Origin of the sequence: Stenotrophomonas sp. RIT-551, from assembly GCF_026241915.1 — a bacterium.
GTDB lineage: Bacteria > Pseudomonadota > Gammaproteobacteria > Xanthomonadales > Xanthomonadaceae > Stenotrophomonas > Stenotrophomonas bentonitica_A.
Genome location: NZ_JAPJIU010000007.1, coordinates 1 through 56,980 on the forward strand (window position 1 = coordinate 1; position 56,980 = coordinate 56,980).

Annotated in this window: 49 protein-coding genes (1 of these 49 cut by a window edge); 22 read left to right on the top strand and 27 right to left on the bottom strand. The window is 67.6% G+C overall.

Going from position 1 to position 56,980, the window contains the following annotated elements:
• Nucleotides 1–231 precede the first annotated feature (231 nt).
• The 3 genes from dnaE (at nt 232) to ORK51_RS10140 (ending at nt 5,793) form a co-directional block, all read left to right on the top strand.
• Entirely contained in the window at nt 232–3,813 is a 3,582-nt protein-coding gene (gene dnaE, locus ORK51_RS10130; protein WP_070473290.1) for a DNA polymerase III subunit alpha, read from the top strand.
• 34 nt (nt 3,814–3,847) lie between these two features.
• A complete protein-coding gene (locus ORK51_RS10135) occupies nt 3,848–4,720 on the top strand; it encodes a hypothetical protein (protein WP_429000651.1) in 873 nt (290 codons plus the stop codon).
• 113 nt (nt 4,721–4,833) lie between these two features.
• The gene (locus ORK51_RS10140) at nt 4,834–5,793 is read left to right on the top strand and encodes an acetyl-CoA carboxylase carboxyltransferase subunit alpha (protein WP_019184412.1); all 960 of its coding nucleotides are present in this window, start codon (nt 4,834–4,836) and stop codon (nt 5,791–5,793) included.
• A 222-nt stretch (nt 5,794–6,015) separates the two neighbouring features.
• Here the strand turns inward: ORK51_RS10140 and ORK51_RS10145 are convergent, their stop codons facing one another.
• Nucleotides 6,016–6,471, bottom strand: a complete 456-nt coding sequence (locus ORK51_RS10145) for a CopD family protein (RefSeq protein WP_019184413.1) — start codon at nt 6,469–6,471, stop codon at nt 6,016–6,018.
• Nucleotides 6,472–6,631: 160 nt separating this feature from the next.
• On the opposite strand from ORK51_RS10145, the gene ORK51_RS10150 reads away from it, so the two are divergent.
• Both ORK51_RS10150 and ORK51_RS10155 read left to right on the top strand, forming a co-directional pair.
• Nucleotides 6,632–7,228 (top strand): class I SAM-dependent DNA methyltransferase, encoded by a 597-nt coding sequence (locus ORK51_RS10150; RefSeq protein ID WP_266084833.1) that lies wholly within the window; start codon nt 6,632–6,634, stop codon nt 7,226–7,228.
• Between the two features lie 57 nt (nt 7,229–7,285).
• On the top strand, nt 7,286–8,641 hold the full coding sequence (locus tag ORK51_RS10155) for a polyhydroxyalkanoate depolymerase (protein WP_172838054.1): 1,356 nt from the start codon (nt 7,286–7,288) through the stop codon (nt 8,639–8,641).
• A 116-nt stretch (nt 8,642–8,757) separates the two neighbouring features.
• Here ORK51_RS10155 and ORK51_RS10160 read toward each other — a convergent pair whose 3' ends face one another.
• The 3 genes from ORK51_RS10160 to ORK51_RS10170 all read right to left on the bottom strand — a co-directional run bounded on the left by ORK51_RS10160 (nt 8,758) and on the right by ORK51_RS10170 (nt 11,826).
• Nucleotides 8,758–9,738, bottom strand: coding sequence for a sensor domain-containing protein (locus ORK51_RS10160; RefSeq protein WP_070426931.1), 981 nt, complete (start codon nt 9,736–9,738; stop codon nt 8,758–8,760).
• Entirely contained in the window at nt 9,735–10,100 is a 366-nt protein-coding gene (locus ORK51_RS10165; protein ID WP_070426930.1) for a PadR family transcriptional regulator, read from the bottom strand. Before ORK51_RS10165 ends, ORK51_RS10160 begins: the two co-directional genes overlap by 4 nt.
• Before the next feature lie 229 nt (nt 10,101–10,329).
• Nucleotides 10,330–11,826, bottom strand: coding sequence for a hypothetical protein (locus ORK51_RS10170; RefSeq protein WP_266084834.1), 1,497 nt, complete (start codon nt 11,824–11,826; stop codon nt 10,330–10,332).
• 111 nt (nt 11,827–11,937) lie between these two features.
• On the opposite strand from ORK51_RS10170, the gene ORK51_RS10175 reads away from it, so the two are divergent.
• Nucleotides 11,938–12,840 (top strand): peptidylprolyl isomerase, encoded by a 903-nt coding sequence (locus ORK51_RS10175; RefSeq protein WP_070426928.1) that lies wholly within the window; start codon nt 11,938–11,940, stop codon nt 12,838–12,840.
• A 79-nt stretch (nt 12,841–12,919) separates the two neighbouring features.
• Here ORK51_RS10175 and ORK51_RS10180 read toward each other — a convergent pair whose 3' ends face one another.
• Nucleotides 12,920–13,798 carry a DMT family transporter gene (locus ORK51_RS10180; RefSeq protein ID WP_070426927.1) on the bottom strand — a complete coding sequence of 293 codons (879 nt, stop codon included), beginning with the start codon at nt 13,796–13,798 and terminating at the stop codon, nt 12,920–12,922.
• A gap of 159 nt (nt 13,799–13,957) precedes the next feature.
• Between ORK51_RS10180 and ORK51_RS10185 the strand changes: the two genes are divergently transcribed.
• Nucleotides 13,958–14,908 (top strand): LysR substrate-binding domain-containing protein, encoded by a 951-nt coding sequence (locus ORK51_RS10185; RefSeq protein WP_266084835.1) that lies wholly within the window; start codon nt 13,958–13,960, stop codon nt 14,906–14,908.
• Nucleotides 14,909–14,995: 87 nt separating this feature from the next.
• Nucleotides 14,996–15,289: a hypothetical protein gene (locus tag ORK51_RS10190; RefSeq protein WP_019184421.1), complete on the top strand. Its 294-nt coding sequence runs from the start codon at nt 14,996–14,998 to the stop codon at nt 15,287–15,289.
• Nucleotides 15,290–15,334: 45 nt separating this feature from the next.
• On the opposite strand, the gene ORK51_RS10195 is transcribed toward ORK51_RS10190, so the two are convergent.
• Complete coding sequence (locus ORK51_RS10195; RefSeq protein ID WP_083279873.1) at nt 15,335–16,105, bottom strand: DUF4349 domain-containing protein; 771 nt, start codon at nt 16,103–16,105, stop codon at nt 15,335–15,337.
• A gap of 156 nt (nt 16,106–16,261) precedes the next feature.
• Between ORK51_RS10195 and ORK51_RS10200 the strand changes: the two genes are divergently transcribed.
• Nucleotides 16,262–18,070 carry a DUF885 domain-containing protein gene (locus tag ORK51_RS10200; protein WP_019184423.1) on the top strand — a complete coding sequence of 603 codons (1,809 nt, stop codon included), beginning with the start codon at nt 16,262–16,264 and terminating at the stop codon, nt 18,068–18,070.
• Nucleotides 18,071–18,198: 128 nt separating this feature from the next.
• On the opposite strand, the gene smrA is transcribed toward ORK51_RS10200, so the two are convergent.
• The gene (gene smrA / locus ORK51_RS10205; RefSeq protein WP_266084836.1) at nt 18,199–20,031 is read right to left on the bottom strand and encodes a multidrug efflux ABC transporter SmrA; all 1,833 of its coding nucleotides are present in this window, start codon (nt 20,029–20,031) and stop codon (nt 18,199–18,201) included.
• Between the two features lie 89 nt (nt 20,032–20,120).
• Nucleotides 20,121–21,698 carry a serine hydrolase gene (locus ORK51_RS10210; RefSeq protein ID WP_266084837.1) on the bottom strand — a complete coding sequence of 526 codons (1,578 nt, stop codon included), beginning with the start codon at nt 21,696–21,698 and terminating at the stop codon, nt 20,121–20,123.
• Between the two features lie 111 nt (nt 21,699–21,809).
• Here ORK51_RS10210 and ORK51_RS10215 point away from each other — a divergent pair, with 111 nt between their 5' ends.
• Together ORK51_RS10215 and ORK51_RS10220 are read left to right on the top strand one after the other, a co-directional pair.
• Nucleotides 21,810–22,250: a VOC family protein gene (locus tag ORK51_RS10215; protein ID WP_266084838.1), complete on the top strand. Its 441-nt coding sequence runs from the start codon at nt 21,810–21,812 to the stop codon at nt 22,248–22,250.
• On the top strand, nt 22,247–23,065 hold the full coding sequence (locus ORK51_RS10220; protein ID WP_266084839.1) for a DUF72 domain-containing protein: 819 nt from the start codon (nt 22,247–22,249) through the stop codon (nt 23,063–23,065). Before ORK51_RS10215 ends, ORK51_RS10220 begins: the two co-directional genes overlap by 4 nt.
• A gap of 4 nt (nt 23,066–23,069) precedes the next feature.
• Here the strand turns inward: ORK51_RS10220 and ORK51_RS10225 are convergent, their stop codons facing one another.
• The gene (locus ORK51_RS10225; RefSeq protein ID WP_266084840.1) at nt 23,070–23,690 is read right to left on the bottom strand and encodes a Pr6Pr family membrane protein; all 621 of its coding nucleotides are present in this window, start codon (nt 23,688–23,690) and stop codon (nt 23,070–23,072) included.
• A 113-nt stretch (nt 23,691–23,803) separates the two neighbouring features.
• Here ORK51_RS10225 and ORK51_RS10230 point away from each other — a divergent pair, with 113 nt between their 5' ends.
• The gene (locus ORK51_RS10230; protein ID WP_019184429.1) at nt 23,804–24,751 is read left to right on the top strand and encodes a DMT family transporter; all 948 of its coding nucleotides are present in this window, start codon (nt 23,804–23,806) and stop codon (nt 24,749–24,751) included.
• A gap of 48 nt (nt 24,752–24,799) precedes the next feature.
• Here ORK51_RS10230 and ORK51_RS10235 read toward each other — a convergent pair whose 3' ends face one another.
• The 5 genes from ORK51_RS10235 to ORK51_RS10255 form a co-directional block, all read right to left on the bottom strand.
• On the bottom strand, nt 24,800–25,870 hold the full coding sequence (locus ORK51_RS10235) for a GGDEF domain-containing protein (RefSeq protein WP_070426920.1): 1,071 nt from the start codon (nt 25,868–25,870) through the stop codon (nt 24,800–24,802).
• 68 nt (nt 25,871–25,938) lie between these two features.
• On the bottom strand, nt 25,939–26,661 hold the full coding sequence (locus ORK51_RS10240) for a pseudouridine synthase (protein ID WP_019184431.1): 723 nt from the start codon (nt 26,659–26,661) through the stop codon (nt 25,939–25,941).
• 56 nt (nt 26,662–26,717) lie between these two features.
• Complete coding sequence (locus ORK51_RS10245; RefSeq protein WP_070426919.1) at nt 26,718–28,352, bottom strand: sensor domain-containing diguanylate cyclase; 1,635 nt, start codon at nt 28,350–28,352, stop codon at nt 26,718–26,720.
• 102 nt (nt 28,353–28,454) lie between these two features.
• Complete coding sequence (locus tag ORK51_RS10250; RefSeq protein ID WP_237393517.1) at nt 28,455–30,836, bottom strand: putative bifunctional diguanylate cyclase/phosphodiesterase; 2,382 nt, start codon at nt 30,834–30,836, stop codon at nt 28,455–28,457.
• 222 nt (nt 30,837–31,058) lie between these two features.
• The gene (locus ORK51_RS10255) at nt 31,059–33,002 is read right to left on the bottom strand and encodes a DEAD/DEAH box helicase (RefSeq protein ID WP_070426917.1); all 1,944 of its coding nucleotides are present in this window, start codon (nt 33,000–33,002) and stop codon (nt 31,059–31,061) included.
• Between the two features lie 268 nt (nt 33,003–33,270).
• On the opposite strand from ORK51_RS10255, the gene ORK51_RS10260 reads away from it, so the two are divergent.
• A complete protein-coding gene (locus ORK51_RS10260; protein WP_019184435.1) occupies nt 33,271–33,501 on the top strand; it encodes an RNA-binding S4 domain-containing protein in 231 nt (76 codons plus the stop codon).
• A gap of 23 nt (nt 33,502–33,524) precedes the next feature.
• On the opposite strand, the gene ubiM is transcribed toward ORK51_RS10260, so the two are convergent.
• The 4 genes from ubiM to ORK51_RS10280 form a co-directional block, all read right to left on the bottom strand.
• Nucleotides 33,525–34,697, bottom strand: a complete 1,173-nt coding sequence (ubiM, locus tag ORK51_RS10265) for a 5-demethoxyubiquinol-8 5-hydroxylase UbiM (RefSeq protein WP_266084841.1) — start codon at nt 34,695–34,697, stop codon at nt 33,525–33,527.
• 89 nt (nt 34,698–34,786) lie between these two features.
• Nucleotides 34,787–35,176, bottom strand: coding sequence for an MAPEG family protein (locus ORK51_RS10270; RefSeq protein WP_019184437.1), 390 nt, complete (start codon nt 35,174–35,176; stop codon nt 34,787–34,789).
• 18 nt (nt 35,177–35,194) lie between these two features.
• Entirely contained in the window at nt 35,195–35,722 is a 528-nt protein-coding gene (locus tag ORK51_RS10275) for a DUF4019 domain-containing protein (RefSeq protein ID WP_070426914.1), read from the bottom strand.
• A 59-nt stretch (nt 35,723–35,781) separates the two neighbouring features.
• Complete coding sequence (locus ORK51_RS10280) at nt 35,782–36,924, bottom strand: COG3904 family protein (RefSeq protein ID WP_429000655.1); 1,143 nt, start codon at nt 36,922–36,924, stop codon at nt 35,782–35,784.
• A 177-nt stretch (nt 36,925–37,101) separates the two neighbouring features.
• On the opposite strand from ORK51_RS10280, the gene ORK51_RS10285 reads away from it, so the two are divergent.
• From ORK51_RS10285 to ORK51_RS10295, 3 genes are all read left to right on the top strand, one after another.
• Nucleotides 37,102–38,568, top strand: coding sequence for a DNA-3-methyladenine glycosylase 2 (locus tag ORK51_RS10285; RefSeq protein ID WP_266084842.1), 1,467 nt, complete (start codon nt 37,102–37,104; stop codon nt 38,566–38,568).
• Entirely contained in the window at nt 38,565–39,056 is a 492-nt protein-coding gene (locus ORK51_RS10290; RefSeq protein ID WP_070426911.1) for a methylated-DNA--[protein]-cysteine S-methyltransferase, read from the top strand. The genes ORK51_RS10285 and ORK51_RS10290 overlap by 4 nt, the downstream gene beginning before the upstream one ends.
• Nucleotides 39,057–39,132: 76 nt before the next feature.
• Nucleotides 39,133–40,395, top strand: a complete 1,263-nt coding sequence (locus ORK51_RS10295) for an alkaline phosphatase family protein (RefSeq protein ID WP_266084843.1) — start codon at nt 39,133–39,135, stop codon at nt 40,393–40,395.
• Nucleotides 40,396–40,467: 72 nt separating this feature from the next.
• Here the strand turns inward: ORK51_RS10295 and ORK51_RS10300 are convergent, their stop codons facing one another.
• The gene (locus ORK51_RS10300; protein ID WP_019184443.1) at nt 40,468–40,650 is read right to left on the bottom strand and encodes a 30S ribosomal protein THX; all 183 of its coding nucleotides are present in this window, start codon (nt 40,648–40,650) and stop codon (nt 40,468–40,470) included.
• Nucleotides 40,651–40,768: 118 nt separating this feature from the next.
• A complete protein-coding gene (locus ORK51_RS10305; RefSeq protein WP_019184444.1) occupies nt 40,769–41,182 on the bottom strand; it encodes a MerC domain-containing protein in 414 nt (137 codons plus the stop codon).
• A gap of 157 nt (nt 41,183–41,339) precedes the next feature.
• Between ORK51_RS10305 and ORK51_RS10310 the strand changes: the two genes are divergently transcribed.
• From ORK51_RS10310 to ORK51_RS10335, 6 genes are all read left to right on the top strand, one after another.
• Nucleotides 41,340–43,541 (top strand): TonB-dependent receptor, encoded by a 2,202-nt coding sequence (locus ORK51_RS10310; RefSeq protein ID WP_070426909.1) that lies wholly within the window; start codon nt 41,340–41,342, stop codon nt 43,539–43,541.
• Between the two features lie 168 nt (nt 43,542–43,709).
• The gene (locus ORK51_RS10315) at nt 43,710–44,147 is read left to right on the top strand and encodes a hypothetical protein (protein WP_266084844.1); all 438 of its coding nucleotides are present in this window, start codon (nt 43,710–43,712) and stop codon (nt 44,145–44,147) included.
• A gap of 357 nt (nt 44,148–44,504) precedes the next feature.
• On the top strand, nt 44,505–45,743 hold the full coding sequence (locus ORK51_RS10320; protein WP_266084845.1) for an MFS transporter: 1,239 nt from the start codon (nt 44,505–44,507) through the stop codon (nt 45,741–45,743).
• Nucleotides 45,744–45,843: 100 nt separating this feature from the next.
• A complete protein-coding gene (locus ORK51_RS10325; protein ID WP_019184447.1) occupies nt 45,844–46,410 on the top strand; it encodes a TetR/AcrR family transcriptional regulator in 567 nt (188 codons plus the stop codon).
• Nucleotides 46,407–48,092 carry an MFS transporter gene (locus ORK51_RS10330; protein ID WP_019184448.1) on the top strand — a complete coding sequence of 562 codons (1,686 nt, stop codon included), beginning with the start codon at nt 46,407–46,409 and terminating at the stop codon, nt 48,090–48,092. The genes ORK51_RS10325 and ORK51_RS10330 overlap by 4 nt, the downstream gene beginning before the upstream one ends.
• 8 nt (nt 48,093–48,100) lie before the next feature.
• Nucleotides 48,101–49,285, top strand: a complete 1,185-nt coding sequence (locus ORK51_RS10335) for an HlyD family secretion protein (protein WP_266084846.1) — start codon at nt 48,101–48,103, stop codon at nt 49,283–49,285.
• Between the two features lie 157 nt (nt 49,286–49,442).
• Here ORK51_RS10335 and ORK51_RS10340 read toward each other — a convergent pair whose 3' ends face one another.
• The 7 genes from ORK51_RS10340 to creB form a co-directional block, all read right to left on the bottom strand.
• Nucleotides 49,443–49,928, bottom strand: a complete 486-nt coding sequence (locus ORK51_RS10340; protein WP_019184450.1) for a Fur family transcriptional regulator — start codon at nt 49,926–49,928, stop codon at nt 49,443–49,445.
• A gap of 16 nt (nt 49,929–49,944) precedes the next feature.
• Nucleotides 49,945–51,348: a glutamate--tRNA ligase gene (gltX, locus tag ORK51_RS10345; RefSeq protein WP_266084847.1), complete on the bottom strand. Its 1,404-nt coding sequence runs from the start codon at nt 51,346–51,348 to the stop codon at nt 49,945–49,947.
• Nucleotides 51,349–51,468: 120 nt separating this feature from the next.
• On the bottom strand, nt 51,469–53,055 hold the full coding sequence (locus tag ORK51_RS10350) for a M28 family metallopeptidase (protein ID WP_266084944.1): 1,587 nt from the start codon (nt 53,053–53,055) through the stop codon (nt 51,469–51,471).
• A 100-nt stretch (nt 53,056–53,155) separates the two neighbouring features.
• A complete protein-coding gene (locus ORK51_RS10355; protein WP_026069984.1) occupies nt 53,156–53,587 on the bottom strand; it encodes a hypothetical protein in 432 nt (143 codons plus the stop codon).
• A 9-nt stretch (nt 53,588–53,596) separates the two neighbouring features.
• Nucleotides 53,597–54,916 (bottom strand): cell envelope integrity protein CreD, encoded by a 1,320-nt coding sequence (gene creD / locus ORK51_RS10360; RefSeq protein WP_266084848.1) that lies wholly within the window; start codon nt 54,914–54,916, stop codon nt 53,597–53,599.
• 89 nt (nt 54,917–55,005) lie between these two features.
• Entirely contained in the window at nt 55,006–56,463 is a 1,458-nt protein-coding gene (creC, locus tag ORK51_RS10365; protein WP_266084849.1) for a two-component system sensor histidine kinase CreC, read from the bottom strand.
• A 2-nt stretch (nt 56,464–56,465) separates the two neighbouring features.
• Nucleotides 56,466–56,980, bottom strand: partial view of a two-component system response regulator CreB gene (gene creB / locus ORK51_RS10370; RefSeq protein WP_070426902.1) — the 3' portion only. Its footprint extends 175 nt past the window's final position; 515 of the gene's 690 nt are visible here — the last part of the coding sequence; the start codon falls outside the window, past its right edge; the stop codon is at nt 56,466–56,468.

The following is a 56,980-nucleotide window of genomic DNA, read 5'->3' on the forward strand; positions in this document are numbered from 1 at the left end:
ACCTGCGCTCAGCAGCCTCCCCGCCTGAGCGCTGCCATGGCCGGACGGCACCCGGCACCACAGCGCTGGACATACGGAGGTTGCCCGCCACTGTGCATCGGCCAGCGGTGGCGTCGGATGCCCCGGCAAACCTGAACCCCAGCGCCCGCCCGCGCCCCCGCAACACCCCTGTCAAGCCTTGTTAGCGTCCACCACCACCGCTACCCTGACCGGGCATCACATTGGTTCGGCATGTCCACTTCCCGTTTCGTACATCTCCACGTCCACACCGAATTTTCGCTGGCGGATTCGACCATCCGTGTCCCGGCGAAGCCGGATCAGGCTGACCCGAAAAAAGCCAAGCAGGCCAACCTGCTCAGCCGCGCGGTCGAACTGAAGCTGCCTGCACTGGCAGTGACGGATCTCAACAACCTGTTCGCGCTGGTCAAGTTCTACAAAGCCGCCGAAACCGTGGGCATCAAGCCCATCGCCGGCGCGGACATCATGATCGCCGAAGAAGGCATGACGCCCTGGCGCATGACCCTGCTCTGCCGCGACCGCGAAGGCTACCTCAGCCTCTCCAGGCTGCTCACCCGCGCCTGGATGGAAGGCCACCGCCCCGAAGGCGGCGTCGCTGTGCACCCGGAGTGGCTCAAAGCCGGCTGCCACAACCTGTTTGCACTGGCCGGCCGCGACAGCCTTGCCGGCCGCCTGGCCGGCGATGGCCGCCATGACCTGGCCGAGCAGCAACTGGCCGACTGGCAGCGCGTGTTCGGCGATGGCCTGCACCTGGAGCTGACCCGTACCGGCCGCGACGGCGAAGAAGCCTTCAACCAGTTCGCCCTGCAGGCCGCCGGCCAGCGCGGCCTGCCGGTGATCGCCAGCAACGATGTGCGCTTCCTGCAGCCGGAAGACTTCAACGCCCACGAAGCCCGCGTGTGCATCTCCTCCGGCCGCGTGCTGGACGACCCCAAGCGCCCGCGCGACTACAGCGACCAGCAGTACCTCAAGTCCGCCGAGGACATGTGCGCGCTGTTTGCCGACATCCCCGACGCGATCGACAACACGCTCGCGCTGGCCGAGCGCTGCAACATCGAAATGCGCCTGGGCACCTACTTCCTGCCCAACTATCCGGTGCCCGAGGACGAAACCCTCGACAGCTGGATCTGCAGCGAATCGCGCAAGGGCCTGGAAGCGCGCCTCGAAAAGAATCCGCTGGCGCCGGGCAAGACCCGCGCCGATTATTTCGAGCGCCTCGAGTTCGAACTGGCCACCATCATCAAGATGGGCTTCCCCGGCTACTTCCTGATCGTGGCCGACTTCATCCAGTGGGGAAAGAACCAGGGCATTCCGATCGGCCCCGGCCGCGGTTCCGGTGCCGGCTCGCTGGTCGCCTGGGCGCTGCAGATCACCGATCTGGATCCGATCCCGTACAACCTGCTGTTCGAGCGCTTCCTCAATCCCGAACGCGTGTCGATGCCCGACTTCGACATCGACTTCTGCATGGACCGCCGCGACGAGGTCATCGACTACGTCGCGCGTAAATACGGGCGTGACCGGGTCAGCCAGATCATCACCTACGGCACCATGGCGGCCAAGGCCGTGGTGCGCGACTCCGGCCGCGTGCTCGGCTTCCCGTACGGCCTGGTCGACGGCGTTTCCAAGCTGATCCCGAACATCCTGGGCATCTCGCTCAAGGATGCGATGGGCGAAGGCAAGGATTCGGAAATGGCCTCGCCGGAGCTGATCCAGCGCTACCAGAACGAAGATGATGTCCGCGACCTGATCGACCTGGCACGCCAGCTCGAAGACCTCACCCGCAACGCCGGCAAGCACGCCGGCGGCGTGGTGATCGCGCCCGAGCCGCTGGCCGAATTCTGCCCGCTGTTCGCCGAACATGACGAAGGCGGCCGCGGCCGCAACCCGGTCACCCAGTTCGACAAGAACGACGTCGAAGAAATCGGCCTGGTGAAGTTCGACTTCCTCGGCCTGCGCACGCTGACCATCATCGACTGGGCGGTCAAGGCGATCAACAAGCGCCACGAACGCGCCGGCATTCCGCCGGTGGACATCACCGCGCTGCCGCTGGATGACGTCCCGACCTACAAGGACATCTTCGCCAACGGCAACACCGGCGCGGTATTCCAGTTCGAATCCTCGGGCATGCGCCGCCTGCTGAAGGACGCGCGCCCCGACCGCTTCGAAGACCTCATCGCGCTGGTGTCGCTGTACCGCCCCGGCCCGATGGACCTGATTCCCTCCTTCAACGCGCGTAAGCACGGGCAGGAAGAGATCATCTACCCCGATCCGCGCACCGAAGCGATCCTGAAAGACACCTACGGCATCATGGTGTACCAGGAGCAGGTGATGCAGATGGCGCAGATCGTGGGCGGTTACTCGCTCGGCGGCGCCGACCTGCTGCGCCGCGCGATGGGCAAGAAGGTGCCGGCCGAAATGGCCAAGCACCGCGAGATCTTCCGCGAAGGCGCGGCCAAGGATGGCGTCGTCGAAGCCAAGGCCGACGCGATCTTCGACCTGATGGAGAAGTTCGCCGGCTACGGCTTCAACAAGTCGCACGCCGCCGCCTACGCGCTGGTCAGCTACCAGACCGCCTGGCTCAAGCGCCATTACCCGGCCGAGTTCATGGCCGCGACGCTGTCCTCGGACATGGACAACACCGACAAGGTGGTCGGTTTCCTCGCCGAAGTGCGCAACCTCGGCCTGACCGTGCTGCCGCCGCGCGTGAACGAATCGGCCTACATGTTCGAAGCCTCCAGCGCCGACACCATCGTGTATGGCCTGGGCGCGATCAAGGGCGTCGGCCAGGGTGCCTGCGAAGCGATCGTGGAGGAACGCCAGCGTGGCGGCCGCTATGCATCGCTGCTGGATTTCTGCATGCGCGCCGAGTCCGGCAAGCTCAACCGCCGCACGCTCGAAGCGATGATCAACTGCGGCGCGATGGACGGGCTCGGCAAGAACCGCGCTTCGCTGATGCTGCAACTGCCCGAAGTGCTCAAGGCCACCGACCAGATGGCACGCGAGAAGGCCTCCGGCCAGAACTCGTTGTTCGGTGCGCCCGATCCGGTCACCACCGCGATGCAGCTGGAACTGCCCGAGGCCAAAGAGTGGGCGCTGGGCCAGCTGCTGGAAGGCGAACGCGAAACGCTGGGTTTCTACCTCAGCGGCCACCCGTTCGATCCCTACGCCGATGACGTCAAGGATCTGGTCGGCACCGACCTGGGCATGCTCGAGAAGCTGATCCCGCCGGCACGCCCGAGCAAGGATGGCGAGAAGCGTGCCTGGCGCCAGGAAACCCCGGTGATCCTCGCCGGCCTGGTGGTCGGGGTGCGCCGCAAGGGCGAGAGCCAGATCTTCATGCAGCTCGAAGACGGCAAGGGCCGCGTGGAGTGCAGCGCCTTCACCGATGGCCTGGCCGAGTTCGGCCACCTGATGACCAAGGACCGCATCCTGGTGGTCAAGGGTGGCCTGCGCGAAGACGAGTTCAACGGTGGCTACGCGCTGCGCATCCGCCAGGTCTGGGATTACGAAGACATCTGCGCCAACTACGCCACGCGCCTGTCGCTGCGGCTGGACCTGCGCCAGGACGGCGCCGTGTGGAACCGCATCAACGCCCTGCTCGACCGCCATCGCCCGGGCCGCACGCCGCTGCGCCTGGACCTGCTGCTCGGCTCGGCGCAGGGCCCGGTGGCCGGCATGCTCGATGTGGCCGGTGAGATCGCCGTGCGCGTGGACAGCCAGCTGGTCGATGCGCTGCGCGCCGACCCTGCGGTACGCACGGTGAAAGTGCGCTACAGCCCGCCCTGGGCGAACTGATTCTTTTTTTCTGCTGCAACACAGGTGTTTTGTTTTGATCAAGCGTTTTACCGGGCTGCTGATCGCAGCCGCTGCCCTCACCGGCTGTTCCAGCCCCGCCCAGACGTTCGAGATCGACAACCCGGGCGATACCCCGCTGACCCTGCGCATCGATGGCAACGAACTGCCGATCGCCGCGCACGCCTCGCGCCCGGTCAAGCTCAAGCCCGGTGAACATCATCTGCAGACCGAACGCCTCGGCGACGTGCGCTTCATCGTCTACGCCAAGGGCAAGGGTGGCCTGATCAACCCGACCCTGGCCGAGTACGTGATCGCCAACGAGATCTACGTCACCGGCGAAGACAAGCTGAAGAACTTCGGCGACCTGAACAACCAGATCGAGCTGGGCGGCGTCCACTTCGAGGGGCCGTACCAGAGTACCCACGCGCTGTTCATCGACAAGACGTGGACCTTCGGCGTCCACGAGCCGTTCCCCGAAGAGCAGACCGTGATGCACGTGGACGCCAGCGGCGGCCGGATCAACGCCAAGATCTTCACGGCCCCGGCCTTCATCGACTATGTCCAAGACAACCTGGGCGACCCCGGCGTCTATGTGCGCCACCAGCCCAAGGGCTATGTCGCGCCTACCTACACGCTGGAAGCCGCTCCGACCGCCCTGCCTGCGCTGGACCCGGCCTTCGAGGCCCATGCCGGCCCGCTGCGCGAGCTGTACACCCGCTACCTGCATGCCACCACCGCCGATGCGCAGCTGCAGCTCCAGCAGGAGGCCTTCCAGGCGCAGATGGCCTTCACCGCCGCGACCGCCACGCTGGGCTCGGGCCTGCCCAAGGAGGCCAACGAGGGCTACAACACCTTCGTGCAGACCCGCAGCAGGCTGATGGGCAGCGCGGCGCTGGTCGTGCCCTGACCTGACTGGCGCCCCTGGCCCCGCTGCGCTACCGTCGGTTTCCAGACGACGGCGTACGGGGCTTTTCGGCGCATTCGGCTACACTTTCCCTCTTTTCTTCACGACGGTTTCCGATGAATCCGAACTACCTCGACTTCGAGCAACCCATCGCTGATCTGGAGGCGAAGATCCAGGAACTGCGCAGCGCCAGCGCCGGACCTGCGGTCAATGTCGAGGCCGAGGTCAATGCCCTGCAGGACAAGCTGCGGGTGCGCACCGCGCAGATCTTCCGCAACCTGACCTCCTGGCAGGTCCTGCAGCTGGCCCGGCATCCGTCCCGCCCGTACACCGAGGACTACATCCGCATCATCTGCGATGAGTTCCAGGAACTGGCCGGCGACCGCGCCTTCGCCGACGACAAGGCGATCATCGGCGGCCTGGCCCGTATCGGTGGCCGCTCGGTGATGCTGATCGGCCATCAGAAGGGCCGCGACACCAAGGAAAAGATCAAGCGCAACTTCGGCATGCCCAAGCCGGAGGGCTACCGCAAGGCGCTGCGCCTGATGAAGATGGCCGAACGCTTCGGCCTGCCGGTGCTGACCCTGATCGACACCGCCGGTGCCTGGCCGGGCATCGACGCCGAATCGCGCGGCCAGTCCGAAGCGATCGCACGCAACCTGATGGAAATGGCCGAACTGAAGGTGCCGGTGGTCTGCACCGTGATCGGTGAAGGTGGCTCCGGTGGCGCACTGGCGCTGGGCGTGGGCGACCGCACCGTGATGCTGGAATACAGCGTCTATTCGACCATCAGCCCGGAAGGCTGCGCCTCGATCCTGTGGAAGGACCCGGCCAAGGCCAAGGATGCCGCCGAACAGCTCGGCCTGACCGCCCCGCGCCTGAAGAGCCTGGGCCTGGTGGACAAGGTCGTGCGTGAGCCCACCGGCGGCGCCCACCGCAACCCGAACCAGATGGCCAAACGCCTGAAGGCCGTGCTGCTCAACGAGCTGGACGTGCTGGAGAAGCTGCCGGTCGATGAGCTGCTGCAGAAGCGTTACGAGCGCCTGCGCAGCTACGGAACCTACGAAGTAGCCTGACCGGGCTGCGGCGGAAACGAAAAAGCCGGACGCGCGAGCGCCCGGCTTTTTTTGTGCTGCACGCCGACGGGCTGGCTCGGCGGTCGTGCCGGCCGCTGGCCGGCGCCTCCGTTATCCGGCATCCCCGGCATCCCCGTGAGCCGGCCAGCGGCCGGCACTACCCGGTTTCGCACGCGGGTCCGAGGCAGTTGGCCTGCGGCCGGCACCACCGCTGCGGATCGCTTAGAACGGCTTGGCGATCACCAGCCACACCACGCCGATGAACAGCACCAGCGGCAGCTCGTTGAACCAGCGCAGCGCGCGCGAGGACGGCAGCACCCTGCCCTTCACCGCGCCTTTCAACAGCCGGCCGGTCCACGAGTAGTACACCAGCAGCAGCACCACCAGGCCGAGCTTGGCATGCAGCCAGCCTGCCGCACCGGGGGCGACCATGGTCGGGAAGTCCGGAATCACGCGATAGCCCAGCCACAGCACCACGCCCAGGATCAGCGCAAGGCCGAACATCATGTGGCCGAACCTGTACAGGCGCAGGCCCATCAGCTGCAGCCGCTCGGTCACCGGCAACTGGCCGGCGGTCTCGCTGAGGTTGACCAGGATCCGGGGCAGATAGAACACCGCCGCCATCCATGCCACCACGAACAGCAGGTGGAAGGTCTTGACCCAGTAATAGGACTGCATGCGCTTGCTCCCGCGGCTGGCGTAGGTTGGCCGCCATTCTCGCATGCCCGGTTGCGCCGCCCCACGGGTGGCCGACGCGACCCTTCGCCGCACCCCGGCTGCGCATCCGCGCGCGCCACACCGTACGATAGGCGCCGCTTTCGCCCAAGTGCAGATCCCCATGGACAAAACCTACGACGCCGCCTACTTCCAGCGCTGGTACCAGCCTGACCAGACCGGTGGCGCCGCGCGCCTGGCGCGCAAGGTGGCACTCGCCGTGGCCAGTGCCGAGTACTACCTGGAACGCCCGATCCGCAGCGTGCTCGATATCGGCTGCGGCGAAGGCGCCTGGCGTGCGCCGCTGCTCAAGCTGCGCCCGCGCGTGCAGTACCTGGGGTTCGACAGCAGCGATTACGCGGTGCGCCGCTACGGCCGCAGCCGCAACCTGCACCCGGCCAGGGTCGGCGATTTCGCCTGGCTGCGCCCGTGCGCACCGGTCGATCTGCTGATCTGTTCGGATGTGATGCACTACGTGCCCAGCCGCGAACTGCGCCCGGCCTTGGAAGGCTTCGCCGAACTCACCGCCGGCGTCGCGTTCCTGGAGGCGTTCACCGCCGAGGATGACTTCGATGGCGACCATGAAGGCTTCCAGGCCCGTCCGGCGCGCTGGTACCGCAGCCAGCTCAAGCGGGTCGGATTCACCGCGTTGGGCTCGCATTGCTGGTTGTCACCGGCATTGTCCGGGCAGGCGGCGGCACTGGAACGCGGCGCGCCGTGAGTCTCGATAACAATTGAGACAGCACCCGCATTAACGCGCCCGCGCGACGGGTGCGCTATGCTGCGCGGCAACATAAGACCATACATATCGGACGTCATGCTATATCAGCTGCATGAGTTGACCCGCAACCTGCTCGCCCCGTGGGTGCACCAGGCCCAGGCCAACGCGAAGTTCTTCGCCAATCAAGGTCATTGGTGGTCGCAGATGCCCGGCGCGGATCGCCTGGCCGCTGTGAACGAGCTGTTCCACCGCATCGGCAAGGATTACGAGAAGCCCGAATGGGGCATCAACGAGATCGACGTCGAGGGCGAGCGCGTGCCGATCGTCGTCCACGAAGAGGTCAGCAAGCCGTTCTGCAAGCTGCTGCGCTTCAAGCGCCACAGCAATGAAGCCGACCAGCTGCACACCATGCTCAACCAGCCGTTCGTGCTGGTGGTGGCGCCGTTGTCCGGCCACCACGCCACGCTGTTGCGCGATACCGTGCGCACCCTGCTGCGCGACCACCGCGTGTACGTGACCGACTGGGTCGATGCGCGCATGGTGCCCGGCAGCGAAGGCGAGTTCGGGCTGGAGGATTACATCGCCTATGTGCAGGAATTCATCCGCCACCTCGGCGCGGAGAAGCTGCACGTGGTCAGCGTCTGCCAGCCGACCGTGCCGGTGCTCGCCGCCGTCTCGCTGATGGCCAGCCGTGGTGAAGCCACGCCGCGTTCGCTGGTGATGATGGGCGGCCCGATCGATGCGCGCTGCAGCCCGACCGCGGTCAACAACCTGGCCACGCAGAACCCGATGTCGTGGTTCGAAAACAACGTCATCCACACCGTGCCGGCCACCTTCCCGGGTGCAGGCCGCCGCGTGTATCCCGGCTTCCTGCAGCATGCCGGTTTCCTGTCGATGAACCCGAGCCGCCATTTCAGTTCGCATTGGGATTTCTATGCCGACCTGGTCAAGGGCGACATGGAAGATGCCGACGCGCACCGGCGTTTCTACGACGAGTACAACGCTGTGCTCGACATGCCGGCCAAGTATTACCTCGACACCATCCGCGTGGTCTTCCAGGAGTTCCTGCTGCCGCGCGGCGAGTGGTACGTGCAGGGGGAACGCGTGGATCCCAGCGCGATCACCGGCACCGCGCTGCTGAGCATCGAAGGCGAGCTGGACGATATCGCCGGCCTTGGCCAGACCGAAGCGGCGCAGGAACTGTGCACCGGCATTCCGGCTGCGCACCGCGAGCATTTCATCGTGGAAGGCGCCGGCCATTACGGCATTTTCAGCGGCCGCCGCTGGCGCGAAACCGTCTACCCGAAGGTGCGTGATTTCTTCGCCGCCCATGCGCAGACCGTGGCCAGCAAGCCGAAGAAGGCCGCGAAGATCGCGAGCAACGTCACGCCGCTGCGGCGTAAAGCCGGCTGACGCCAACGCAATATGCGGTAGTGCCGGCCGCTGGCCGGCACTACCGGATCCTCGGGTTCTGCAGCGCCGGTAGGTGGCGACCGTTGGTCGTCACCCTCGCCATCCTCGTGTCCCGTTTACAACCGCACCAGCAGATGCTTGGCCATCATCCCGTGCAGGCGGCCGATGCCGCGGGCCAGGTGCAGCGTGGCGAACAGCAGCAGCACGCCGACTACGGCCAGCAGGGGCGTGACCCAGACCGGCAGCATCTGGATGCCGTCGATGTGGATGCCCACGTAGTCGCTGGAGAACAGCGCCGCCACCGGCGCCCAGATGAAGCCGATCGAGGTCGACAGCAGCGTGGTGGCGATCGTGAAGTAGACGATGCCCAGCGGCAGCATCAGCACGAAGTACAGCAGGGTCAGCCAGGTCCGCCCGTCGGTGAACATGTCGCCGATGCGCTGCAGCCAAGTGCGGCTGCGGTCGGAGTACGTCGGCCGGCGCGGCATGCGCTCGCCCAGCAGCGCTTCCACCAGCCGCCCTTCCAGCAGTGACAGCCCGCGCACCGAACCGAAGAACAACACCGCCACCGGGATGCCGATGATCAGCACCATCAGGCCCAGCGACAGCGACAGCCCGGTCACCACCCAGGTGAAGAAGAACGTGCCGGTGGCCAGCGACAGCAGCATGTAGAACAGCGCGCCGTAGGTGCGGGCCTCCAGTGCGACACCGAAGAAGCTGGCCAGCGCAGAGCGCGGCCTGGGCGGGGCATGCGGGGGCGGCACGGCGCCCATGCCGGGGCCGCTGGGCGCGGCCTGGCGCAGCGGTGCCGCGCCGGCGCTCGGCGTGCGCAGCGCGCGGTTCACCGTGATCTCGGTTTCGCGGTAGATCTCGGCCACCTCTTCCGGCGCGCCGTAGCTGCCGGCGACATCGGCGATCACCTCGGCCTCGCTGCGGCCCGGCTGCGCGGCCAGTTCCGAGCGCAGGTATTCCTCGGCGTCGTAGAGCGCGTCCTGCACCATCGCCGGATCGGCGTCGTGCAGTGCCGCACGCAGCTGCGCCAGATACGCGGGAATGGTGGTCGGCAAGGCCCGACCGGCCACGGATTCGATGTTCATTCGGTTACCCCTTCCAGGACGGAATCGACGGAATCACGGGTGGCACGCCACGCGGCGGTCCAGTGCCTGAGCACTTCGCGCCCCGTGTCATTGATGCGGTAATAGCGACGCGGCGGACCGGCCACCGACGGTTCAACATGGCTTTCCAGCAACCCGGCCCCTTCCAGGTTGCGCAGCACCGGGTACAGCGCGCTCTGCTTGCCGCTCAGCACCCCCTCGCCGACCCGCTCCAGCTCCTTGGCGATCAGGTAGCCGTACAGCGGCTCGCCCGCCCTGGCCAGCACCGCCAGCAAGGCCAGGGAGACCGTGCCGGAGCTGAGCTCTTTCTGGAACTTCTTGAGATGGATCTCGTGGTCGCTCATGGCGGTCTCCGCTAGCGTGGAGTCCACACTAGTCCGAAGTTCGCTATAGCGGATGTGTCGTTAGTCACCGTGCCGGTTGGGAGTCCGTCGGCCACCTGCCTGCCCGGCACAGCTCTCCGCCAACCGGCTTGCATCTCTGGAAAGCGAATCCCTCTCCTGTCTGCCCTCGCCCACCTCGCTGTTGCTCTGGGAGTTCAGCGCTGCCTTCGTCAGCAACAGCGAGCGGGTTTCAAGCCTGGCGTATTGCAGCGAGCACCTGCGCGGCGGCCGGATCCGCCAGGGCGTGGCTGCCCTCTTCAAGGCGGCTGACCAACGCCTGCCGACGAGCGGCCCCCAGTGGCGAGTAGCGCCGGCTCACCCGAAGCCAGTTTTCCACCAGTTGCAGGTGCCAGGCACGCTCCTCGGGGCGCTGCGGTACTGCGTCCAGCAGCAGATCGAGGTGCTGCCACAAGGGCAGCATCGGCAACTGTCCGAGCAGGCCAGACTGCGCCACGGGCGAAGGACCGTCGTGACAGAACGCCAGGAGCCGCGCCGGATCCAGCTCGATTGCCCACAGTGCTGTCGCGCCCGCCAACAGCTGGTTCACCGTCCGTCCTGGCGCTTCCAGCGCCACACGCAAGAACGCGAGACTGGCGCCGCCATCGGCCCGTAGCCAGCCGCGCAGACAGTTGCGTTGATGACGCGCCGATACTTGGGGCAGCAGGGTGCGCAATTCATGCACATCGCCAGCCTCGGCATGATCGCCAAGAGCCTCCAGTGCCTCGCGCCAGCGCCCGCGAGTACGGTGCTTGAGCTCGTCGCGCCACAATTGGATTGCAGGGGTAGCCTGACGCTGTTGAAGCAACCACGCCGCCAACCTGCGCACGCTGCGCGAACCGTCGAACACAGCAGCGTCGATGTACGCATCGAGGCCAGGCACTTCGCGTTCGACCAGCGCGCGCAGTGCCACGCCACGCACCCTGCTCGAGGGGGCGGACAATGCGAGGACGCATTGCGCTTCCACCTGTGCGGGCTCGCCGTGTTTCAGAAGGTGGTCAAGCGCCAGATGCGAAACATGTGGATCACTGTCCAGTAGCGCGCGTGCGCGCAGTTTCGCCTGGTCCGGATGGATCTCCAGAGCGATGGCGTAGGCCGCCAGCCGGGTTCGTGCATCGGTATGGCCCAAGAGTCCTTCCAGTACGACCTGAGCAGAGGGCGATGACAGCCAGGCGAACAGGGTTCCCTCAAGCCAGTCCCGCTGCACGCGCTGCGCATCCCGCAAGCGGACTGCAATCGGCCAGGCCGCCAGCACGTGCTGCACCGAGCACTTCCCGAGGAGAGTCATCACCACCTCCTGTGCTACGAAACGCACCTCGTCCACCCAGTCATTGCAGCGGAGCAAGGCACAGGACAGGGTCAGATGGCCGGGCACCGAACGCATCTTCCGGAGCGCAGCCTCGCGCGTGTGACCATTGCCATCGGAGCCCGCCAGGAACAGTGCCACCGCCTGTACTTCAACCGGCGCATCCGGACAAGCCTGCAGGCAAGCGAGCAGTCCATCATCGTTGGGGGCCCACCAACTGCGTCGACGCTCATCAAGATCGAACAGGCCCCGTGGCGGCAACGCCTGCAGCCAGCACACGCGGTCTACAGCTTCTTCGACGACCCCCTTCAGGATCGGGTCGATCATCACGCGCAGTGCGGCTTCAGGCGCTTCCAGGTGCGACATCACATCGCGCGCTTTCATGGGGAGGATGACCATCTTGCCGCATACGCATCGATCGGGCCAGCACGCCACCGTGGCGCAGGCGCGCACTCTCGCGCAGAATCAGGACCTCGTTCATGTTCCGGGGATCCCATGCCACAGCATTGCCGCCTTGCCCTGACCGCCCTCGCCCTGGCCTGCCTGCTGCCCCCCCTGGCCAGTGCGGCCACGCCCTACCGCAGCCCGCAGCAGATTCTGGACGCCTCGCCGGACAGCGACTGGCGCACACCGGACCCGGCCAACCTGCTGTACATGAACCTGCCCACTGGCCGGGTCATCATCGAGCTGGCCCCGGCATTCGCGCCGCAGCACGTGGCCAACATCCAGACGATGGCCCACGAGCACTTCTGGGATGGCGAAAGCATCTACCGCGCGCAGGACAACTTCGTGGTGCAGTTCGGCGATGCCGACGCTGATGATGCCGCCAAGGCAAAGCCGCTCGGCAGCGCCAAACGCAAGCTCCCGGCCGAGTTCCAGCGCGACAGCAAGGGGCTCACGGTCAGCCTCCTTCCCGACCGTGACGGCTGGGCCGACCAGACCGGCTTTGTCGATGGCTTCCCGGTGGGACAGGACCGCAAGGACGGCAAGACCTGGCTGGCGCATTGCTATGGCGCGCTGGGCGCTGGTCGCAACAACGAGGAAGACAGCAGCATCGGTGCCGAGCTGTACGTCGTGACCGGGCAGTCACCGCGCCAGCTGGACCGCAACATCACCCTGGTCGGCCGCGTGCTGCAGGGCATGGAGCTGCTCAGCGCGCTGCCGCGTGGACCGGCACCAATGGGCTTCTACACCGACCCGGCGCAGCGCACCGCGATCCAGTCGATCCAGCGCGCCAGCGATGTCCCGGCTGCGCAGCGACCCAGACTGCAGGTGCTGCGCACCGACTCCAGGACCTTCGCCGAGGCGACCGAAGCGCGCCGTAACCGCGTCGACGATTTCTACAAGCGCCCGGCCGGCCACATCGACCTGTGCAACATCCCGGTGCCGGTGCGCTGAGGATGAGATAACCGACGCGTCAGCGTCCGGATGCCTCGGTGGAGCCACCCCATGGGTGGCTGCACGCGGCCCCGACGGCCTATCGCTGCGACACCGCCACGCTCCCAAGAATCAACACGCCCGCGATGACCATCGCGCCGGTCACCGGTTCGCCCAGGAACAGCCAGGCGAACAGGGCGCCGAACATCGGCACCAGGTAGGTCACGGTCGAAGCGCGGGCCGGGCCGATGCGGGCGATCAGGCGGTAGAACATCAGGAACGCCAGACCGGTGCAGACCACGCCCAGCGCGATCGCGCAGGCCCAGGACAGCATCGGGATCGGTGCGGCCGGCCAGTGGGTCAGCGCCATCGGCAGCAGCAGGATCGCCGCGCAGCCCAGCGTGGCACCGGCAGAGGCGGCCGGCGGCAGGCCGGTCATGTGGCGCTTCACCAGGTTGACGCCCAGCCCGTACAGCAACGCGGCCAGCGCACCGGCGACCACCGCTGCGCCGATGCTCAGCCCGGCGACCTTGGCCGTGGCCAGCACGACCACGCCGGCAAAGCCGACCAGCAGGGCGATCGCGCGGCGCACGCCGATCTTTTCGCCGAAGAACAGGAAGGCGATCAGGGCGGCAAACAGCACCGTCATCGCGTTGCAGATCGCCCCGATCGCGGCCGGGGCGCGTTGTGCGGCCCAGGCGAACAGCACGAACGGAATGGCCGAGTTGATCACCCCGATGGGCGCCAACCACAACCAGCGCCGCGCCGGGAACTGCGCCCGCGCCTGCCACAGGAACGGCAGCAGCACCAAGGCGCCAAGCAGCAGCCGTACCTCCACCAGCGCGTAGGGCCCGAAGGCGGGCACGGCCACGCGCATGAACAGGAACGAGCAGCCCCAGATCGCGCCGAGCACGGTCAACTCCAGCGGCGTGCGCCAATCACGATCCACGCTGCCCGCGGCGAGCGGCGTCCCGCTCACGCCGGGTCTCCGCAAGGACGCTGACACGCTGGGGTAGCGGTAAAGGACGGCAACATGCGCGTGGATCCGGAGAGGAAGGGCGACAGCATCCGCCTGCCATCGCGCGCCCACAAGCGCGTAGTATCCGTGCAAGCCACAAATATGATTTGGGTCTCGACCATGATCCTTCGCCCTGCCCTGCTGCCCGCGCTGGGGGTGTTCGCGGTGGCTGCACGCCATCAGAATTTCGCCCATGCCGCCCAGGAGCTGCACCTGACCGCCAGCGCGGTCAGCCACCATGTGCGCCGGCTGGAAGAGCTGCTGGGCACGGTCCTGTTCCAGCGCCACGCGCGCGGCGTGCGGCTGACCGCCGAGGGACGCCAATTGGCCGATGCGGCGGCCGCCGCGCTGAGCGATCTCAATGCCGTGGCCGGCAACCTCCACCCGCAGGCGGACATCGTGCCGCTGCGGGTCACCACCATCCGCTCGCTGTCGTACTGCTGGCTGATCCCGCGGTTGCCGCGCTTCACCCGACAGCATCCACGCATGCGCATCGAGCTGCAGACCAGCACGGAGCTGGTGCGCTTCGACGAGAGCGGCCCGGAGCTGGGCATCCGTTACGGCCTGGGCCAGTGGCCGGGCATGACCGCGCACCACCTGATGGACGACGAACTCTGCCCGGTCGCCTCGCCGGCATTGGCGGGGGTTTCGGCACTGCGCGACGCCGCGCAGATCGCCGCGCTGCCCCTGCTCAGCGACATGTCCCCGCAGGGCTGGCGCGACTGGTTCCGCGCTGCCGGTGTCCGCGGCCTGGACCTTCCCTCGCTGCACACCTTCAGCGACAGCACCGATGCGATGCGCGCAGCGGTGTACGGCATCGGCGCGGTGCTGGCGCGCAAGCACATCGCGCAACCCTATCTGCAGCGTTACGAACTGGTGCGCCTGCCTGGCCCTGCGCTCAAGGCACGCTACGCGTACTACGTGGTGCACGCCGAGCACCGTCCGCTCAGCCCGACCGCGCAGGCCTTCATGGATTGGCTCAAGCGCGAAGCGCTGGATGAGCGCACCCCGCTGCCGGCCCTGCCTGACGAACTGCTGGGCCTGCCACCCGCCGACCCGGCGCGCGACTGAACCGGACACCACGGCCCAGCGCGCATCCTCACCCGACCTTTTCCGACCGCTGGCTAGGCTGGAGTCCCTTTCCCCGAGGCTCACCCCATGGCCCTGTTGCGACTGCGAATCACCGGCACCGAAGACGATGCACGTGCCATCACCGACCTGCTGCAGAGCATCGAGGGGATCGAACACGTCGAAGAAACCGACGACCTGATGCCGCACATGGACGACGACGATTCCAGCTCGGCCGGCCTGTCCGATGACATCGGCCCGGGCACCCACGAACTGGAAGTGGAAGTCGGCAATGCGCTCGGCGCCCAGCGCGTGCGCGACGCCGTGCAGGAACTGGCGCTGGAGCTGGACGTCTTCGTGGAATACGAGCAGGACGAAGGCTGACTCGACCGTCGTGCCGCGCTGTCATGCGCGGCACGACAGGCAGGCTCAGCGTGCGGCCGCCGCAGCCTTGCGTCGCTTGCGGCGACGCCACAGCGCCACGACCACGGCACCGACTGCCCAGGCCACCACGCCAACCGGCAGCAGCGCGGCAACCGCGCGGATTACGAACGCGATGCTGGTGGTGACGATCGAGCCGAACTCACTGACCGCCTTGCCGATCTCGCTGCGGCTGCGCTGCCCGGCCGGGCCTTCGAAGCGCATCGTAACCAGTTGGGTATCGATCCGGCGACGCTGCTGCGCGGCGTCCTTGTTGGCCTGCTCCAGCCCCGCTTCAATCTCGGCCATGCGCTGTGAGACCGCCAACAGATCGGCAACCTTCATGTCGCTGCGCTGCTGGTACGCCTGCAACTGGGCATGCTCCTTCTGCAGCCGCGCCTGGGTCAGCGCGGTATCGGCCACCTGCTGGGCAAGATCTTCGGCATGGGTATTGCGCGAGGCCACATCGCCGCCTTCACCGGCCAGGGCGATGATCGGCTCGACACCCTTGGGCGCGATGCGCACGCGGATCGAGCCGGAGCGGGTCTCACCGCCCTCTTCGCCCACCTGCAGCACGGCGCAGTCGCCGAACCGGTTGCTCTGGCACGCCTCGGACACGGCCTTGACCCGCTCGCTGATGCGCTTGGCATCGAGCTGGATGCGGAGGTCATGTTCATAGGCCAGGAACGCACCCTCCGGCGAGGCGACCGCCCCGGCGGCCGCATCGGCCGCGTAATCCTGTCCGCCGCGGCCACAGGCCACCAGGCCCAACAACAGCATCCCTGCCAGCCCGGCGCGGGCCCGTCGTGTCCATCCAGTCACAGTGCAGCTCCAGTCAATGCGGTGATCTTCACGGCGCATGGTAATCCAATGGCACGGGGACAACGGGGGCCATCGGCCCTATGCTCGGGGATTGTCCCCAGTACAGGAACACCGATGCGCCAGCATCTGCTTGCCCTCGCCCTGATCGCCGCCCTTGGTGGCTGCCAGCAGGCCGACTCCCCTGCGCCCGCCACCGGCACCGAAGCGGCTGCCCCCGCCGGCGATGCCGCGGTCGATACGGCCTTCGCCGATCTGTCCAAGCGCGCCCTGGACACCTGGATGCAGCTGTCCCCGATCAGCGCCACGCAGATCGGCGACCACCGCTATGACAGCGAGATCGATGACCTGAGCGCCGCCGGCCAGCAGAAAGTGCTGACCGCGTACAAGGCCCTGCTCGCCGACCTGGACAAGATCGACGTGAGCAAGCTCTCGCGCGAGAACCAGGTGGACGCGGCGATCCTGCGCAACCAGCTGCAGTCCGAAGTCTGGACCGCCGAAGTGCTGCAGTCGCCGAAGTGGGACCCGCAGATGTACAACGGCATGGCCGGCAGCGCGCTGTACGGCCTGATGGCGCGTGAGTTCGCGCCGCTGCCCGAGCGCCTGAAGTCGGCCACCGCGCGCATGGAGAAGCTGCCGCAGATCTTCGCCCAGGCCCGTGAGAACCTGGACCCGGCCCGCGTGCCGAAGATCCATGCCGAAACCGTGGCCAAGCAGAACCGCGGCATCCTGAGCATCGTCGATACCTTCATCACCCCGCACATCGGCGAACTCCCCGCCGAGGACCAGAAGCGCCTGCAGGCCGCGATCGAGGGCCTGAAGAAGGCCGTCGAGGAGCAGCAGACCTGGCTGGACAAGACCCTGGTGCCGAATGCCAAGGGCGATTTCCGCATCGGCGCGGACCTGTATGACCAGAAGCTCAAGTTCGCGCTGAACTCCTCGCTGTCGCGTGCCGAGATCGGCGAGCGCGCGCGTGCCGAACTCAAGCGCGTACGCCAGGACATGTACGGCATCGCGCAGACCGTGCTCAAGGACAAGCCGGGCGCCCCGGCGCTGCCGGCCAACCCGAGTGACGAGCAGCAGCAGGCGGCGATCGAAGCCGCGCTGGAGCTGGCCTATGCCGACAAGCCGGCCCGCGACAAGGTCGTCGAAGACGCCAAAGCCGCGCTGGAACAGTCCACCGAATTCGTGCGCAAGCATGACCTGATGACGCTGCCGGATTCACCGGTGGACATCATCCTGATGCCGGAATTCCAGCGCGGCGTGGCCGTGGCCTACTGCGATTCGCCGGGCCCGCTCGACAAGAACCTGAAGACCTTCTACGCGGTCTCGCCGATTCCGGACGACTGGACCGACAAGCAGGTCGATTCGTTCCTGCGCGAATACAACAGCCGCATGATCCACCTGCTGAGCATCCACGAGGGCACCCCGGGCCACTACCTGGAAGGCTGGCACTCGGGCAAGTTCCCCTCTACGCTGCGCGCGGTGCTGCGTTCGGGCCTGTTTGCCGAAGGCTGGGCGGTCTACACCGAGCGGATGATGCAGGAACAGGGTTACCTGGACAACGATCCGCTGTTCCACCTGGTGCAGCTGAAGTTCTACCTGCGCACCATCTCCAACGCGATCCTGGACCAGGGCGTGCACGTGGACAACTGGACGCGCGAGCAGGCGATGCACCTGATGACCCACGACGCCTTCCAGCAGGAAAGCGAAGCCTCGGGCAAGTGGGTGCGTGCGCAGCTGACCTCCGCGCAGCTGCCCACCTACTTCGTCGGTGCGCAGGAGCACTTCGACACGCGCAAGGCCGTGCAGGACAAGCAGGGGGCCAAGTTCAACCTGAAGGCCTACCACGACCAGATGCTGTCCTACGGCGCGCCGCCGGTGCGTTTCGCGCGCCAGCTGATGCTGGACCAGCCGATCGAGTAAGTACTGCCTGGTTCCTCGTCAGACAGGCAAACGGCCCGGGGTGACCCGGGCCGTTTCTTTATCTGCACAGCGCCCGTGGATGCAGGTAACGGGCACGTGGGGCGAGTGCGACGTGGGTGAATCGAGGGTTACGCGTCGGCGGCCACGAATCCACCGGTCTGCCGCGCCCACAGACGGGCATACAAGCCGCCGGCCGCGATCAGTTCGGCGTGCGTGCCGGTCTCCACAATGCGGCCCTGGTCCATCACCACCAGCCGGTCCATGCGCGCGATCGTGGACAACCGGTGCGCGATCGCGATCACTGTCTTGCCGGTCATCAATTCGTCCAGGTTGTCCTGGATCGCCGCTTCCACTTCCGAATCCAGCGCCGAGGTCGCCTCGTCCAGGACCAGGATCGGGGCGTCCTTGAGCAGCACCCGCGCGATCGCGATGCGCTGGCGCTGTCCACCGGACAGCTTCACCCCGCGTTCGCCGACGTGCGCGTCGTAACCCTGCCGTCCTTCGCCATCACGCAGGGTGTCGATGAAGGCCGACGCCCGTGCCTTGGCCACCGCGGCATGCAGCTGTTCCTCGGTCGCGTCCGGGCGGCCGTAGAGCAGGTTGTCGCGGATCGAGCGGTGCAGCAGCGAGGTGTCCTGGGTGACCACGCCGATCTGCCGGCGCAGGCTTTCCTGGGTCACGCCGGCGATGTCGTGGCCGTCGATGCGGATCTGCCCGCTCTCCAGGTCGTACAGCCGCAGCAGCACATTGACCAGGGTCGACTTGCCGGCACCGGAGGGGCCGACCAGACCGATCTTTTCACCGGGCTTCACCTGCAGGTCCAGCCCGGCGATGACGCCACCGCTTTTGCCGTAGTGGAAATGGATGTGATCGAAATGCACGGCGCCCTGGCTGACCACCAGCGGCACGGCATCGGCGCGGTCCTGCACGGTGAGCGGCTGGGAGATGGTGGTGATGCCGTCCTGCACCGTGCCGATATCCTCGAAGATGCCGTTGATCGTCCACATGATCCAGCCGGACATGTTGTGGATGCGGATCACCAGGCCGGTGGCCAGGGTGATCGCACCGACCGTGATGTGCCCGCCGTTCCACAACCACAGCGCCAGGCCGCAGGTGCCCACGATGAGGAAGCCGTTGACGATGGCGATGGTGACTTCCAGCCCGGTGGTGACCCGGGTCTGGCCGCGGTGCTTGACCGCCAGTTCGTCGATCGCCTCGGCCACGTAGGCCTGCTCGCGGCCGCCATGGGCGAACAGCTTCAGCGTGGGCACGTTGGTGTAGCCATCCACGATGCGGCCCATCGCCTTGGAGCGCGCCTCCGAGGCGATCCACGCGCGCTCTTTGGCCCGCGGCACGAAGTACCACATGATCACCGCATAGCCGGCCATCCACAGCCCCAGCGGAATCATCAGCCGCCAGTCGGCCTGCGCGAACAGGTACAGCGCGGTGCCGGTGTAGACGATGATGTACCAGAGCGAATCGACCATCTGCACGGCCGATTCGCGCAGCGAGGTACCGGTCTGCATGACCCGGTTGGCCATGCTGCCGGCGAAATCGTTCTGGAAGAAGCTCAGGCTCTGCCGCACCACGTAGTTGTGCATCAGCCAGCGCGAGCGGTTGCTCAACCCCGGCACGATCGCCTGGTTGACCAGCAGGCTGTGCAGCGAGACCAGCAGCGGCCGCGCAATCAGGGTGATGCCGGCCATCCACATCAACGTGTTGGCATGCCGGGCGAAGAAGTCGCTGCCGGGCTGCTCGGCGACCATGTCGACGATGCGGCCCAGGAAATCGAACATCGCCACTTCCACCAGCGCCAGCAGCAGCCCGGCGATCAACGTGGCCAGCAGCACCGGCCACACCGGACGCAGATAGTGGATGTAGAACGGCACCACCTTGCGCGGCGGCATGCGCCCATCGATCGGCGGGAAAACCGGAATCAGCGATTCGAACCAGCGGAACATCGCAGTGCACCGAAAACAAAACAGGCCGCGATTATCCCACCGCGGCCTGCCCTTTTACTCTCACCTCCATCACACGCCGGCGACGGGGTTCAGCCCTTGGTCTCCGGCGCGATCGGGGTCAGCAGCAGGTCCTGGAAATCGAAGCTGAAATCGGTCAGCGACGACACCGCCTGCATGCGCACCTCGCGGACCTTGCCGTCCGGATCCAGGCTGAAATTCACGAAGGCATCGGCATTGAGCGAACGGTCGTCCCAGCGCACCAGGAAGGTGTCGTGCTGCCAATGTTCCAGCGTGCCGATCAACTGCGCGGTCCTGCCGAAGCGCAGGCGCAGTTTGCCGCCCTGCTGTTCAACGAATACGTCGCCGTACCACGCGTCGCGGTAACCGCCCGCGTAGCGTGCCAGCGGCAGCGACGGCGTGGACTTCGCATCGCGCGCCGCCTGGTGCCTGGCCCAGCCCTCGTCCGCCTTCTCCTGCGACTTGGCCACGGCGGCCGCATAGGCGGCGACCCAGTCGGTGGCCGGCGCCTGCAGGTAGGCGTCCAGCGCTTCCATGGTGATTGCGTTGAAGGCGGCACCCACTTCCTGGTTGGTCAGCACCACGATGCCGAGCTTGTGCGCCGGCACCAGGGTCACGCGCGAGACCATGCCCGGCCAGCCGCCGGTGTGCCAGACCAGCTTCTGGCCACGGTAATCACTCAGGCTCCAGCCCTCGCCATAACCGGCGAAATTTGGCCGTGCCGCCGCAAGCTGCGGCACGCTCGGCTCGGGCACGACCTGCGGGGTGATCATCTGCCACATCGCCTGCTGGGTCTTGGCGGTGAACAGCGGCTGGCCGTTCTCCAGCGTGCCCTGGGCCAATTGCACGTTCATCCAGCGCGCCATGTCATGCACGCTGGAATAGATGCCGCCGGCGCCGGCATTGTTGGACCAGGTCAGCGGTGCGACGGTGCGCAGCTGGCTGAAATCGTACTTGGCATGACCGACCGCGGCGTTGTCGCCGGGCTGCAGATGATCGGCGTTGTAACGCGTGCCGCGCATCCCCACCGGGGTGAAGATGTGCTGCTGCAGAAAGTCCGCATAGGTCTGCCCGGACACCTGTTCGATCACCTGCTGGGCGACCGCATAGAGAATGTTGTCGTAGGCGTAGCGATCACGGAACCCGGCCTTGAGCGGCACCTTGCCCAGACGCTGCACCACCTCTTTGTTGCTGTAGGAGGTGGTCGGCCAGAACAGCAGGTCGCCCGCGCCCAGGCTCAAGCCACTGCGATGCGAGAGCAGATCGCGGATCCGCATTTCACCGGTCACATACGGATCGGACATGCGGAAGCCCGGCAGATGATCGATCACGCGGTCGTCCATCTTCAGCTTGCCCTGCTCGGCCAGCAGGTTCAGCGAGGTCGCGGTGAACGCCTTGGTGTTGGAGGCAATCGCGAACAGCGTGTCGGCCTGGACCGGCGCCGGCTTGCCCAGCTCGCGCACACCGTAACCGCGTTCCATCACGACCTTGCCGTCCTTGACCACCGCCACGGCGATGCCGGGGATGTCGAACTCGGCGCGGGCCCGTTCGATGGTGGCGTCCAGCCGCTGCAGTTCGGCCGGCACGGCGGCCGATGCCAAGGGTGCGCATGCGAGCAGCACGGCGCCTCCGATCCAGGATGTGTTCAAGCAGTGTCTCCGGTTGCGTGTGGCGGGGGCGTCGAAGGTGCCGATGCCCCGGTTTCGCACGATGGTAACGCGGGCCGGATCAGGCTCGCCTGTGCCAGAAGGAGGCCCGCCATGACCGCGCCCGCGCAGACCACCGCTACCATCATTCCCTGCCTGCGCTACCGCGATGCACACGCCGCCATTGCCTGGCTGCAGCGCGCGTTCGGGTTCCAGCAACAGGCGGTGTACGCCGAGGGCGATATCGTCCACCACGCCCAGCTGGTGTATGGCCACGGCATGATCATGCTCGGCTCGGTCGACAACGCCAGCGAATGGGGCCGCTACAACGTGCACCCCGATGAGGTCGGCGGCCGCCAGACCCAGACGGCCTGCGTGATCGTGGCCGATCCGGATGCGCATCATGCGCGCGCGGTTGCCGCCGGCGCCCGGATCGTGATCGACATCGCCGACCAGCCCTATGGCGGCCGTGGCTATGCCTGCCGCGATCCGGAGGGCTACCTGTGGTGGTTCGGCAGCTACGACCCGTGGGCCGGCCACGCGGGCGGCGCATGAGCGCACCGCCCGGCATCATCCACACCGGTATCGGCGGCTGGGTCTTCCCGGCGTGGCGTGGTGGCACCTTCTATCCGGCCGGGCTGCCGCAGCGCGAAGAGCTGGCCTATGCCAGCGAGCAGCTCGGCTGCATTGAAATCAACAGCACCTTCTACCGCGCGCAGAAGCCGGCCATCTATGCACAGTGGCGCGAGCAGACGCCCGAGGGTTTCCGCTTCTCGGCCAAGGCGCCGCGCACGATCACCCAGACCCATGACCTGACCACCGTCGGCGAACGTGCCGAGCGCTTCATCGAGGGCATCAGCGCGCTGGAGGACCGGCTGGGGCCGCTGATCTGGCAGTTCGGCGAAAACCATCCGGCCGCCACGGCCGAGTTCGATGCGTTCCTGGGCATGCTTCCGCGCAAGGTTGGCGGCGAGCGCCTGCAGCACGCGCTGGAGGTGCGCAACCCGGCTGCCTGGACACCGGACCTGCTGGCTGCTGCCCGGGCCCACGGCGCCGCGCTGGTGTTAAGCGGCTCGGACGATTACCCCAGCTTCGCCGACCCGACCGCGGACTTCATCTATGCGCGGCTGATGCGCTCACGCGCCAACCTGCGTGCCGGCTATCCAGCGCGGGCCATGGAGCAGTGGTGCCTGCGTGCGATGCGCTGGGCGCGCGGCGAGGACAATGCAGACCTGCCCCACCTCGCCGCCGACGTGCCCGCGCAGTCGCCGCGCGAGGTGTATGTGCTGTTCATTGGCGCCGCCAAGCAGCGCAATCCGGGGGCGGCGATGGCCCTGCGCGACCAGCTGCGGCAGCTCGGCGGCGGCTGACCGTTCACCGCTGCCGGCGGCGCGCCGCGAGCGCCGCATCCAGCCACCACAGCAGGGCACCGGCCACAATGAACACCACCGCCACGGCCAGCACATTGCGCGCAACCAAGCCGATGCCCAGCGCGCCCAGGTCCAGGAACGGGTACGGGTACTGCCCGCTGAGCCGCCCGACCAGCAGCGCCCAGGCCAGGTAAACGATCGGAATCGCCAGAACGCCGGCCAGCCCGCGCCGAGTGAGGCCGCCGTGCGGCCCGGCCAGCCAACCCAGCAGATACATCACGGGCACCGCGTAATGCAGGCCGGCATCGGCCCACCATTGCGCGCCCTGCGGGTGCCACAGCGGACGCAGGATGATCACGTAGATCAACCCGGTGATGCCGATGAACAGCGCCACTGCCACGCGCGGGACCGGCGCGGCCAGGCCAGTGCGACGGCCGCAGGCCAGGGCAACGCAGACCACGGCCACCCCGATGTTGCTGAGGATGGTGAAGTAGCCCAGGTAGCGCAGCGTCGCCTCCGCCGCACCCGGGCCGGGGATGCGCAGCAGCAGGTGGTACTGCAGCAGCAGCGAGGCCACTGCGACCACGGCGGTGAGGCCGGCCCAGGCGCGCAGCGCGGGCGGCATTGTGGGGGCAAGGGAATCGCTGTGCAGAGGTGTCATGGGCGCAGGATGCCACGGCCCGGAAAAGATCACGTGGAAGGCGTCCGCCACGTCGCGGCTTGTCGCACAATACGCCGATGCCGATGACCGATACCCGCAGAGCCCTGCTGCAAATCCATTTCTGTGTGCTGCTGTGGGGCGTCACCGCCATCCTCGGCAAGCTGATCACCCTGCCCGCCCTGCCCCTGGTGTGGTGGCGCATGCTGCTGGTGGTGGCCATGCTGGCGCTGGTGCCACGGGTGTGGCGCGGGCTGCGGCAACTCTCGCCGCGATTGGTCGCCGGGTACTGCGGCGTCGGCGCGCTGGTCGCGCTGCATTGGCTCACCTTCTATGGCGCGGTGAAACTGGCCAATGCCTCGGTGGCCGCGACCTGCATCGCGCTGGCGCCGGTGTTCACGGCGGTGATCGAACCGTGGGTGGCCAAGCGACCCTTCCAGTTCCGCGAGCTGGCCTTCGGCATCCTGGTGCTGCCCGGCGTCGCACTGGTGGTGGGGGGCGTTCCCGATGGCATGCGCCTGGGCGTGCTGATCGGCGCACTGTCGGCATTGCTGGTGGCCGTCTTCGGCTCGCTCAACAAGCGCCTGGTCAGCCATGCCGACCCGCTCACCGTGACCGCGCTGGAACTCGGCGCGGGCACGCTCACCCTGACCCTGCTGGCGCCGGTGCTGCCCTTCCTGCTGCCGGCGCTGGCCAGCGACCTGTGGGTGATCCCGGACCTGCACGATGGCCTGCTGCTGTTGGCCCTGGCCGGTCTCTGCACGCTGCTGCCGTTTGCGCTGGCCCTGGTCGCGCTGCGCCACATCAGCGCCTACACCTCCCAGCTGGTGACCAATCTGGAACCGGTCTACGCCATCCTGCTGGCGATGGTGCTGCTCAGCGAGCAGCGTGAGCTGACGCCGCTGTTCTATGCCGGCGTGGCGATCATCGTCGGGGCGGTGTTCCTGCACCCGCTGCTCAACCGCCGCCGGAAGGTGCAGCACCCGGAAATCCTGGCAACCTCGGAAGCGCGCAACATCGCCGATTGAGCGCGCGCACCGGCCAACACCCGGCACGCCAGGGATAGGCCGTGCGCTTCAGTCGGCGCGCAGGACCCGGTTGCGGCCCTCGCCCTTGGCCCGGTACAACGCCGCGTCGGCCCGTGCCAGGGTCTGCTCGATCGCATCGCCGTGGCGGTGCGCGGCCACCCCGATACTGATCGTCAACGGCAGGCCCAACGGCAGGTCGGCCACCGCCATGCGCAGGAAATCACACTGCAGCTCAGCGGTGGCCAGCGGCGTATCGGGCATCAGCACCACGAATTCTTCGCCACCGTACCGCGCGGCCAGGCCGTGCCCGGCGAAATGCGCACGCAGCAGACGGGCCAGTTCGGCCAGCACGTGGTCGCCGGTGGCATGGCCGTAAAGATCGTTAACGGTCTTGAAGTGATCGATGTCCAGCAGGGCGACGGCCGTGGCGCGTGGCTGGCCGTCGGCGTCCACCACCGCCGCTTCCAGCGCAGTGCTCATCGCACGGCGGTTCGGCAGGCCGGTGAGCGGGTCGGTGCGGCTCTGTTCGGCCAGGTCGGCGTTCTGCTGTTCCAGCAGTTCGTTGTACTCGGCCAGGCGCTGCTCGTACCAGGCGCGGTCGGTCATGTGCTGCTGTATCTCGTGCGCGTAGCGGCGCAGCTCCATCACCAGCGAGACCTGCCGGGACAACGCGGACAAGGCATCGCGCTGGCCCGGGCTGAGCTGCCGGGGCGCCGCATCGAACACGCACAGAGTGCCAAGTGGCAGCCCCTCGCTGCTCAGCAGCGGCGCACCGGCGTAGAAGCGGACGTGCGGGTCATCGACCACCACCGGGTTGTCGAAGAAGCGCGGATCGTTGCGCGCATCCTCGACCACCATCACCTGGTCCGGCTGCAGGATGGCGTGGCCGCAGAAGGAGATGTCGCGACTGGTTTCGGCGCCCTCCAGCAGCTGGCGCGCTTTGAACCACTGGCGGTCCTGGTCGACCAGGGTGACCGCGCCCATGCGCGTGCCGCACAACGCCGTGGCGATCGTGACCAGATCGTCGAACGACCGCTCGCGGGGGGAATCCAGGATCTGGTAGCGCTGCAGCGCCAGCAGGCGCTGCGCTTCGTTGTCCGGCTTGGACGGCTTGATCATCGTGGCAGGCAGTAGCGTGTGCCTGCGCAGTCTAGCCCGAGTATCGCGCCATCACGTGACGCACAGCATCACCAGTCCAGCTGCTTGGGCAGCAGGCCCTTGAGCTCGGCGTCGGTGAGGTTGCGCCACTGGCCCGGCTTGAGCGCACCGAGCTTGATGTTGTCGATGCGCACGCGGCGCAGCTGGGTGACCCGGAAGCCGAACGCAGCCGCCATCAGGCGGATCTGGCGGTTCAGGCCCTGCTGCAGGGTGATCCGGAACCCGAACTTGGCCAGCTTGCTGGTCCGGCATGGCAGCGTGACTTCGTCGCGGATGCGCACGCCGCGGGCCATGCCGCGCAGGAACTCATCGGTGACGGCCTTGTTGACCGCGACCATGTATTCCTTCTGGTGGCCATTTTCGGCGCGCAGGATCTGGTTGACGATGTTGCCGTTGCTGGTGAGCAGGATCAGGCCTTCGGAATCCTTGTCCAGGCGGCCGATCGGGAAGATGCGCTGCTCGTGGCCGACGAACTCCACGATGTTGCCCTTGACCGAGCTTTCGGTGGTGCAGGTGATCCCCACCGGCTTGTTCAGCGCGATGTAGACGTGCTTGCGGCCACCGGCCTTCTTGGCTTCACGGGCGCGCAGCGGCTGGCCGTCCACCAGCACCACGTCCTGTTCGCCCACCACCGCACCGGTACCGGCCGGATGGCCGTTGACGGTGACGCGGCGCTCGCCGATCAGGCGGTCGGCTTCGCGGCGGGAACAGAAGCCGGTATCGGCGATATGCTTGTTGAGTCGGGTTGTCATCGGCCCATTATCGGGCAAAAGGTGGCCGCCGCTGCGTTTTTCCGCGTGCCGGTGGTTCAGGCCGGCAATGGATCGCCGGCGGTCGTGGTGCGCTCGCCGTCGTGGATCTGGTTGCGGCCGTTGCGCTTGGCGCAGTACATGGCGTGGTCGGCCCGGCGCAGCAACCCGGCCAGATCGTCGCTGCCCGGCTGGAGTACCGCCAGGCCGATGCTGGCCGAGACGGTCAGGCCCGGGATGCCCAGCGTCTGGGTCACCGCCGCCACCTGCTGACGGACCGTCTCCAGCCGGGCCACGGCCGCGGCATGGCCGGCACCGGGCAGCAGCACCAGGAATTCCTCACCGCCCATCCGGATCACATCGTCATGGTTGCGCACCGAGCCGCGCAGCGCGCGCGCCACCGCGACCAGCACCTGGTCGCCCACCTCATGCCCGAACTGGTCGTTGATGTCCTTGAACAGATCGATGTCCAGGAAGCCGATCGCCAGCGCATGCGGCTGCTGGCGCGCCCGTTCCAGGTATTGCGCGAGCAGGCGCAGGCCGGCGCGACGGTTGGGCAGGCCGGTGAGCACGTCGGTGTCGGCCAGCTGGCGCATTTCATCGCGCTGGCGGCGCAGCCTGCCCAGCCGGAGATTCAGGGCGTAGGCGGCCATCATCAAGAACCAGGTGGCCGACAACTGCAGCGCTTCGATCCGATAGGCCACCAGCCAGCGCGCGTCCAGCGCGTCGGCCCCGATCATGATCCACCAGGGGGCCAGCGCGGCCAGCCCCGGCAGTGCATGCGCATCGCCCCGCCACAGCCCCCACAGGCCCGCACCGAGACACAGCGTGCAGACGACCAGGAAACTGCCTTCCAGCGCTGCCGCCCCGGCGCTCAGCCCGTCCAGCCCCCAGAGCGGCACGCTCAGCCCGAGCGCGATCAGGCCCCACAGCACGAGGTGCTGGGCCGGACGCGAGCGCGGCCAGCGCCGGTCACCGCCGGTGAGGCGCCACAGGATCGGCAGCAGCAAGGCCTGGCTGAACGCGGTGAGTGCGATCAGCCACCAGGAGGCGCGGTCGTGCACCGGCAACCACGGCTCGGGATAGCCGCTCAGCCCGCCAAGCACCGCCTGCCAGAGCACGAACACAACGCAGGCGCCGACATACACCAGGAAAGACCGGTCGCGGGTGGTGGCCCAGCCCATCAGCGCAGACAGCGCCAGGGCGATCGCCACGGCGATACAGGCTGCACGCACCAGCAGCCGGGCGGTGTCGTTCTGCTGCACCGGACTGGGCGCGCCAAGCTGGATGGTCGGTACCCAGCGCGGCTTCAGCGGCCGGGTCCAGGACACCACGATCGGCTCGTGATCGCCGGCCTTGGGCACCACCACCAACCCGACCCCGGCCCGGAAGCGCGAATCGCGCGTGCGGGCATCGTGCATGCTGCCGCAGATCTCGCGGTCGCCATGGCTGATGCGGACCTCGCCGGTGAGGACCCCGAATACGTCCACGGCCTGTGGCTTGCCCGACCAGCCGGCGGCGGGCGCCGGGATCGAGAGCACTTCCTGGTGGCGTGCCAGTACATCCGGCGCGCAGGCGCGCTGCGGCGTCACCTCATCGGTGGCCCCGCCCAGCAACAGGAAGTCCTGCCCCACGCGCGGCGCCGCCTGCAGGCTCCAGGGCAACAGCCACAGCAGCACCAGCGCGAACGCCATCCACCCGATTGAATAACCGCCCCCGTTGCTCACGCCTGCGTCCTGCCCGCCCGTGTTCGTCCGCGCACACCGTGTCCGGAACCGTCGGCGGCGATTATCGCATCATGGCATGCCCCGCCAGGCGTCGGAGGACAGGCCCGCGCGCACCGGCCGTATCGCCAGCTGGGTCATCCGCTCCAGCGGGATCGGGCGCTCGATCGCATACCCCTGCAAACCCTCCACGCCCATCTGCGCCAGCTGGTCGGCCACCACCGCCGATTCGACCCACTCGGCAACGACCATCATGTGCAGCTCGCGGCCCACCTCGGTGATCGCGCGCACGGCGGCGCGGTTGACCGGATCCACGTTCATGTCGCGCACGAACACGCCATCGATCTTGAGCATGTCTGCCGGCAACTGGCGCAGATAGCCGAACGAGGACAACCCGGAGCCGAAATCATCCAGCGCCATACGGCAGCCACGCGCCTTGACCGCGTCGATGAAGGCACGCGCCTGTGCCAGGTTGCTGACCGCGGCGGTTTCGGTGATTTCAAAGCAGAGCTTGCGGGCCAGGCCGCGGTTGCGTTCCAGCAGATCGGTGACGAAGGCCAGGAAGCTGGGCTCGGCGATCGACTGCGCCGACACGTTGACGTTGCACAGGCCCAGCTGCTGCACGTGGCTCGGGCACACCTGCAGGTGCCGGAACAGCAGCGACAACACGTGCCGGTCCAGCGCCATGCCCATGCCGTAACGTTCCACCGCGCCCATGAACTCGGCCGGCCCCTGCAGGGCACCCTCCGGGCTGCGCATGCGCACCAGCACTTCGTAGTGCAGGAACTCCGGATCGCCGACCCGCTCGATGCGCTGGGCATACAGCAGCATGCGGTTCTCGGCCATCGCGCTGGAGACATTGGCCAGGCGCTCGGCTTCGCGCCGACGTTCGTCCAGCGCCATGCGGCTTTCGTTGTAGCAATGCACACGGTTGCGACCGGCCTCCTTGGCGGCATAGCAGGCGCTGTCGGCCGCGCTCATCAGCCAGTTCACATCCGGAGCCTCGGCGGTCACTTCCACCACGCCGACGCTGCAGCTCACCCGGGGGGCGCCGTCGCCGTGATGCAGGCTGACCTGGCCCAGCGTGCGGATTACCCGTTGCAGCACCTGCTTGGCCTCGTCCTGGCCGGCGTTGGCCAGGAACAGGGCAAACTCGTCCCCGCCCAGGCGGCCCACCCAGTCGCCATCGCGCACGGCGCCGACCAGGTAATCGGCGAAACTGCGCAGCAGCTGGTCGCCCGCGGCATGGCCGAGCCCGTCGTTGACCAGCTTGAAGTAATCCAGATCGATGTAGCACAGCGAGTGGATCCCGCCCTCGGCGCGTACCGCCACCAGCGCCTGATCGAGCAGCCGCTCGATCTCGCGGCGGTTGATCAGCCCGGTCAGCGGGTCATGACTGGCGTGGTGTTCCACCTCCCGCGCCAGCGCATGGTTCTGCGAGACATCCTCCACCAGCGCGAACACCGCCGGCGCGCGGCCCCGGGTATGCACCACCGTCCCGCTCCAGCGCCCCCACATCAGGCTGCCATCGGCGCGCAGGAAGCGCAGCTCGCCCGGGCGCAGCTGGCGTGGCCAGTCGATCCGCCCGCGCTCGTCCAGGACCAGCTCCCCCTCCACCAGCAGATCGGCCAGCGACAGGCTGAGCAGCGCCTCACGGCGATGGTCGAGGATATCGGCCATGGCCTGGTTGGCCTCCATGATGCCGCCCTCCTCGTCGAGCTTGAGCATGCCGACCGTGGCCTGGTAGAACGCCGCGCGGAACCGGCTTTCCTGCTCGGTCAGGTCGTTGCGCACGCGCCGCGCGAGCAGCACCGCGATCAGCGTGATCGCCAGCACCGACAACCCCCCGACGATGAAGGTGGTCATGCGCACCATCGCCGCGGTATGCAGCAACGCGCTGGAGAACGCCCGCGCCTGGTTCTGCATGTCCACGTCCAGCGCCTGCACCCGGCGCAGCAGTGCCTGCTGTACCGCCGGGGTCAGGCTGCCGGCCGCATGTCCGGCCTGGACCCGGTCGGTGATGGCCACCAGCTGCAGCAGATCGTCGTCGGTGTCGCGCCACAGGCGCACTGCGTCGCGGAAATACGGCTGATCGCGCAGGTAGCGATACGACAGGATCAACCGGTTGATGTCGCCGCGGGCGTTGCCGCCTTCGATGAAGCCCCGGCGTGCCGCAGCGATGTCCGGGGCGGCCTGTTCCAGTGCACGGCGGGCGGTCAGGTCGCCCAGCGGCACCCGCAGCGCCTGCCGGGTCAGCGCAAGATCGGCTGGATCGGCCGAGGTGATGTACCGCGACAGCGCGTGGGTGGCCTGCTGCTGGCCGCGCGACCAGTGGCTCTGGCCCATGATCCATGCGGTGGAGGCCGCCTGCAGCTCCTGGATCAGGGCGGAAATGCCGACCAGGCCGATGGCCATGCCGGTCAACAGCACGAAGCGCAGGGTCAGGCCCCGCATGGAATACGGTATCGCGGTGCCGCCACTCTCCCTGCGACCTCCATACATCGCCGATCCCCCCGGGGCTGCGGATGTGGAAACTCATTCCATTGGAGCATGGTCCAACCCGCAGGCTAGGGCCAGTGTTGTTGAGACGGCGCGAAACCGGCGCCCAGGGACGCGGGGGCCGGAAACGACGACGCCAGCCCGGAGGCTGGCGTCGCGTCGATCACCCGAGGGGGATCAGAAGTTGCGCGGACCGCGCGGCTTGAAGCCATCACGGCGCGGCGGACGGTCGTTGCCGCCGGGGCCGCTGCGCGGGCCACCCGGACCACGCGGCTTGCCCTGGCCGAACTTCGGCTTGAACGCCGGACGCGGGGACGGGGTCAGGTCTTCACCCGGCTCGACCTTGCGCATCTGAAGCTGCTGGCCCGAGACCCACACCTTCTTCAGGTGGGTCAGCAGGTCCTGCGGCATTTCGGCCGGCAGGTCCAGCACCGAGAAGTCGTCGTGGATGTCGATGCGGCCGATGAAGCGGCTTTCCAGACCGGCTTCGTTGGCGATCGCGCCGACGATGTTGCCCGGCTTCACGCCGTGCACGTGGCCCACTTCGATGCGGAAGGTTTCCATGCCCGGCTCGGCGGCACCGCGCGGGGCGATGTCACGGCGCGGGGCACGCTCGAAGCCGCCCTCGCTGCTGCCGAAGTCGCCTTCCGGACGCGGCGGGCGCGGGCCGCGGTCGTCTTCACGACGCGGGCCACGCTCGAAGCGCGGCTCGAAACGGGCCGGGCGCTCGCCACGGTCGTTGCTGCGCTCGTTGCGCTGGTGCGGCGCGCGCTCTTCACGGGCACCACGCACCGGCGGGGTCAGCAGGAACGGCGAATCGCCCTGCAGCAGCTTGGCCAGTGCGGCGGCGATGTCGATCGCCGGCACGTTCTTCTCGCCTTCCAGCTTCTGCAGCAGGTCGCGGTAGAACTCGGTACCACCGGCATCGAGGGCATCGCTGATGCGGCTCATGAACTTGGTGATGCGGGTATCGTTGACCGCGTCCACGCTCGGCAGCTGCATTTCTTCGATCGGCTGGCGGGTGGCGCGCTCGATCGCACGCAGCATGCCCTTTTCGCGCGGGGTGGCGAACAGGATCGCGTCACCGGTGCGGCCGGCACGACCGGTACGGCCGATGCGGTGCACATAGCTTTCGGTGTCGTACGGGATGTCGTAGTTCAGCACGTGGCTGATGCGCTCCACGTCCAGGCCACGGGCGGCCACGTCGGTGGCCACCAGGATGTCCAGCTTGCCTTCCTTGAGCATGCCGATGGTGCGTTCGCGCTGGGCCTGCTGCATGTCGCCGTTGATGGCGGCCGCAGCCAGGCCACGTGCCTGCAGCTTCTCGGCCAGCTCTTCGGTGGCCGCCTTGGTACGCGAGAAGATGATCATCGCGTCGAAGGGTTCCACTTCCAGGATGCGGGTCAGCGCGTCCAGCTTGTGCATGCCGCTCACCCACCAGTAGCGCTGGCGGATGTTGGCCGAGGTCGTCGTCTTGCTGACGATGGTGACTTCAGCCGGGTTCTTCAGGTAGGTCTGCGCGATGCGGCGGATCTGCGACGGCATGGTGGCCGAGAACAGGGCGACCTGGCGGGTCTCCGGCAGCTTCTTCAGCACCGCTTCGACGTCGTCGATGAAGCCCATGCGCAGCATTTCATCGGCTTCGTCCAGCACCAGCGTCTTCAGCTCGGACAGGTCCAGGGTGCCGCGCTCGAGGTGATCGATCACACGGCCCGGGGTACCGACGATGACGTGCACGCCACGGCGCAGGGCCTGCAGCTGCTGGCCATACGGCTGGCCGCCGTACACCGGCAGCACGCGGAAGCCCGGAATGCCGGAGGAATAGGTCTGGAACGCCTCGGCGACCTGGATGGCCAGTTCGCGGGTCGGTGCCAGCACCAGCACCTGCGGCTTGGTCTGGTTGAAATCGAGGTTGGACAGCACCGGCAGCGCGAACGCGGCGGTCTTGCCGGTACCGGTCTGGGCCTGGCCCAGCACGTCGCGCCCTTCCAGCATGGCGGGAATGGTGGCGGCCTGGATCGGCGAGGGGGTTTCATAGCCGACGGTGGCGACCGCCTGCATGACGGCGTCGGACAGGCCGAGGTCTGCAAACCGCAGCGGCGTGGTGGAATCTTGGGACATGGGGAACTCCGAAACACCGCCGTTTTACGCGGCAGTGAGATAAAAAAGGGGGATGGTCCGCGCTTTGGGCGCCCTTTCTTATCGCGTGCCCTGGCGCTGCTCGGTCGGAGGAGAATTCACTCACTCAGGGGGTGATGATACCGCATCGTTCCTGAACAACGTGTACAGATTGCCACGTGGATGCCGTTCTGCCGCGTGCTGGCGCACAATACGCGCCCTCTCCCGGCCGGGCCCAACGCCCGCGCCCCTTCCCAGGATACCCGTTTTCATGCAGACCCTCGAATTTGAACTGGACCGCGACTACGTCGAGCTCAAGCAGCTGCTCAAGCTGGCCGACCTGGTCACCAGCGGGGGCGAAGCCAAGACCGTGATCGGCGACGGCCAGGTCCTGGTGGATGGTGAAGTGGAGCTGCGCAAGGCCTGCAAGATCCGCGCGGGCCAGCAGGTGCAGTTCGCCGACACCGTCATCCACGTGATCGCCGACAGCGACGCGCCCTGACCCTGTGTGACGACCAACGGTCGTCACCTGCCGGTGAGGTGGGCGGCGATCAACTGGCGGAACGGGGCCACGCCGTGCGCCAGCCGCAGCCCGGCCCGGCGCAGAAGCCGCGCCGGCAGGCGGTCATCGGTATACAGCGAGGCGATCGCATTGGTCGCCTCGTAGAGCGGCCGCGAGGCCAACCGGTGGCCGCGCTCGTACGCGGCCAGCGCGGACGGCGCGGCGATGTCGCGCCCCTGCCCCGCCGCCCTGCGCACGATCCCGGCCAGCCGATGCTGGCTCTGCAGGCCCAGATTGAAGCCATGGGCCGTCACCGGATGCATGCCGACCGCGGCATCGCCGATCAACGCGCAGCGATCGCCGGCAAACGCGTGCGCGTAAACGCCCACCAGCGGATACGCGACCGGCCTGGCCAGCGGCCGCATCGCGCCCAGTCGATGCTCGAAGAACGTGCTGATGCTGCGGCCGAAGTCGCCTTCGTCCTGGGCGATCAGGCCTGCGATCTGGCGCGGCGGCAGGGTGATCACCGCCGAGGCCTGGTCGCCGTTGAGCGGCAGCAGCGCCATCGTGCGGCCATAGCCGAACCACTCCCAGGCCGTGTGCCGGTGCGGCACCTCGATCTGCATCCGGCACACCAGCATCGATTTGCCGAAGTCGCGCATCTGCGCCCCGATCCCCAGCAGGCGCCGGGTCGCGGAAAAGCGGCTGTCCGCGGCGACCACCAGGCGCGCGGCCAACTGGCGGCCATCGGCCAGGGTGACCGTGCTGCGGGTGGGGCCGGGGGCGACGGCCGTCACGCTGGCCTGGTCCACGATGTCCAGCCCGGCCTGGGCCTGCACGCTCTGCCACGCGGCGCGGCGGATCAGATGATTGGGCACCAGCCAGCCCAGGTCATCGCCGGTACGCTCGTGCGCAGCGAAGGTCAGCGCGAACGGCGAGCCGCCGTCCATCACCTTGGCATCGCGCAGCGGGGAAATCTCGGCCGGGTCCAGCCGCTCCCACAGGCCCAACGATTCCAGGATCTGGCGCGAGGCGTGGGTCAGCGCGATCTCGCGGCCATCGAAGGCCGGATCGGCCAGCGCCGCGCGCGGCTGCTGTTCGATCAGCGTCACGCTCAGGCCGGTATCGGCCAGCGCGCGTGCGAAGCACAGCCCGGTCGGGCCGGCACCCACCACCACCACATCCACAGACTGCATGATCCCATCCTGCCGTTACGTGTGAGGTGCAGCTTAGCGCCGCACCCCCAGTGGCGTCCTTGATCTGGATCAGCCGCGCCAGCACCCGTTCACAGCAACGCCCACAGCAGCATCACGATGCCCAGCAGAGAGACCAGCCACACCAGGCTGCGCACATAAGGCACGCCGGCGGCGTACAGCGGCAGGTAGATCAGGCGCGCCCAGAAATACAGCTGCACCGCCACGGCGGTCATCCCATCCTGGCGCTGGGTCAGTACCACCGCCAGCACCGCGGCCGCAAAGAACGGGAAGGTTTCCATGAAGTTGCTCTGCGCGCGCTGCAGGCGGCCGGCCAGCGGGCCCGGCGGTGGCATCGGCTGATCGCGCGCGGAGGCGTTCCAGCCGATGCCGCGCTCGCGGGTGATCAGCGTGGAGGGCGCGAACACGTGCACCAGGCCGAGCACCATCGACCACACCAGCATCTGGATCTCGATACTCATCTGCGCAGGCTCCGGCAATCAGGGGGTGGCGGCACGCACGCTGTAACCGGCCAGGCGCCAGATGCGGTCTTCGTCGAACCGGAAGGAGACCAGTTCGCGCACCGGCTGGGCACTGTTGGCAAAGCGCGTGGGGAAACTGACGTTGATGTAGAGCCCTTCGGGAACGGTTGCCCCGGCGGCGTACTTGACCCGGGTCACCACCGGTTGGCCGCGCGAGGCCAGCGCGCCAAGACGTTGGCGATCAGCGGTGAGCTGGCTGACGAACGCCTGCTCGGTCACCGACTTCTTCGCCACGGCCGAAGCGCCTTTCCACGCCTCGCCGGCGCGGTTGGCATCGACCAGCTTGGCCACCTGCAACGCGGCGGCGGTCATTTCCGCATCCTGCTTCTGCACCTGCGCCTGCTGCGCTGGGCTCAGTGCCGGACGCGCTGCGGGCGTGGCCGCAGGCGCTGGGCGCGCCGGCGCGGGTGCAGGGGTGGCCGGCGGCGTCTGGGCCAGCGTGGCGAAAGGCAGCAGAGCGGACAACAGCAGCAGCGGAACACGCATCAGGACACCGTTGGCTGGAAGGAACGGGTCCAGTCTACGGGAAGGACGTGAGTCCTCCGTCAGTTGCGTTCGGCGGCCTCGGCCGATGCCGGACGGGCGTCGCCGAGGGTCCGCTCGGCGGTCTCCGTCTGGTCCGGGGCCACGGTGGTCGGCAGCAGGGTGGAGACATCGATTTCCGACAGCGGACTCTCGTCCGGACACGTCTCGTCGGGGAAACCGAAGCGCTGCTTCAGCGCCTGCCCGCAGCTGTTGACGGCCTCCAGCTCGCTGCCCTCGCGCTTGCACTCCTGATCGAAGGCGACCAGGAAGGCATCCTTGCGGCGCACGAACGCATCGCCGCATTTGCGCATCTGCTTGATCCGCTCCAGATCGTCCTGCACGGCGTTGGTGCCGTCCAGCCCGAACTGACGCAGCTCCTCGGCGGTCAACAGGCGCAGGCTGCGGTTGGGCACGGTCATCATCAGGTCGGCCACGCCCACCGCCACGCCGTTGCGCTGCAGGTAATCCTTCACGTTGTCATAGACCTCGTGGAGTTCGCGGTTGAGTTCAGCACGCGAGGTCGCCTTGGAACTGATCCGCATCATGCGATGGATGCCGACCTTGCCCGAGACCAGCCGGTTGTCGCCGGCCGCGAGCACGAACACGCAGGCACTGTGGCAGACCGAGCCTTCGCGCACCCATATCGTCCAGTTGGATTCACCGATGCGGTCGCCGGCCACGATGGCGGCTTCGACCTGGCCACCACTGGAATCCAAATCCAGGATGCGCCGCGAAATCCGCTGCGCATCGGCGACCACCGCCAGCCGGGCGACCAGCTCGGAGAAGCCCGGATTGATCTTGCCCACATAGCGCACGCGCAGCAGGCCGCGCTCGGCGCAGGGCTGCAGCGCGGCCTCGATGCTGGCCCGGTCCAGCGCCTCCAACGGGGCGCCATCGCCGGCCTCCCCGGCGTAGTCGGTATCGCAGCTGATCCACGCCTTGCCGTTTTCCAATGCGGCCTGCGGCCAGCTCAGGTCGCCCCGCTTGGGCGCGGGTGGCGGCGGGGGCGGCGCATCGGCTGCATTGATGGACACCATGTGATCGCCATCGGCCGTCTGCGCCCGCACGGCCTTGTCGGCGGCGGTGACATTGCCCGGGTTCTCCAGCTGGCTGCAACCGGCCAGGCCCAGGTACAACAACGGCAACCACCACGACTTGAGCAACATGGACAACCCGGAATCCTTGCAAGGGGGGAATGCGCGGCAAAATGAGCGCGCACGCACAGTCTAGTGCGCGTCCGGCGCATCGCGGCAACCTGCCCTGAACCGGGCGACCCCGGCATGGCATTGCTGTCCGAAAATGGCGAGCCAGGCCCGGGCGGCGGGCATAGACTGGCCCCCATGGAGACCGCCCTGCCCCTGGACCACACCGCCTGCGAACGTGCCCGCCTGGCCCGCGACGCGCGCTTTGACGGGGTGTTCTTCACCGCCGTGCGCAGTACCGGCATCTACTGCCGTCCGGTCTGCCCGGCACCGGCGCCGAAGCCTTCCAATGTCACCTACTACCCGACCGCGGCCGCCGCAGCGGCAGCCGGTTACCGCCCCTGCCTGCGCTGCCGTCCCGAGCTGGCGCCCGAGGCCCAGGACGCGCTGGACAATGAAACCCTGCAGCGCGCGTTGGCGCTGATCCATGAGGGTTATCTGCAGGATCAACCGGTCGCCGATCTGGCCGCGCACGTCGGCCTGAGTGCCCGCCAGCTGCAGCGCCTGTTCGTCGCCCGCCTCGGCGCCGCACCAGCGCAGATCCACGCCACGCGGCGGCTGCTGCTGGCCAAGCAATTGCTGACCGAAACCGCGCTCCCCGTGACCGATGTCGCGATGGCCTCGGGCTACAACAGCCTGCGCCGGTTCAACGCGGCCTTCCTGGATGGCTGCGGCATGCCCCCGACCGCGATCCGCCGCCAGCGTGGCGCGCTGACCGATGGCGCGCTCACGCTGCGCCTGGGCTATCGGCCGCCGCTCGATTTCACCGCGATGCTCGGTTTCCTGCGCCGCCGCGCGATTCCCGGCATCGAGCAGATCGGCACGGACAGCTACCAGCGCGTGATCGGGCCGCCCGAGCGTCCCTCACTGCTGAGCGTGACCGCCGATCCACGGCGCCCCGAACTGCTGCTGCAGCTGGGCCAGGTCGATCCGCGCGCGATTCCGGGCATCGTCCGGCGCGTGCGGCGCATCTTCGATCTGGACGCGGATCTGCTCAGGGTGCACGCCACGCTGATGCAGGAGCCGCTGCTCGCTGCGGGCATCGCGCAGCGCCCGGGGCTGCGCGTACCCGGCGGTTGGGATGGCTTTGAAGTGGCCGTGCGCGCCGTGCTCGGCCAGCAGGTCAGCGTGGCCGCCGCCGCGACCTTGGCACGCCGCGTGGTGGACCGCTTCGGGGCCACCCTGGAAGGCATGCCGGCAGGACTGGACCGCCAGTTCCCCTCGCCCGCGGTGCTGGCCCAGGCGCCGCTGGAAACGATCGGCCTGCCGCGTACCCGGGCCGCCACCGTGCGCGGTGTGGCCCAGGCGGTGGTCGAGGGCCGGCTCGATTTTGGCGCCGGCCAGTCGTTGGCCGGCTTCGTCGAACGCTGCGTCGCCCTGCCCGGGATCGGCCCATGGACCGCGCACTACATCGCGCTGCGCGCCTTGGCCCTGCCCGATGCGTTCCCCGCCGGCGATCTGGTCCTGCAACAGGTGCTCGGCGATGGCACGCGCTTGAGCGAGCGCGCCACCAAGGCACGTTCGCAACCGTGGCGCCCCTGGCGCGCCTACGCCGTTCTGCACCTGTGGCACCTGGCCACCCCTGCTCCGGGAGTTCCCTCATGACCCTGCTCTACGACACCTTCGACAGCCCGATCGGCGCCCTCACCGTGGCCGGGGACAGCCAGGGCATCCACCACATCCTGTTCGAGAACAACCGTTATGACGCCAAAGGCCGCGAGCACTGGCAGCGCGACGCCCATGCGTTGCGCGGCGCACGCGGCCAGTTGCTGGAGTACCTGCGCGGCGAACGCATGCGCTTCGATCTGCCGCTCGCCCCGCACGGAACGCCGTTCCAGCTGCGCGTGTGGAAAGCGCTGGCCGATATCCCCTTCGGCCAGACCTGGAGCTACGTCGAACTGGCGCGTCACATCGATCACCCCAGCGCCAGCCGCGCAGTCGGTGCCGCAAATGGCCGCAATCCGCTGCCGATCGTGCTGCCCTGCCACCGCGTGATCGGCAGCAGCGGGGCACTCACCGGATTCGGCGGCGGGCTGGCCACCAAGGCGGCCCTGCTGCAGTTGGAAGCCCGGCGGGACGCACTGTTCGCGTAGCCGGTCACGGCGTTTTGAGGGCGAACGTGCCAACGGTTGTCTTTGGCGCGTCACCGCCGCGCACTATCATGGTGCGATGATTTCCGTCCGCCTTTCTCTGGCGCTCGCCGCCGCACTTTCGCTGGCCGCCTGCGCGACCCCACCTTCCACCCCGCCCCGCGCCGCCGCGGCGACCGCCGTCCCGGCACCGTCGGCCACCGCGCCCAAACTGCTGCTGGTCTCCATCGACGGGCTGCGTGCGGACATGCTCGACCGTGGCCTCAGCCCCAACCTGTCGCGGATCATCGACAGCGGCGTGCGCGCACGATGGATGACGCCGTCGTATCCGGCACTGACCTTCCCCAACCACTACACGATCGTCACCGGGCTGCGCCCGGACCACCACGGCATCATCCACAACAGCATGGAAGAAGCGGAGCTGGGCAGTTTCCGCCTGAACCTGCGCGAGGCCGTCACCGATGCGCGCTGGTGGGGCGGCGAGCCGATCTGGGTCGGCGCGGAGAAGGCCGGCGTGCGGACCGCGACGCTGTCGTGGCCGGGCAGCGAAGCCGCCATCCAGGGCGTGCGCCCGAGTCAATGGCGGGAGTACGACAGCACGATGCGCCTGCCCGACCGTGTCGATCAGGTGTTGAGCTGGCTCGGCCAGACCGACCCGCAGGCCCCGCGCCTGGTCACGCTGTACATGGAACAGGTCGATCACGCCGGCCACGGCCACGGCCCGGAGTCGCCCGAGTATGCCGCCGCCATCGGTGAGGTCGACACCGCCATCGGCCGCCTGCTGGACGGGCTGCAGGCACGCGGCCTGGCCGACAGCACCAATCTGATCGTCGTCTCCGACCACGGCATGGCCAGCGTGCCCGAAGGCCAGGTCATCGCCACCGAAGACATGGTCGACCCGTCCATCGCCAAGGACGTAACGGTGGGCCAGTCGGTCGGCTTTGCGCCGTTGCCGGGCAAGCAGCGCCAGGCCGAGAACATCCTGCTCGGTGCGCACGCACACTACGACTGCTGGCGTCGCGACGCCCTGCCGCCGCGCTGGGCGTACGGCAGCCATCCGCGCGTTCCGCCGATCCTGTGCCAGATGCACGAAGGCTGGGATGCGTTGACCCGCGAGCGCATCGCCACGCGCAAACCCGGCAACCGCGGTTCGCACGGTTACGACAATGCCCTGCCCTCGATGCGCGCGGTGTTCATCGCCCGTGGTCCGTCGTTCCAGCAGGGCAAGACCCTGCCCGGGTTCGACAACGTGGATGTCTATCCGCTGCTGACGCGTCTGCTGGGTGTCCCGGCCGCCCCCAACGATGGCGATCCCGAACGCCTGCTGCCCGCCCTGCGCTGAGGCGATTCCGGCGCGCAGGCAAAAAAAAACGCGGCGCAAGCGCCGCGTTTTTCATGGACCCGCCTGGCTGGATCAGCCGGCCTTGGCCACCGCTTTCTTGGCAACGGCCTTCTTGGCCGGCGCCTTCGTCACGGTCTTCTTGGCAACCGGCGCAGCTGCGCCCACGGCCGCCTTGCTCACGACGTGCGAACGCGAATTGCCGTAGCTGGCATTGAAGCGCTTGCCCTTGGCGGTCTTGCGGTCACCCTTACCCATGTCGTAACTCCTTAGTCTGAATGCTGCGAAATCTGATTACCCCGTACTGACACGGGTTCGGCGGGGCCGCCCTCTCAGGCGCCCCCGCGCACGATCGGAAAGCCTACCATGCGCGCTCTCAATGAGCACAGCTGGCGTCGTGGACGTGGCCGTGGTTCAGCCGCAGATTTACCAGATGGGCCACACCGACCAGCACGCCGCCCAGGGTCATCACCACCGCATGCGGCACCGCCGAGTGGTGCAGCGGGTCGTACAACAGCCCCGCCCAGAGAGCGCTCAGGCCTGGAATCAGGAAGCCCAGCGCGCGCAATGCGCCATGACGGCGCCAGCCCCAGACCAGGCTGAACAGGCCCAACAGGGTCACGAAGCTGACCAGGGCCAGCTCCACCCCGTCGCTCATCCACACGGACAGGCCCAGCGATGGCGCAGCGGCCAGCAGCACCGGAAGCACAGCGCAGTGCACGGCACACAACAGCGAGCCGGTGGCACCGAAACGATCCAGCAGATGGCGAACTCGAGCGAACAGGGGCATGACTTCCAGCAGGGTCGGCGAAGCGTTATGGAATAATATAACATCAATCCCGACGCGCACCCTGCCTCCCCCTGACTTGCCCTTTACCCGTCCCATGACGGGATTCGCGCGCCCCACCATTGATATATTGTAACAATTGACCGAAGGCCCTTGCCCTATGCGCTCCAGCTCCCTCCTGCTCAAACCCCATGCCCTCTCCCTGGCCCTTGCCGCGGCGATGCTGCCTTCGCTGGCGCTCGCCGCCGATGACGCCAGCAGCCACCGCGACCGTCACCTGACCGAACTGTCCACCGTGAAGGTCACCGCCTCGCCGCTGCAGGGCGATGCCGAATCGCTGGCCCGCCCGGTCGACGTGCTGGCCGGTGAGCGCCTGGACGAGCAGAAGGCCGGCACCCTTGGCGACACCGTGGCCAAGCTGCCCGGCGTGCAGAGCACCTTCTTCGGTCCCGGTGTCGGCCGCCCGATCATCCGCGGCCAGGAAGGCCCGCGCGTGGCGGTGCTGTCCAATGGCATGGGCAACATGGATGCCTCCACCGTCAGCGCCGACCATGCCACCAGCATCGAACCGTTCCTGGCCGATCAGATCGAAGTGCTCAAAGGACCGGCCACCCTGCTGTTCGGCAGCGGCGCAATCGGTGGTGCGGTGAACGTGGTCGATGGCCGCATCGCCCGCGAATTGCCGGACCGTCCGCTCAGCGGCCGCGCCGAACTGCGTGGCAACTCGGTCAACGACGAGCGCAGCGGGATGTTCCGGCTGGATGGTGTCAGTGGCAACGTCGTGCTGCATGTCGATGGCCTGGTCCGCAATGGCGATGACTACCGGATTCCCGGCTATGCCGTGATCGATGGCCTGGAAGACCACAGCGGCCACGACCACGAGGAAGGCGATTCGGACGAGCCGCGCCGCGGCCGCCTGGACAACAGCTCGGTCCGCACCCGCGCCGGCGGCGTCGGTGCCACGTGGCTGGGCGATGACGGCTACTTCGGCGTCTCGGCCAGCACCTACCGCACCAACTACGGCATTCCCAACGGCGCGCACGTGCATGCCGAGGACGACCACGGTCATGACCACGATCATGATCACGACCATGGCGACGAGGAAGAAGGTGACGAGCATGACGTCCGCATCGACATGGTGCAGAACCGCTTCGAGACCAAGGCCGGCATTTACAACCCGGTCTCGTTCCTGAAGAACATCAACGCACGCGTGGCCTATACCGATTACGAACACGTGGAGCTGGAGGCCGGCACCCCGGCCACCCGCTTCACCAACCGGGGCATCGAAGGCCGCCTGGAAGCCGTGCAGGAGCAGATCGGCGGCTGGGATGGCGCGTTCGGACTGCAGTTCGGCAACAGTGATTTCGGCGCCAAGGGTGAAGAGGCGTTCGTTCCGGATACCGGCACGAAGAACATCGGCCTGTTCGTCCTGCAGGAAAAGCAGTTCGGCCCGTTCAAGCTGGAACTGGGCGGCCGCCACGACCAGGTCAAGCTGGACCCGACCGGTGATTACCGCGCCCGCAGGTTCGACGCCACCAACCTCTCCGCGGCCGGCATCTGGACGCTCAACGACGCCGTCGACCTGCGCTTCGGCATCGACAGCTCCGAGCGCGCCCCGACCAACGAAGAGCTGTACGCCGCGGGTGCGCACATCGCCACCCGTTCGCTGGAAATCGGCGATGCCAACCTGAAGACCGAGCGCGGCCAGCGCGTCGAGCTGGGCATCCACACCCACAGCGACCGCGTCGACTTCTCCGCCTCGATCTACCAGACCAGGTTCAAGGACTTCATCTACCTGGCCGACACCGGCGTGGTCGAATCGCTGCCGGTCCGCCTGTGGACCCAGCAGGACGCCACCTTCAAGGGCGCCGAAGCCGAAGCCCTGTTCCATCTCTTCGAAGGCAACGCAGGCGACTGGGATCTGCGGGTGTTCGGCGACTATGTGAAGGCGGAGCTGGACGGCAGTGGCAGCCGCAACGTGGACATCGCCGTGCCGCACGGCGACCACAACCACAATTACAGCGTGGAGTTGGCCAACACCGGTTACCTGCCGCGGATCGCGCCGGGCCGGGTGGGCGCGGACCTGCGCTGGTCGCGTGACGGCTGGCGGGCATCGGTGGGCGCGGTGCGTTACAGCAGCCAGAAGGATGTGGCGCAGAACGAGGATCCGAGCAAGGGCTACACGCTGGTGGACGCACACCTGGCCTACCGCTGGGACCGCAACGACAGCAATAGTTACGAGATCTTCCTGGACGGCAGCAACCTGACCAACCAGGAAGTGCGCCCGCACACCTCGCTGCTGCGCGACTACTCCCCCCTGCCGGGCCGCGGCGTCGCCTTCGGCATCCGCGCGTACTTCTGATCGACTTGCGGGATTTCTGTATCGCTAAAGGGGGGCCGAATGGCCCCTCCTTTTGTCGCAAATGGCACGAACTTCAAAGGAGTGGTGCGCCTCCACCAGATCCCCATCGGCGCCTCAGCTAGACTTATCCAGAATGCGATTCAATGTTCAACTGTAGGAGACATCCACATGGCTCTGAGCCTCGGCGCGGATCTGGAAGAGCGCTTCCTTGCCATAGCCAAGCGCGGGAGAACCGCGTGGCTGACGGGAGATATTGCTGAGGCGGAGCATCATTTCCTTGAAGGCTGGGGAATGATCCCTGAGCCGAAATCTGCGTATGACTACGGGCAGATGTCATCGTATGGCATTGCGGTCTTCTATCGCGACACCGCCCAGTTTGAGAAGGCCAAGGAGTGGGCAGCGATGGCCAGAAACACTTATGGGGAAGGCGAAGCCTCGACCGAGTACATGGATGAGCTTGCCGCCACCATCGAGTTCGAATCGGGAAACCTGGATGCGGCCTTCGCCCTGTTCGAGCCTCAGTATCGGAAGTACGGCCGTCGCGTCTTTGAGGGCCATAAGAAGGAGTTCATCGATTTTATCAAGAGCAGAAAGAAGACAGGATAAGCGCCCAGCGCGTGGAACTTGGCATCCGCCTCCACAGCGAGCGCCTGGACTTCTCTGCGACTACCAGACCAAATTCACGGACTTCATCCACCTGGCCGACACCGACGCTAACCAAAACCTGCCGGTCCGTCCGCGCCTTGACTCAGCAGGACGCGGTGTTTCCGCGGATCCTCGGCGTCGCGTTCGGCATCCGCGCGTACTTCTGATCGAGTCATTGGGTGGTTGTGTTACCCGAGGGGGCCGAAAGGCCCCCTTTTTTGTGCGCGGCCATCGGCGTGCTTTGCCCTGCCCGCACACTGTGGCAACGTGCACACCGAGCGTGCCGTTCGCCCACGCCCTGCCTGCCGGAGCCGACGCATGAGTACGTCCACCGCCGCCACGCGTGCCCCCTCCATGCACTGGGGGCTGTTGGTCGCCGCCTCGGCCATTCTCATGGTCACCATGGGCGTGCGCCAGACCTCCGGCCTCTATGTCGACCCGATCCATCGCGGCACCGGCGTGAGCATCGTCGAGATCAGCTTCGCGCTGGCCATCGGCCAGTTTGTCTGGGGCGCGGTGCAACCCGTCTTTGGCGCCGTTGCCGACCAGCGCGGCGCATTGCCCGTGCTCATCGTCGGCGCCCTGCTGCTGGCGGCCGGGCTGCTGCTCGCCCCGCTGCTGACCAGCCCGCTGGGAATGACCTTCACCCTTGGCCTGCTGATGGCCGCCGGTGCCGGAGCCGGCAGCTTCTCGGTCCTGATCGGCGCCACTGCCCACCGTCTTCCGGCCGAGAAGCGATCATTCGCCGCCGGTCTCATCAATGCCGGCGGCTCGCTGGGCCAGTTCGTGTTCGCGCCGCTGGTCCAATGGATCATCGGCACCGCCGGCTGGGCGCGCGCCATGATCACCATGGCCGTCATCACCCTGCTCTCAGTGCCCTTGGCCTGGCCGCTGCGGCGTCGCGCCGGTGACCATGCGCCTGCTGCCGGTGCCACCGATGACGGGGGCCTGCGCGCACAACTGCGCATCGCCCTGCGCGACCGCAGCTACTGGTACCTGCACCTGGGCTTTTTCACCTGCGGCCTGCACATCGCGTTCCTGGTCACCCATCTGCCCGGCGAAATCGCGCTGTGCGGCCTCTCGCCCACCGTCGCCTCGTCCTCCATCGCCCTGATCGGCCTGTTCAACGTCGCCGGCAGCCTGATCATTGGCGCGCTCGGTCAGCGCTACCGCATGAAGTACCTGTTGTTCTGGATGTACACCAGCCGGGCCGTGATGATCGGGGTCTACCTCGTTGCGCCGCCCACCCCGCTCACCTTCTACGTCTTCTCCGCCGCGCTCGGCTTCACCTGGCTGGCCACGGTGCCGCCCACCGCCGGCCTGGTCGGCAAGCTGTTCGGCCCGCGCTATCTGGGTACGTTGTTCGGCCTGACCCTGCTTTCGCACCAGTTGGGCGGCTTCTTCGGGGCGTGGCTCGGCGGCCTGGCGCTGGCCCACACCGGCAACTATCTATGGATGTGGTATGCGGACATGGGCCTGGCCGTGATCGCCGCGCTGATCAACCTGCCGATCCGCGAAGCCCGCCTCGGCTGCCACGGCCTGCCTGCGCCGCGCTGAACTCACCCGCCATCGACATTGCCCAGCGCGCGCCAACCAGGACGCGCCGAACCCGACACGCCCCCTTCCGCGCCGGACAGTTCTGTCCGATGATGCGTACATGCCTACCCAACGTGCCGATGCGGCGGCCCGCCGCGCCCAGATCCTCGACGCTGCCGATGCCGTGTTCGGCCAGCATGGCGTGAACGCACCGCTGGACCTGGTGGTCGAACGTGCCCAGGTCGGCCGGGCCACGCTGTACCGCAACTTCCCCGACCGCACTGCACTGGTCGAGGCGCTGCTCCAGCGCACCGTCAACCGCATCGCGCGCCAGGTACAGAGCCTGGGCGATCGCGACGACGCGCTGTTCGAGGTGCTCGAAGGCATGGCCAACCGAATCGTCCAGTCGCCCGCGCTGTCGGACTACTGGCGCGCGGTGGATCCCGATCAGATACCGATCCGGGCCGCGCGCGAGACCATCTACGAACTGCTGCGCGAACCGATCGCCCGCGCGGTCGCCGCCGGCCTGTGCCGCCCGGACCTGGAAACGACGGACATTTCACTCATCTCAGGCATGCTGGGAGCCGCGCTGCGTGGCAAGACGCGTGACGAACGCGCCCGGCTGGCCACGCGCGCCCTGCAATTGCTGCGTGGCGGATTGCGGGGGCCTGCCGACGGGGAGGGATGATGCCGCAGTACCTCAAGCCGGTTCCGGACTGGGAGGAGCACGAAAAACCGACCCTGCCGGGCTCGGCTTCGATGCCGTGGCATCCGCCGCACCGCCGCCTCGCCTACGCCCTGGTCGCGCTGCTGGTCGGCATCACCGGCGGCCTGGGCAACGCCCTGGTCAGCGCCAACCTGCCGTTCCTGCAGGGCCAGCTCGGGCTGACCCCGGCGCAGGGCAGCTGGCTGGTGGCCGCCTATGCGATGGTCAATGTCACCGCCAACCTGCTGGCCTTCAAGTTCCGCCAGCAGTACGGCATCCGCCTGTTCGCCGAGATCGGGCTGGGCCTGTATGCCGCGCTTGCGGTACTGCACCTGTTTGTCGGCACCTTTGAAACCACCGTGCTGATGCGCGCGGCCAGCGGCTTCGCCGGCGCGGCCTGCAGCACCCTGGGCACGCTGTACATGCTGCAGTCGCTGCCGCGCAAATACACCGGCAACCTGCTGGTGATCGGCGTCGGTATCGCGCAGTTGGCCGTGCCGATCGCCTGGCTGGTCTCGCCGGGCCTGGTCGATACCGGGCAGTGGCACAACCTGTATCTGTTCGAAGCCGGTCTGGCGCTGTGTGCGTTCGCTGCCGTGGTGGTGCTCAAGCTGCCGCCCGGTGCGCAGATCAAGGCCTTCGAGCCGCTGGACTTCCTCACCTTTGCCCTGCTTGCTCCCGCGGTCGGCTTGCTCGTGGTGGTGCTCGCGCAGGGCTACACGCGCTGGTGGCTGGACACGCCATGGCTGGGCTGGGCGCTGGTCGCCTCGATCGCGCTGTCCACCACCGCTTTCATCATCGAACACTACCGCCGCAATCCGCTGCTGCAGACGCGGTGGTTGGCCAGCCTGCCGGTGATCCACTTCATCATCGGCGCGTTCCTGATCCGCTTCCTGACCACCGAGCAGTCCTACGGCGTGGTCGGCCTGATGCGCACGCTGGGCATGGGCCCGGACCAGATGCGCCCGTTGTTCGCGGTGATCCTGGCCGGCGTGATCACCGGCATCGCCGCCAGCTCGCTGACCTTCGGGCCGAAGCGGCTGATCCCGCAGCTGCTGATGGCGATCCTGCTGCTCGGCAGCGCCGCCCTGCTCGACCAGAGCCGCACCAGCCAGGACCGTCCCCACGACTTTTTCGCCAGCCAGTTCCTGGCCTCGGTCGGCGCCGGCATGTTCATGGGACCGCTGATCATGCTCGGCATCACCCAGGCGCTGAAACAGGGCGTGGACCACATGATCACCTTCCTGGTCACGCTCTCCATCACCCAGACCCTGGGCGGTCTGGCCGGCTCGGCCGTGCTGGGCACCTATCAGCTGCACCGCGAACAGGTGTATTCCGGCGCGCTGGTCAGCCAGCTGGATCCGGCCGACAACGTGGTCGCCCAGCGCCTGAAGCAGCAACAACAGGTTTACGCCAGGCTGATCACCGATCCGGTGCAGCGCAGCGCGCAGGGCACCGCGCAGCTGGCCCAGATCACCCGCCGCGAAGCCAACGTGCGCGCGTTTAATGACGTGTTCGCGCTCAGCGGCCGCGTCGCGCTGGTCTTCCTGGGCTGGTTGCTGCTGCTGGCGGTCCGCACCGCCGTGCTCAAGCAATGGCGCAAACGCCACGCGCCGACACCTCCCCTTTCCGCGCCGACGCCTGGCAGCGTCGCGCCCCGATGAGCCCGCCCATGTCGACCCAACCTCCGCACGACGATAACGCCCCGGAAAACGTCAATCCGCCGCCACCGACCGACGCCGCGCCCGCTCCCGCGCCGCCACCGGCGGCCGCGCCCTCCGGCGTGCCCAAGTACCTCAAGCCGAGCCTGCGGAGTGTCATCATCATGATCGTGATCGCGCTGATCGGCATCGCACTGATCCTGCGCGCGTGGTCGCTGTGGCCGTTCGAAACCTCGCGGGTGACCACCGACAACGCCTATGTGCGCGGCCAGATCACCGTGCTGGCACCACAGGTCAGCGGCTACGTCACCGAGGTGCTGGTGAAGGACTTCCAGCACGTCAAACAAGGCGAACCGCTGCTGCGCATCGACGACCGCATCTACCGCGAGAAAGTCGTCCAGGCCGAAGCCGATCTGGACAGCGCCAAGGCAGCGCTGGCCAACTCCGATCAGTCGCAGGCGCAGAACCGCGCGCAGATCCAGGCGGCGCAGGCCAACCTCTCCGCCGGCCAGGCCGAGCTCTCGCGCTCGCGCACCGAACTCAAGCGCTACGAAGAGCTTGCCGCCCAGCAGCTGGTCGCCCTCAACGACCGCGACAAGTTCCGCACCACCACCCAGTCCGCGCAGGCCAGCGTACTGCAGTCGCAGGCGCAGATCCGCATCGCCGAAGAAACCCTGACCTCCACCCAGGTTGCCCGCAAAGGCCTGGAAGCCCGCGTCGAAACCGCCCAGGCCCAGCTGGAGCTGGCGAAGATCGACCTCGCCAACACCGTGATCCAGGCGCCGCGCGACGGCCAGGTCAGCGAGGCCTCGGTGCGCCTGGGCCAGTACGTCACGGCCGGCTCGCAGCTGCTGTTCCTGGTGCCCGACACCCTGTGGGTGGTCGCCAACTTCAAGGAAGGCCAGACCTGGAAGATGCGCATCGGGCAACCGGCCACCTTCTCCGTGGATGCCTTCGACGGTCAGAAACTGCATGGCCACGTCGAACAGATCGCCCCGGCGACGGGCTCGGAGTTCAGCGTCCTGCGTCCGGACAACGCCAGCGGCAACTTCACCAAGGTGGTCCAGCGCCTGCCGATCCGCATCGCCATCGACCCGGACCAACCGCTGGCCCCGCGCCTGCGCCCTGGCATGTCGGTGATCGTCAAGGTGGATACCGCCGCAGAAGTAAATGAGCCGGCCGGTGCGAAGCGGTGACGCGCTTGCAGCCTTTCCTCGCCCCAGGCTGCGTTACATCCGCTCTCGTGCAGAAACGAAAACGCCGCGCAGATGCGCGGCGTTTCAACATCAACAGCGTACCGACCAACGGTCGGTACCTACCGGCGGATGCAGCACCCTGCGGTCGGTACCTGCCTTACCCCGCACACCGCGCGCACAGGCCATGCACTTCCAGCGTCTGCGCCTGCGGCTGGAACCCGAGCTCCTTGGCCCGCTTTTCCAGCTGACTGACGATTTCCTTGTCCTCCAGCTCCACCGCGCTGTGGCAGCTGTTGCAGATCAGGAACGGCACCGAATGCTGGGCACTGCTCGGATGGTGGCAGGCCACGAAGGCATTCACCGATTCCAGCTTGTGCACGAAGCCATTGGCCATCAGGAAATCCAGCGCGCGGTACACCGTCGGCGGGGCGTCGGCACCGACGCCCTTGCCATTGCGCACCCACTCCAGCAACTCATACGCCTTGACCGGTTTCCCGGCCTCGGCGATCAGGCGCAGCACGTTCGCGCGGATCGGCGTCAGCCGCAGCCCGCGTTCCGAGCACACGCGTTCGACCACCTTCACGAAGTCGGAGGCGTCGTGAACGTGATGGTGCGGAGCGGTACAAGCGGTCTTGGCGGACATGCGCGGTCTCCTGTGGTCAGGCCGTCGGTACTTTAGTGAGTGCGACCTCGATGCGTTTCAAGGCCTCTTCACGCCCGGCCAGGAACACCGTCTGCGAAATGTCGGGGCTGACCTGGGTGCCGGTGATGGCCACGCGCAGCGGCTGGGCCACCTTGCCCATGCCGATCTCCAGCGCCGTGGCGACGTCGTGCAGTGCCGCCGAAACGCTCTCCACCGTCCACTCGCCGGCCGCGCCCAACAGCTCGCGGGCCTTGCCCAGCGCCAGTTCCGCACCCGGCTTGAAGTGCTTGGCCACCGCCGCTTCGTCGTACTCGGTCAGCGGCTGATACCAGACCACCGCCTTCTCGGCCATTTCCTTCAGCGTCTGCACGCGGTCGCGCAGCGCCACCACCACGTCCGCCGGCGCGGGACCGGCGTTCAGGTCCAGGCCCAGCTTGTTCAGCTGGTAGACCAGGTGCGGGGCAATGCTCTCCGGCGTTTCGGTCTTCAGGAAGTGCTGGTTGACCCAGCCCAGCTTGGCCATGTCCAGGCGCGCGGCCTTGGAGTTGCAGTTGGTCACGTCGAACAGATCGATCAGCTCCTGGCGGCTGAACAGCTCCTGGTCACCGTGCGACCAGCCCAGCCGGGCCAGATAGCTCAGCAGCGCGTCGGGCAGGTAGCCGGCGTCCTTGTACTGCATCACATCGGCCGCGCCGGTGCGCTTGGACAGCTTGGCGCCCTGCTCGTCCAGGATCATCGGCATATGGCCGAACTTCGGCACGGGCGCACCAATGCCCTCGTACAGATTGATCTGGCGGGGGGTGTTGTTGATGTGGTCGTCGCCGCGGATGACTTCGCTGATGCGCATGTCCCAATCATCCACCACCACCGCGAAGTTGTAGGTGGGGAACCCGTCCGGACGGAAGATCACCATGTCGTCCAGTTCGCTGTTGGCGATCTCGATACGGCCCTTGATCAGGTCGTCGAACACCACCGTGCCCTCCAGCGGATTCTTGAAGCGGATCACGCGGTTCGGGTCGTCCTTGTACGGCAGGCCCAGATCGCGCGCGGCGCCGTTGTAACGCGGCTTTTCCTGCTTGGCCATGGCGGCCTCGCGCATCGCGTCCAGTTCTTCCCTGGTCTCGTAGGCGTAATACGCCTTGCCCTGCGCGACCAGCTGCTCGGCCACTTCCTGGTAACGGGCCACGCGCTGGGTCTGGTAGATCGGGCCTTCGTCATAGCCCAGGCCCAGCCATTCCATCGCCTCCAGGATCGCGTCGATCGCGCCCTGGGTGCTGCGCTCGCGGTCAGTGTCTTCAATGCGCAGCACGAATTCGCCGCCACGGTGACGGGCCTCCAGCCAGCAGTACAGCGCAGTGCGGGCGCCACCGATGTGCAGGTAACCGGTGGGACTGGGGGCAAAACGGGTGCGGCAGGTCATGGGGGGCTCAGGGCGGGAAACGGGAATCCCGGCAATTTTACCCCGCCCCGGCCGCAAACCGGGCACTCCTCGCCCGGGATGGCGTGGACCGCCCGTTCCAGGCAGTCCACGCGTTGGCCCTCAGGGGGTCAGCAACGGCTTGCGCGGCAGCTTTTCATCGCGCATCGCCGCGTTGTAGACGAACGAAGCCACGATGGCGGCGGCCTGCTTCAGGTCTTCCGGCTCGGCGTGGTCCCAGGTATCCAGGTTGCTGTGGTGGACGTTGGTGAAGTAGTCCAGCCGGTCCTGGATGAACTGGAATCCGGGCAGGCCCACGCGGTCGAATGCGATGTGGTCGGTGCTGCCGGTATTGCGGGTCGCCACGGTGGTCGCGCCCACGTCATGGAACGGGGCCAGCCACGCTTCGAAGATCGGCACCGCGGCCAGGTTCTCCTGCGCGTAGATGCCGCGGAAGCGGCCCGAGCCGTTGTCCATGTTGAAGTACGCCGAGAACTTGTCGTAATCGCGCTGGCGCTGCAGGGCACCGGTCGGCTCACGCATCGAGGCCGGCAGCTTGAGCTGCGCCGGGTCGGTGGGCTCGGGGTAGCGCGCGAAATGCTTGGACACGTAATCCTGCGAACCGATCAGGCCCTGCTCCTCGCCACTCCACAGCGCCACGCGGATGGTGCGCTTGGGCTTGGCGCCCACCGCCTTGAGGATGCGCATGGCTTCCATCATCACCGCCACGCCGGCGGCGTTGTCGGCTGCGCCGGTGCCGGTGTGCCAGGAATCCATGTGCGCGCCCAACATGACGATCTCGTCCGCCTTGCCGCTGCCGCGGATTTCGGCCAGCGTGTTGTAGCCGGGCTTGTCCTGCTCGTCGGTAAAGCGGGCCTCGACATTCACCCGCAGCTTGACCGCCTGCTTCTGGTCCACCGCGCGCACCAGCTGGTTGTAGTGCTCGGCCATCATCGCCAGCTCGGGCACACCGACCGGTTCACCGGCTTTGCGCGAGCCGCCGCCACCGACACGGATGATCCCGTTGTCCCAGCCGCTGATGCTGATCGTGGCCAGCACGCCCTGCTCGGCGAAGAACGCATTGGTGGCGCGGGTCAGCTCCTGCTTTTCAAGGTATTCCTTGGCCTTCTTGGCACGGTCGGCCTTGGCATCGGCCACATCCTTGGGCACCGCGAAGACCTGCAGCTCGGCCAGGCCGGCGTCGTCGTGGCGGTGCGAATCGGACGTGGTGGCCCGCTCGTAATCGCGTGCATCGTTGAGCAGCAGGATCTTGCCGGCGAGCTTGCCCTTGTACTGATCCAGGTCGGCCAGCTTCTTGATCTCGACCTTGATCACCTCGCCTTCCACGGGGCCGTTGGTGCCCGGGGTCCAGGCCTTCGGCAGCGCATACAGCGGCGCCACGCGCGGGCTCAGCAGTTCCACGCTGGCGTTGCTGAACTCCCAGCCGCGGCCGAATGCATCGAAGGCCTCGTCATGCACATTGACCAGGCCCCACTCGTTGAACTTGCTGCGGGTCCAGGTATTGGCCTCGCCCATGGCCGGGGAATTGGTCAGGCGCGGACCGATCTGCTCGGTCAGATGGCTGAAGGTCGCCATCACCTGCGACCGGTGGAAGGCTTCCTGGCGGATGCGGCTGACCATGTCCAGGTCCACCGTTTCCTTCGTCTGTGCACCGGCGACGCCGCTCAGTGCCAATGCCACGCTCAACATGCCCCACTTGAACACGATTACCCCCGCCTCTCGGCCAGACCACGAACAATCCCCGAGTCTATCCAGCACGGGGCCGGTGCCCCCGGGCCAAGAGTCATGGTCATTCCATCCAGCCGTACCAGAGCTGGCTGCGGGTGGGCAGCACCAGCAGCCAGCGGCTGCGGTCCACCGAGGCGCTGGCGTAGACCGGGGCATGCACCGGCCAGTCACCCGGCAGCCCGCGGATGCCGATCTCGCGCAAGGCCTGCGCGCCTTCGCGCCACGGCCGGTACGCGCCACACCAGTGCGGGATCGGCAGGCGCCCACGCGCCTGCCGTGCCTGTTCCAGGAAGCCAAGCCCGTGTGCGGCGATGGCCGCGCAGGTGGCCGGCGCCAGGCCGAAGCGCACCAGCCCCGGCGCTCCCTGCACGCCGGGCAGCGCCATCAACGGTGAGGGCCAGCCCGAAGCCTCCCCCTCCAGGAGCGAGGCCACCTCCAGCCGGGCGGGGAGCGCCCGGCGCACACGTTCGTGCAGACAGCGATGCAGGCTCATCATCGTTGCTCAGCTCAGGCGTGCGCCGAGTTCGTACCAATCCACCCGGCGGGTCACCCACATCACCGCGGCCAGCACGCCGAACAACAGCAGCGAGCCCATCAGCAGCGCGTTGTTCTCCGAGATCAGCAGGCCATACAGCGCGCCGTACAGGGCGCTGAGCATCACCGCAAACCCCAGGCCGCGTTGCCAGCTCTTCAGTACGCCGGACAGATACACGGTCTGGATGCCGATGCATGCCAGGGCCGAGAGCGCGTAGGCCTGCCAGAACGCGATGTGCTCGGAGAGGCTGAGCAGCAGCAGGAAGAAGATCGCCAGCGCCAGGCCCACCATCAGGTACTGCAGCGGATGGATGCGCAGCTGCTTGATCAGCTCGAACAGGATGAAGCCGACGAAGGTGAGCAGGATGAAGAGGATGCCGTACTTGCTGGCACGATCAGCCTGCGTATACACGTCGACCGGATTGACCAGCTCCACGCTCACGGCCTCGGCATCGATGTCCGGGCGGTTGCGCAGCTGGTGCTGGGCGCGCGACGCCAGCGAGGACACCGCCCACTGTGCATCGAAGCCCTGTGCATCCACCTTGCGCTCGTTGGGCAGGAAGCTGCCAGCGAACAGCGGATGCGGCCACGGCGAGCGCAGCGCGATGCGGCTGTCATCGCCCACCGGCACCACCGACAGCGAGCGCGTGCCATCCAGCACCAGCTCCAGCTCGACCTTGCTGCCCTTGAGCATGCCACCGCGCTCATCCTCCAGGCCCGGCAGGCCCACGTGCAGGCCAGTGCCGATGCCACTGACGCCGCCAGCGTCGGGCAGCAGCGCCAAGGCCGAGCCATCCACACGCAGGTTCGGCGAGCCGACCAGACCGCGCACGTCGGCGATGCCCACGGTCAGGAACGGGGCGCCATACACGCGGCCGGCTTTCACGGGATAGTCGTCATCGGCGAACTCGGCGCTGATCGTGGCCTTCCAGCTGTAGACCGGCACGCGGAACAGGCCGACGCGGCGCTCGTCCGGCTGCATCACGCCGTCCACCTTGAGCGTGGCCGGCATCTGCAGCCACTGCCCCTGCTCGACCTGTTTCTCCTTCTTCTTGGTGCCTGCCGCGTCCACCACCTCGACCTCGCGGGTTTCGGTCCACGGCACCACGCGGATCGGGCCGGTCAGGATCTGCGCGCCGGCACGGCTCTGCGCCACGCGCTGGTAAGCCTCGTCGCGGTAGGCCTCGCGCTCGCGGATCACGCCCTTGATCAGGCTCAGCGGAATCAGCAGCAACAGGATCAGTCCGCCCACGATGGCGAACCGCAACAGCATCTTCAGGGATTTCATGACCCGTCCTCGGTTGGGAGGGGGCCAGCTTCCCGCGCGCCGGTGTGCGGGGTTTGTGCCGACGTTGAAGTCTGTGTGAAGTGACGCGGTCAGCGCCGCGGCGGTACCGAGGGCAGCCGCGACGGCAGCCACAACACCGCCTGCGCGCCGCCCTGCTCGCGGTTGCGCAGGCTGATGCGCCCGCCGTGCAGGCGCGCCACTTCCTGCACGAAGGACAGGCCGAGGCCGGAGCTGCGCTGGCCGGTGCCCGGGCGCGCCAGCGAATAGAAGCGCTCGAACACGCGGTCGAGCGCATAGTCCGGCACGCCACTGCCGTGGTCGGCCACGGTCAGGGCGATGCCATCGCCTTCTGCGTGCGCACCGAGCGCGATGACCGTGCCGGCCGGTGAGAAGGCCACCGCGTTCTCCAGCAGATTGTTCAGTGCCTGGCGCAGCAGATAGCCATCGCCCTGGATGCTCTCGGCCCCGGCTTCCACCCGGATCGCTACGCCGGCCGCCTGCGCACGCACCGCCACCGCATCGGCCGCGGCCTGCAGCAAGGGCGCCAACGCAAGGCGCTCATGCTTCTGCAGCCAGCCGTACTGCTCGACCTCGGCCAGCGCCAGCAGCTTGTCGATGGTTTCGGTGAGGCGCTGTGCCTGGCTTTCGATGCTGCGGGCGAAATGCGCGCGGTCGGCATCCGGCAGCGGCTCCTGCAGCAGCTCGGCCGCGCCGCGGATGGCCGCCAGCGGGCTCTTCATCTCATGCGTCAACGACTGCACGTACTGCTCGACGTAGGCCTTGCCTTCCAGCTTGCGGCGCATGGTTTCCAGGGCCTGGCCCAGATCGCCGATCTCATCGCGGCGCGGCTTCGGCGGCGGGACCGGCTCCCCGGCGCTGACGGCCTTGGCATAGCGGTTGAGCCGGTTCACCCCGTGCATCAGCCACGCGGTCATCAGCAGGCCGATCAGCGCTGACAAGCCGATCAACCACGCACCGCGCTTGATGATGGCGCGCTGGCTGGCCGCGATGAAGGGATCGATGCTGCGGTTCGGCTGGGCCAGGCTGAGGACGCCGATCAAGCGGCGGCCATCGGCGGGATCGAAGATGGGCGCGGCCACGTGCATCACCGAGTGGCTATCGTCGCCGGGGGATTCCGGGCTGGACCGCGCACCGTACTCGCCGCGCAGGGTGCGATAGACATCGTTCCAGCGCGAGTTGTCGCGGCCGACATCGCGGCCGGTCGAGTCATACACCACGATGCCCTTGGCATCGGTGATGGTGACCTGGTAATCCAGCGTGCGCTTGGGAAAGCGCCATACCATCGCCTTGGGGTCGCGTCGCTGCGCACGCGCCAGGTCGGCGACGAAGCGGCCGTCGCGGATGTGCCCGGCCTTGAGATCGGCCGCCGCCATTTCCGCCAGCACGTTGGCCGCATCGACCAGGGTCGACTCCATCGCCTGGCGCACGCCCGGCTTCACTTCGTTGACGAAGATGCGCATCACGAAGAACGCGGCGATGCCCACGATCAGGAAGAAGCCCAGGAACAGTTTCAGGCCCAGCCGCATGCCTACACCTCCAGTGCGTAGCCCAGGCCACGGTGGGTGCGGATCGGGTCGGTCTCGGCACCGGCGGCACGCAGCTTGGCGCGCAGGGTCTTGACGTGGGTATCGACGGTCCGGTCGGCACTGTCGGCGTCGCTGTCCCAGCCACGGTCCATCAACTGGGCGCGGCTGAGGATCGCGCCGGGTCGCTGCAGCAGGGCGGCCATCAGCGCGTATTCGTAGCGGGTCAGATCCAGCGGCTGGTCGCCGAACCGGATCCGGCTGCCCTCGCGGTCGATCGCAAAGCGGCCGTGCTGCTGCCAGCCCGACGTCTCGGCGGGGGCCACGGCACGGCGCAGGCGCGCGCGCACCCGTGCCACCAGCTCGCGTGGCGAGAAAGGCTTGGCCATGTAGTCATCCGCACCCAGTTCCAGGCCGAGCACGCGATCGAACTCGTCGTTGCGGGCGGTCAGGAAGATCACCGGCACCTCGCTGAAGGTACGCAGGGTGCGGCAGACCTCGAAGCCACTCATGTCCGGCA

Bases quoted from the DNA above. Each gene is read 5' to 3' on its own strand.
- dnaE (WP_070473290.1), top strand. From the start codon at position 232: ATGTCCACTTCCCGTTTCGTACATCTCCACGTCCACACCGAATTTTCG.
- ORK51_RS10140 (WP_019184412.1), top strand. From the start codon at position 4,834: ATGAATCCGAACTACCTCGACTTCGAGCAACCCATCGCTGATCTGGAG.
- ORK51_RS10145 (WP_019184413.1), bottom strand. From the start codon at position 6,471: ATGCAGTCCTATTACTGGGTCAAGACCTTCCACCTGCTGTTCGTGGTG.
- ORK51_RS10150 (WP_266084833.1), top strand. From the start codon at position 6,632: ATGGACAAAACCTACGACGCCGCCTACTTCCAGCGCTGGTACCAGCCT.
- ORK51_RS10155 (WP_172838054.1), top strand. From the start codon at position 7,286: ATGCTGCGCGGCAACATAAGACCATACATATCGGACGTCATGCTATAT.
- ORK51_RS10160 (WP_070426931.1), bottom strand. From the start codon at position 9,738: ATGAACATCGAATCCGTGGCCGGTCGGGCCTTGCCGACCACCATTCCC.
- ORK51_RS10165 (WP_070426930.1), bottom strand. From the start codon at position 10,100: ATGAGCGACCACGAGATCCATCTCAAGAAGTTCCAGAAAGAGCTCAGC.
- ORK51_RS10170 (WP_266084834.1), bottom strand. From the start codon at position 11,826: ATGAAAGCGCGCGATGTGATGTCGCACCTGGAAGCGCCTGAAGCCGCA.
- ORK51_RS10175 (WP_070426928.1), top strand. From the start codon at position 11,938: ATGCCACAGCATTGCCGCCTTGCCCTGACCGCCCTCGCCCTGGCCTGC.
- ORK51_RS10185 (WP_266084835.1), top strand. From the start codon at position 13,958: ATGATCCTTCGCCCTGCCCTGCTGCCCGCGCTGGGGGTGTTCGCGGTG.
- ORK51_RS10190 (WP_019184421.1), top strand. From the start codon at position 14,996: ATGGCCCTGTTGCGACTGCGAATCACCGGCACCGAAGACGATGCACGT.
- ORK51_RS10195 (WP_083279873.1), bottom strand. From the start codon at position 16,105: ATGCTGTTGTTGGGCCTGGTGGCCTGTGGCCGCGGCGGACAGGATTAC.
- ORK51_RS10200 (WP_019184423.1), top strand. From the start codon at position 16,262: ATGCGCCAGCATCTGCTTGCCCTCGCCCTGATCGCCGCCCTTGGTGGC.
- smrA (WP_266084836.1), bottom strand. From the start codon at position 20,031: ATGTTCCGCTGGTTCGAATCGCTGATTCCGGTTTTCCCGCCGATCGAT.
- ORK51_RS10215 (WP_266084838.1), top strand. From the start codon at position 21,810: ATGACCGCGCCCGCGCAGACCACCGCTACCATCATTCCCTGCCTGCGC.
- ORK51_RS10220 (WP_266084839.1), top strand. From the start codon at position 22,247: ATGAGCGCACCGCCCGGCATCATCCACACCGGTATCGGCGGCTGGGTC.
- ORK51_RS10225 (WP_266084840.1), bottom strand. From the start codon at position 23,690: ATGCCGCCCGCGCTGCGCGCCTGGGCCGGCCTCACCGCCGTGGTCGCA.
- ORK51_RS10230 (WP_019184429.1), top strand. From the start codon at position 23,804: ATGCCGATGACCGATACCCGCAGAGCCCTGCTGCAAATCCATTTCTGT.
- ORK51_RS10235 (WP_070426920.1), bottom strand. From the start codon at position 25,870: ATGATCAAGCCGTCCAAGCCGGACAACGAAGCGCAGCGCCTGCTGGCG.
- ORK51_RS10240 (WP_019184431.1), bottom strand. From the start codon at position 26,661: ATGACAACCCGACTCAACAAGCATATCGCCGATACCGGCTTCTGTTCC.
- ORK51_RS10245 (WP_070426919.1), bottom strand. From the start codon at position 28,352: ATGGCGTTCGCGCTGGTGCTGCTGTGGCTGTTGCCCTGGAGCCTGCAG.
- ORK51_RS10250 (WP_237393517.1), bottom strand. From the start codon at position 30,836: ATGCGGGGCCTGACCCTGCGCTTCGTGCTGTTGACCGGCATGGCCATC.
- ORK51_RS10255 (WP_070426917.1), bottom strand. From the start codon at position 33,002: ATGTCCCAAGATTCCACCACGCCGCTGCGGTTTGCAGACCTCGGCCTG.
- ORK51_RS10260 (WP_019184435.1), top strand. From the start codon at position 33,271: ATGCAGACCCTCGAATTTGAACTGGACCGCGACTACGTCGAGCTCAAG.
- ubiM (WP_266084841.1), bottom strand. From the start codon at position 34,697: ATGCAGTCTGTGGATGTGGTGGTGGTGGGTGCCGGCCCGACCGGGCTG.
- ORK51_RS10270 (WP_019184437.1), bottom strand. From the start codon at position 35,176: ATGAGTATCGAGATCCAGATGCTGGTGTGGTCGATGGTGCTCGGCCTG.
- ORK51_RS10275 (WP_070426914.1), bottom strand. From the start codon at position 35,722: ATGCGTGTTCCGCTGCTGCTGTTGTCCGCTCTGCTGCCTTTCGCCACG.
- ORK51_RS10285 (WP_266084842.1), top strand. From the start codon at position 37,102: ATGGAGACCGCCCTGCCCCTGGACCACACCGCCTGCGAACGTGCCCGC.
- ORK51_RS10290 (WP_070426911.1), top strand. From the start codon at position 38,565: ATGACCCTGCTCTACGACACCTTCGACAGCCCGATCGGCGCCCTCACC.
- ORK51_RS10295 (WP_266084843.1), top strand. From the start codon at position 39,133: ATGATTTCCGTCCGCCTTTCTCTGGCGCTCGCCGCCGCACTTTCGCTG.
- ORK51_RS10300 (WP_019184443.1), bottom strand. From the start codon at position 40,650: ATGGGTAAGGGTGACCGCAAGACCGCCAAGGGCAAGCGCTTCAATGCC.
- ORK51_RS10305 (WP_019184444.1), bottom strand. From the start codon at position 41,182: ATGCCCCTGTTCGCTCGAGTTCGCCATCTGCTGGATCGTTTCGGTGCC.
- ORK51_RS10310 (WP_070426909.1), top strand. From the start codon at position 41,340: ATGCGCTCCAGCTCCCTCCTGCTCAAACCCCATGCCCTCTCCCTGGCC.
- ORK51_RS10315 (WP_266084844.1), top strand. From the start codon at position 43,710: ATGGCTCTGAGCCTCGGCGCGGATCTGGAAGAGCGCTTCCTTGCCATA.
- ORK51_RS10320 (WP_266084845.1), top strand. From the start codon at position 44,505: ATGAGTACGTCCACCGCCGCCACGCGTGCCCCCTCCATGCACTGGGGG.
- ORK51_RS10325 (WP_019184447.1), top strand. From the start codon at position 45,844: ATGCCTACCCAACGTGCCGATGCGGCGGCCCGCCGCGCCCAGATCCTC.
- ORK51_RS10330 (WP_019184448.1), top strand. From the start codon at position 46,407: ATGATGCCGCAGTACCTCAAGCCGGTTCCGGACTGGGAGGAGCACGAA.
- ORK51_RS10335 (WP_266084846.1), top strand. From the start codon at position 48,101: ATGTCGACCCAACCTCCGCACGACGATAACGCCCCGGAAAACGTCAAT.
- ORK51_RS10340 (WP_019184450.1), bottom strand. From the start codon at position 49,928: ATGTCCGCCAAGACCGCTTGTACCGCTCCGCACCATCACGTTCACGAC.
- gltX (WP_266084847.1), bottom strand. From the start codon at position 51,348: ATGACCTGCCGCACCCGTTTTGCCCCCAGTCCCACCGGTTACCTGCAC.
- ORK51_RS10350 (WP_266084944.1), bottom strand. From the start codon at position 53,055: ATGTTGAGCGTGGCATTGGCACTGAGCGGCGTCGCCGGTGCACAGACG.
- ORK51_RS10355 (WP_026069984.1), bottom strand. From the start codon at position 53,587: ATGAGCCTGCATCGCTGTCTGCACGAACGTGTGCGCCGGGCGCTCCCC.
- creD (WP_266084848.1), bottom strand. From the start codon at position 54,916: ATGAAATCCCTGAAGATGCTGTTGCGGTTCGCCATCGTGGGCGGACTG.
- creC (WP_266084849.1), bottom strand. From the start codon at position 56,463: ATGCGGCTGGGCCTGAAACTGTTCCTGGGCTTCTTCCTGATCGTGGGC.